We start from the raw sequence: 57,671 nt of genomic DNA, 5'->3' as shown, positions 1-57,671 counted from the left end.
CAGAAACCGGTGTTCCATATGCAGCAGACAAAGGCGCTCCAACAGAAACCGGTGTTCCTCCAACCACTGCAGTTGGCTTTGCTGCAATAACATTCGCAATAAACGGAAAAGGTGCTTCTAGTTTCATGGTTCCGTTTTAATGTACAACTAATATTTTTTTACTGGATATTAAGCTTTACTTTTAAGTCCAATTTCTATAAAAAAACACAAACTCGTCGTAAAGGGGCGAGTTTTGTGTTTTTAAAATTATAACGATCGTTATATCCATTAAAATGTCCCGTTCCTTAAACAATAAAAAACACTGCCATTTATAATGACAGTGGACAATTTAGTATCGGAAATATTATTATCGTACAAATAAATTAAGTTCTTCTTGGAACATTTCATTTAATGATAATTTACTGTTCAATTAATTTTGCTAACGATTGAGAAACACTATCCAATTGATCTAAAATATCAAACTTACCTACAACTGTTAGACCAACTCTAGCATAATCTTGTTAAAGCCAAACCAGCAGCAGGTTAAAATCAGTTCAACTAATATTTCCATTAAATCCACAGCTCCATCATTTATTTGCCATGTACCCAAATCTATTAAAAAGGACCCTACCCTCAAACTTAAGGTAGGATCCTTCCAGTTGCACTTATTTGACGGAGACCAATTCGAACTGTGCATACACATCCTTCAGCCCTGCTTGAATGGCCTGACCAGCCTTTCCACGATAATGCATTTGCACACGATCAATCAATTCTTCGATTCCATCTTTCAGGCAATAACCGCGCAGCAGTTTACGAATGAATTCCCTGCCATGTTCTGTAGCAAGTGTACAGGAAGCCTCGACTATTACACCATATTTAAAGTCAAGTTCTACCGTGATGGTGATGGAATCATATATATTTCTCGCTGCCATCCCTTGTGGAAGCTTTGCATGCCCTGCAATAAAGTATGTGTTCATCATCTGATCTCCTCTATCTATAATTAATGTACGGAAACCTGCTCGAAGGGCCATGCAGGCAATTGCTTACGAAGCTCTTTATCTTGTCTGTAGCCAAGTGCGTATTCACCTTGCATTACTGTATGAATCTCACGGGTGCCTTCGTAAATGACCGGAGCTTTTGAATTCCGCAGAAAACGTTCGACTGGATATTCATCCGAGTAGCCATAGGCACCATGAATTTGAACAGCATCATTGGCCGCTTCGTTAGCAGCATTACATGAAATCCACTTGGCAAGTGATGTTTCCTTCGTATTCCTTTTTCCTTGGTTTTTTAAGGTACCCGCTTTAAATACCAGCAATCTGGAAATCTCTAAATTTGCGGTCATCTTGGCAATCATCTGTTGAACGAGCTGATGCCTGCCAATCTCTTTTCCGAATGTACTTCGTTCATGGCAATACTTCAAGCTTGCTTCAAGGCTTGCTTCAATTAATCCTACAGCACCTGCTGCCACTGTAAACCGGCCGCTGTCCAATGCCGACATGGAAATTTTAAAGCCCTCACCTTCTTCACCAAGCCTATTCTCCACCGGGACTTTAACATCCGTTAAAAAGACTTCGCCTGTATTCCCCGCACGAATTCCCAATTTTCCTTTAATGGCCTTCGACTCCACTCCCTCAAAAGTCCGTTCCACAATAAAAGCGGTAATTCCCCTTGAGCCAGCATCATGATCAGTCTTGGCGAAAATGAGGAAATGATCTGCATAATCACAGAGCGAAATCCAGGTTTTTGATCCATTCAAGATATAATGGTCCCCAACACGTTTTGCCGTTGATTTCATCGCCGCTACGTCAGACCCTGCATTCGGTTCAGTCAGCCCAAAAGCGCCAATCTTTGTCCCTTTTGCTTGCGGAACTAAATATTTCTGTTTTTGTTCTTCCGTCCCCCATTGCAGCAGGGTCATGCTATTCAACCCCGTATGTACAGAAACTGCTGTTCGATAAGCCGTATCGCCTCGCTCCAGCTCTTCACAAACGATGGCCAGGGTATTATAATCCATTCCGACTCCACCATACTCTTCGGGGATACAAACGCCCATTAACTGCAATTCCGCTAACCTTTTTAAAATATGTGGTTGAAATTCCCCTTGCCTATCCCACTCTTGAATATATGGGATAATTTCCTTATCCACATATTTCCTTACCACTTTCTTCACGCTTTGCTGCTCTTCTGTTAATTCGAAATTCATCATCAAAATTCCTCCTAAATAATTTTATTTTGCTTGAATTTGATTATTTGGTCCGGACTATATCCAATTTCAGCCAAAATGGCATCGGTATGTTCCCCATACAGCGGCGGATGCTTTCTCATCGTGACCGGTGTTTTTGAAAGGTTCAAGGGCGATCCCGTCACTCTAAGATTTTCGATTGAGGGGTGTTCCATTTTCACCAACATGCCTCTTTCGATGATCTGTGGATCCTCGAACATCTCTGCGATATCATTAATCGGACCATTTGGTATCCCTGCATCATCAAACAGCATTTTCCACTCTTTTTTTGTTTTTTCTTTCAATGAATCCTCTATTATTGGTATTAATTTTTCCTTGTTCAGCAATCGTTTTTCATTATGCTTAAACTGTTCTAGCTCCGCTAAATCAGTTCTGCCAATAACGGTTGAGAATCTCCTGAACTGCTCATCATTGCCTACAGCCACTACAAGCTCCCCATCGCGTGTTCGGAACGTTTGGTATGGAACAATATTGGGATGTTGGTTTCCCATGCGTTCAGGGGTCAAACCATTGAATAAATAGTTGCTGGCGACATTCACCAATGAAGAAACCTGACAATCCATTAACGAAATATCAATTTCCTGTCCTTCCCCCGCTTTATCCCTATGATGTAAAGCGGATAAAATGCCAATGCATGTATACAAGCCAGTCAATATGTCAGCTATGGCCACTCCGACCTTCACGGGGCTCCCATCTTTTTCTCCAGTGATGCTCATCAAACCACTCATCGCTTGAATGATATAATCATAGCCAGGTAAATCTTTATATGGTCCGGTTAAACCAAATCCCGTAATCGAGGCCATGATCAGTTTGGGGTTGCATTCCTTTAAATCCTCATAACCTAACCCCAGTTTTTCCAATGTACCCGTCTTGAAGTTTTGAATCACTATATCCCCTGAAGACACCAACTTCCGGAATATCTCTTTCCCTTGTTCCGACTTTAAATTCAAGGTCATGCTTTGCTTATTTCGGTTTGCACATAAATAGTAAGCGCTTTCTCCTTGCGCGAATGGCGGACCCCACCCTCTCGTTTCATCACCTGATTCATGATGCTCGATTTTAATTACATCCGCACCCAAATCACCGAGAATCATTGAACAAAACGGACCCGCCAAAACACGGGACACATCGATAATCCTGACTCCTTCCAAAGCTCCATTCATACCATCACCCCTTTCAAACTGTCGGGATACACAAAAAAGAGCCAGTAAAACAAACAATGTCATTACATTGAACGTTTCACTGACCCTTATCCACGCACTGTCTTCCTGCAAAGGAAGATCAAGTGAACCAAGTCAATTTTTATAAATTCCAGATTTATGACAAGCCGGCCATGCAACAAGGTAACTTGTTGTCATCGGTTTGGTAAATTAAGTATAGAACCATTGTTTGAATTTTGCAATAATTTTGTTTATTGGTCGATCATAATTTTTAAAGCCCTTTAATCGTTGCTCTTGTAATCTTGGGATCCTTTATGTTTAAAAAGCAAAAATTCACACTATATGGTTATGCGCCATAACGTTCTTTTTGGATTTCTTTAAGAGACTTCCCTCGAGTTTCCGGTGACATGGTAAGACCAATGACTAAATGGATGATTAGGAATGCAATCATAATCAAACCAGCGACCTTGAACCCTAATGTCGTGATTAGAGAATAGCCCTACACCAATGCGGGCAATCGAAAACATGACACCTTGAGCTTTTGCACGATACTTCGTGTGAAACAGCTCACTTGACCATAAGGCATAAAATGATTGTGCCCCAAATCCTGCTGCGGTTCCCCGAAGCAAAACAAACAACAGCAGTTCCGTCCAGCCCATTCCTCCAAACGTTAGGATGAGCCAAGCAACGATTCCCATTGCAGCTCCAATCCCAAATAGAACCTTTCTGTTTACTTTATCTCCTAATTTAATAAATACAAAATAGGTGGAGACAACAGTCAATAACCATAGTGTACCTTGTAATAAGTTAGCTTGTGTAGCGGTGAGGCCACCTACTGTTTCATATATAATGGCATAAAGTACCCCATTACTCCAGCTACTAAATTCCAGAATCCGTATATCCCGATTAAAAGGAATAAGGCTTTACGGTTTTCTTTCACACTGAACAATTCTTTAAGAGAAACGTCTGTAAGCTTCCCTTTCTTTTTAAGTTTGTTTTGTTTTTGTTTTTCTTCTTCCCAGATTGTTGATTCATTAATTTGTTGTTGCAATACGGATTCTTTAAAGAAACTTTTTTTAAAGAATCCTTTATCGTGGGCTCTAAAATCTCACCATATTCATTTTCAGGATGTTTAAATTGCCTTTACAGAGGTGACATGTGATGATTAAGATACTCAAACTCTATATGATAAAACAAACCTATTTAGAAGGCATTTAAAGATTCAAAGGGAGATGGCAAAATGGAAAATATAAAGAAAGAGATAGTCGAAGCCATCAAGAAATACCCCACAATTATCATTCATCGTCATGTTAATCCGGACCCGGATGCATTGGGCTCACAAATTGGCTTAAAGAAACTATTGAAGCAGTCCTACCCTTCTAAAGAAGTCTTTGTGGTAGGCGAGGAAGTGGAAAAGCTCCTATTCATTGGTGAGATGGATGCCATTTCCGATAACAAATACAATGGGGCCTTGGTGATTGTTTGTGATACTGCCAACATTTCACGGATCAGTGATTCCCGCTATGATCATGGGGAGTTGCTGATCAAAATTGACCACCACCCCGAATATGAACAATTCGGTGACCTTTCTTGGGTCGATCCGTCCTATAGCTCTGCAAGTGAAATGCTTGTTGATTTATTTTTACTATTTCCAGAAAGCTTTATCATGAATAAAGAGGCAGCTAAATCATTTTATGCAGGAATACTTGGTGATACAGGGAATTTCATGAATGGGAATACCACTCCTAGGACATTAAAATTGGTTTCGCACTTAAGAACTTTTAATATTCAGCCAGAAAGAATCCATAACTGCCTTAATATAAAGCCGAAAAACGCTTCCAGACTTCAAAAGGACATTCTCATGAGCTTCAAGGTAACCGATAAAGGGGTGGCTTACTTCATTATTACGGAGGATTTGTTAAATATGTATGGTGTAGACCGAATCGAAGCTTCGAATTTAGTTAATACGCTATCAGGTGTCAGAGGAAACAAAATCTGGGCTTTTTTCATAGAATATCCTTCTGAAATCCGTGTCAGGATTCGTTCACGAAATATTCCCATCGCTTCAGTCGCACGTCAATTCAATGGAGGGGGACATTCACTGGCTTCAGGAGCTACCATCCATTCCTGGGAAGAGGTTGATCATGTTATTCAAGCGTTGGATCAAGTCTGTCTTTAACAGGTGCATGACTTCATATTATGACAGCAATCATTTTGCTGCCGTGTTTATTTAGGATTATATCCAGGTTCATTAATACGGATTAATTCGACATATAACAGAGTAATCCGGCCTATACCGGATTACCAAAAAGCGCCAAAGCCTGGATGGCTGAGGCGCTTCTTGTTTCAATTTACTTGGATACATCTTCAAGAGTTGATAGATCGATCATACCTTTTATATCACTGCTTGGGATATAACCAGCTTCTTTGCTTATGTCAGCCATTTCCTGAATGACTTGCTCATTAACTTCAGTGGTCACTTCCAGGCGTGAAAATGCTGAAGCCACTTCTTCTTTACTTAATTCTTTTCCTGTCAGTTCCTTCAAATGCTTAATGACAAGTTCTTGGCTTTCTTCAGGATTGTTTTGAATAAAATCCACTGCTTTTTCGTGAGCTTTCAAATAGGAAGCGGCGCGCCCCTTTTTATCCAAGAACTTCTGGCTCGCAGCCACAACCGTATTTGGTGAATCTTTCCCCCATGCAAATTGATCCCAATCAAGCACTAACTTTCCTTTTGCCTGGTTTTCCAATACATACCCCCATGGTTCCTGGGTAGCTGCTGCATCGACTGATTTTTGGACAAAAAGAGCAGTTGTGTCAGCAGGTGCTGATGCATACAGCTCAACTGTCCCCCCATTTGTAGTCGGTTTTAAGTCAACATCTTGAAGGGCTTTCCTAAGCATGACATCCTGTGTGCTCCCAATGACGGGAATCGCTACCTTTTTACCGTCCAAATCCTTTAAATCAGTAACCTTGCTGCCCTCGCTAGCTACAAGAACGGCACCGCCATTAACAGCTCCAGAGATCAGGTGGTATTCAGGGTTTTTTACGTAAAAGTTAAGCAATGGACCAGGACCAACCGTTCCGACATCAATGGCGTTTGTAGCCATTGCTTCCATGAATAAACCGCCATTGGCCACTGTCTTGGTTTCAATCTTGACATCTTTACCGAACTCTTCTTCAAAAAAGCCTTTTTCAAGTGCAATGATCGTTGCACTGTGAGTTAAGTTAGGAAAATATCCAATTTTCACAGTTTTTTTCCCCGAGCCTTCTCCTTCTTCATTACTGGTGGATTGCGTGCATCCGCTTACTATTCCGATCAACAATACGGACATAATAAGGGAAAAAAATGATTTTTTCAGCATATTTTTCTCTCCTTTTTAACTATTATCCTATTAAACTACCGTTGATTCACGCCCCACTTCAGTTGAACATTACGTTCCAGGCGAGAGAAGACAACATTATCCACGATTGTACCGATGATTGCGATAATGATCATTACGGAGATGACCAAATCCATTTGTCCCAGTGATCTGCCCATTTCCAGCAATTGTCCAAGACCGCCTCCCCCGCCAAGTAATTCACCAGCCATCAATGCACGCCAGGAAAATGCCCATGCAATTCGCAGACCGGATATTATTTGTGGGACGGATGCCGGTAAAATCACGGTGCGAAGAAAATGAAACCCGGTCGATCCATATGTTTTGGCAACCCGCTGATACAATTGGGGCACATTCCGGAATCCACTGGTTGCATTAACAGTCATCGTCCAAGTTGCACCGATCGTGACGATAAAGAGAATTGAAAAATCATTCAATCCAAACCAAATGATCGCTAGAGGGAACCAAACGATACTCGGGATGGACTGTAAGGCCGTCACGACGAATCCTAGAGTATCTTCCACCAGTTTAAAGCGCCAAATGAAATATCCTAATATTAGACCTACTATAATGGCAATCGTAAAGCCAATCAGGATACGGCCAAGGCTTTTTCCGATGGCTTCGGTTATTTGTCCGCTCACCAGTCCATTAAACAGAGTTTCCAAAACCTGCGTCAGGCTTGGGAACATGAAATCCGGAAGACTTGAAAGTCTAGATGTGACTTCCCATATCCCCGCTATCATCGCGATGAATATGATTCGTCTTAAAGCTGTAATCATTCCCCATTTCCTCCTTCAGCACTTTTTCAATTTCCTCCTGCAAGATCGATAGAACCCTTTGTTCAGTATGCAAAGTTACACTATCCGGCATAACCCCATCTTTCATGGAAGGGACGGAAATCGTCTCTTTAATTTTCCCTGGACGGGTTGCAAAGACGATAATTTTTTCGGAAAGCTGAACAGCCTCACGAATATTATGGGTAACGAAGAAGATTGTCACCTTAGTTTTTCTCCAGATTTCGAGTAGCTCTTTATGCAAGACCATCCTCGTTTGCTCATCCAGCGCAGAAAATGGCTCATCCATCAACAGGATATCCGGTTCCATCACCAGCGCTCTTGCGATGGCTACCCTCTGTTTCATGCCCCCCGAAAGTTGATGTGGATAGGAGTCAACATAGCGGCTGAGGTGAACCATTTTTAAAATGTCCAATGCCTTGGATTTAGCCTCTTCTTTGGGAATTTTCTTTAACTTCAATCCGTATGTAACATTTTCAAGTACCGTCAACCAAGGAAATAACCCGGCCTCCTGAAACACTACGACCCGTTCCGGACCTGGCTTCATCACCTTTTTTCCAGCTACACGTATTTCTCCTTTATCAGCCTTATCAAGGCCGGCAATTAAATAAAGAAGTGTCGATTTGCCACATCCTGAAGGTCCGACGATTGAAACGAAGCTTCCTTTCTCGACTTCTATGTTAATCTCATCGAGCACCTTTATGCTTTCTTTCTTTTCATTCGAAAAACTTTTTTCAATGCCATCTATTGTTAAATACATAAAGTCACCCCACTTTTATATCGCATCGATTTACTAAACATTATTTCTTAATAATGATTAATCCAATGGTTTTTGTCAACTATAAAAATGCAAAAATTCTAATTTATCGGTATCTTTCTATTTAACTGTCATTTTATTTATAAATATTCCAAACTTGCACAAAACAACCATTTGGACAACTTCCATGCACCAAAATAAAAAAACCTGAGCCCTTTCTAAGGGTTCAGGTTAATTTCAAGTATCCAGTTTCGTTTCAAATAAGGGTAAACGAAGTTCCCAGCCCATTCAGAGAACTTAAAAAATCCTGCTTCCATACAATTTATCCTTCATCCTTTGTGTCCTTGCATGCAAGGGCTTTTTCAAAATGATTCCTAAGATGAGCGTGATCATTATATAGAGAAACAAGATGAAAATATCCCTACCAGCAACGCTCCAGGTTATTCCCCCAACAGATTCACGAAGTAAACCAACGGCATAGGTGAATGGCAGGAAGGGGTTGATATGTTGAAAAAAGGGAGGCGTAACTTGAATGGGAAATGTGCCTCCTGAACTTGAAATTTGAAGGACCATCAAGACGACACTAATCCCCTTTCCAACATTTCCAAGAACTGAAACGAAGGTGTAGACAATGAGTGTAAATACTGTACTTATCAAGACAGAAAACAGGATGTACTCAAATTTATCCGCTACGTACACATCGATCAGTAGAATATTCCCTATGGACACACTAAGTGCCTGCATTAACCCAATTATGAAGAATATAAGATACCTACCGATATAAATTTGATACGGACTGTAATTTTTTTGAGAAACACCCACGCTAAGCATGGAAATCAATATTGTACCACCCACCCAAAGGGATAGTGCCGTAAAGAAAGGAGACATGGCTGATCCATAGTTTGGAATCGGAAAGAGACTATGTTTATTGAGCAGCACTGGTTCTGAAAAAAATTCACTTTCTTGTTCAATATCATTCCTTAGGAAATCAATCACTTCTTCCATATTATAAGACTTATCGATTTCTCTCATTTTAGAAGCTAAGGCCTTTATTTTCGTTTCGATTTCCGGGAACTTTTTCTGTAACTTATCGATATCCCCTGAACGTGTTTCCAACGTTCGATTGGTCTCATCCAAAAGCGTCTTCACTTCTGGAATGACCTTGGTCCCCTCTTCCATCGTAACCCTGACTTTATTCAATATTGATTCCGTTTCATTCCATATTTCATTGAATTTTGGCGCTGTTTCCTTTAAATAGACATCCTGGAATCTTGCCAAGACTTGATCAGTGTTCTCGCCAAGTTCGATAAGATTGCCGAAGGATCGGTTATTCAGTGCGTGAAGTTGGTTCGAAGCATTATCCCGCAAATCCTCCACTAGCTGTATTTCCGGCTGAAGCAAGCTTTTCTCACTAAATTGATTGACTCTCACCAATAAATTATACATACTATCCAAAAGGTACAACTCTTTATTTATCCTCGTTATCCCTTGTTCCATTAACTGATCCGACTCATTGCCAGGCAAATCCTGACCCGTTAACCGGTTCGCCAGCACTAAAGTGGATTCATTAAAGCTCCTGATATTCGCAATATCATTTTTCAAGAGTGGATTGAGTCCTTCAAATGCCTGCTTTGTTGAATCTACATAACTAGAAACGTCTGAAACCAATTTGTCTTTCTGCGATGTTATCCCTTCTATGGAATCCAGACCATCATTTACCACCTTAATGATATCTTCAGCCTTTTTAACATGTGTTTGAACGGTTTTGATATTTTGTTCAAGCTCAGGCAGTTCAGCCTCTAATAAATACACCATATTCTTCATTTTTTGAATCGTCGGCAACTCATTTTGCAAGGTGATTCCCAGTTCATTAAAGATTGCAAGGATACTCCCACTAGCTGATTTGATAAAGCTTTTGCTCACATTATCCACAATGCTGTTGGCCCCCGCTGCCGTAATTTTAGGAGCAACGGAATTGATTTTTTCATTAACATAGTAATCAATCTCCGCTTTCACAGGGTCATCGGTCATGATTGTCGCAATATGCTCGGAAAAATTCTCTGGAATGATGATGGATGCGTAATAATCCCCCTTTTCCACCTTTGCTATCGCTTCTTTTTCCGTTGTGAATCTCCAGCCCAAATCTTTATTCCCTTTTAACCCCTCTATTACTTCCTTCCCTATGTTCACCGCTTCGCCATTTATATCCGCACCTTTATCACTATTAGAAACACCGACAAGGATTCCTTCCGTATTTGCATACGGGTCCCAGGATGCGACAATATTAAACCACGCATAAATGGACGGAATGAACATAAGGAACACAACAACGATACAAACGAAGAAATTTTTATAAATGCTTTTTAAATCGTCAATGAATATTTCCCGAATATTACTCAAACCATACCCCCGTGCAAAAAAGTATTTTGATGCTATTATTCGAAAAATGTTCTTAATCAATACTAAGTAAACATATCCATGGATTTTTCAAAGCGAAAAGAAGCAAGTAACGAGCTACCTGCTTCCGGAGATTTAACTTATCTTGAAGGCTTGGTTTAAAAGGAAGTACGTTTCATAATTATGATTAATTCTTCTTCATCTATCACACCCATTGAATAAATCTATCTATTTATGTCAAATGGGTTTCCCATCCAAAGACGGTATCTTTCTTCTTACTAATTACAGAATAAAGGGCTTGCTGTATGAACATGCTATCACAAACGAACTGTCGGGATTTTTGTAAGGGAGAAATAGTCATGTCAGAATCTGTTGAAATCATCTTTCGAACCTTTACCGCGTTTATTTTATTATGGGTATTTGTACAGCTGCTCGGTAAACAGACGATTGCCCAGAGGACCTATCACCTTTATATCGCTTCAATTACGATGGGGACAATTGCAGGAAATCTAGCCTTTAATATTAAAATTAAATTCCTGTATTTTATCATTGCAATTATCATAATGGGTACCGTCGTTTTTATACTGAATCTACTAGCGGTTCGAAATCCGCGCTTCGGGAAATGGATTGCTGGAGAACCTGCTACCTTAATTCAAAAAGGACAAATTCTCGAAGAGTCAATGGAGCGAATGGGGTACTCACTGGATTCTCTTAAACAGGCATTGCGGGGAAAAGATATCTTCAACATAGAAGAAGTGGAGTGCGCAATTCTAGAGATAAATGGCTCCCTCTCTGTATTAAAAAAAAAACAATACCAAAATACCACCAAGCAGGATTTACCTCTACTGGCCTCAGCAGGTTCTGTACCGTTAGAGCTGGTTTATGATGGGAAGATCTTATACGAAAACTTATCGAAACACAACTACGATGACGAATGGTTAATGGCTGAACTAAAAAAAAGAAACCTTTCTGTTTTTGACATCTCATATGCCGTCATAGGGACAAAAGGAAATTTGTATATTGATCTGATTAAGGAACAATTAAGATAATAATCCTTTGTTTCAAATAACATCATTAAACCTAAAGACTCTGACAAATTGACCCTCACATGGAGTTTCTGTGCAGTCTTTGTGCTTTGCATTCAGAAGGTAAAGATTTCTAAAATGACAAAATAAAAATCGGGAAGAACAGCAATGCTTTTGCCGTTCGGATGACCCGTGAGGAATTCGAATAGGGACCCCTTCATAGAAATCAAACTGGTTACTGCATTAAATGAGTGAAGATACTCCTTTTTATTTTCATATTTCGCATTTGGTAATTGGAAATAGGAATAATTAAAAGTGGTTTTTCCAGAAGGAAAAACCACTTTTTCACGCTATTATGTTTTAACGCTTTTCAATCACGTTAATCAATTCCCTTAAATAATCCGGTAGATCAGGCGGGCGTCTGCTTGATACAAGGTTTCCATCTACTACGACGGGCTTATCTATCCAAGTTGCCCCCGCATTTTCCATATCATCTTTAATGCCAGGTGTACTCGTTACATTCTTCCCATATAAAATTTTGGCAGAAATCAACACCCAACCAGCGTGACAAATTTGCCCGATGGGTTTTTTATTTTCTTCCATGCTTTGGATAAGTGATATCACTTCAGGAAACCGACGAATTTTGTCAGGTGCCCAACCACCTGGTACAAGAATGGCATCATATTCTTCAGCTTTAATACTGCCATACTCATAATCAGATACGGCTGGTACACCATATTTTCCAATGTACGTTTCATTCGCCTTTTCTCCAGCGAGGTGAACAATCGCTCCCTCTTCTTTCAATCGTAAGATCGGATACCAGAGCTCTAAATCTTCAAAATCGTGGTGCACAAGACTGATAATTTTCTTTCCTTCTAACCTCATGGAAATCTCCCCTTCTTTCGTTATTTCCCCTTTACCATTCTTCCCTATTTCTTGCAACTAGTCCAAAGTGTTTTGAGACCCTATGGGATATTGGTAATGATTTAAACAATGCATTAGGCGATACATCAATATTTGGTCTAAAAATCAACCTTTACCAAGTACAACCCAGCTGCCTCCGCCATACGACCCGTCTGGATTCTTTCTTTTGACTCTAAAATACTTGGTATATTTTCAGCATCTATTTCACCCAACCCAACTTCTATCAACGTTCCGACAATTTTTCTGACCATATTATAAAGAAATCCATCACCTCGCACTGTAATTTTGATGAAGCCGGCATTTTCTTCTATATCAATAGAATATATTTCACGCACCATTGATTTTTTCTTAGACTTTGCATTAGAAAAAGAAGTAAAATCATGTTCACCTATAAAATATTGACATGCTCTTTTCATTTTTGTGATATTCAGCTTTTCCTCAACATGCATACTGTACTTTCGCATGAAAGGATTTGTATATTGCTCGTTCCAGATCTTATACAGATAGGTTTTATCCTTAGCATTATAACGGGCATGAAAACGATCAGGAACTAATGTAACATCCACAACGCTGATATCTTGGGGTAAATATCTATTCAAATAGTTCATGATTTCAGATTCAGTCAGATTTTCTCCGATCTTAAAATTGGCAATTTGAGCAAGAGCATGTACACCTGCATCTGTTCTGCTGCATCCGATGATTTCAATTTTTTCCCCTACCATTTCCGTTAATACATTTTCTATTTTCCCTTGAATGGTATCATCACTATTACCGAGTCGTTGCCAGCCCTTATAGCGCCCGCCATCATATTGAATCGTCAATTTATAATTGTTCATTTCTTCCTCCTTATTTTATTACTGTATAGTCATCTAAACAGAAAATTCTTGATAAAATACAAGCCCCCATACAACTCCTGCTGTATGAGGGAACATATGATTTTTTCTTATAAACAATATTATATTGTATTGTATTTTGTCCCTTTATTCCCCTATATATCAGGTTAAACTGAACTTCGTTACTTCTTTCAAAAGTCTAAAGCAACTGTAGTAACAGGATAATCCGATCCCCTTTTCAGGTCTCGATTGGAGCACCCCACAGCTTACAAGGACCATGATTTATGTAAAGTTCATACATCTTATAATCCTAGCAATCAAAGTGAAATGTACTTCTGCATAGTGTATCAAAGAGGCTAACGTCATGCAACGAACGATTCACCGTCATATGCAGTTTCTGAGCAACTTTGTGCAAAGCATGAACACACAGGAAAAATGGATGGAAACGAAAACAGAAAATGGGCCAAAATCCCTGTTATATCATGGATTTAAGCCTTTGGCTGTTAATGACCTGTGACTAGCATTAAATACTTTCGGTAAGATTTTTAAATTGACGATCTTCATGAAACACTTGAATTCCAAATTTTAAAAGCATAAAAAAACACCTCACATATTTTAGCGTGAAGTGGTTTGTTGGCATTCCATGGTGTTTAACTTGACCCCATCATAATACAGTCGTGATTTAAAATAAAAAACGGCAAAAACATTGTTTAACAATGCTTCCGCCGTTCGGATGACCTGTGAGGGATTCGAACCCACGACCCCTTCCCTGTCAAGGAAGTGCTCTCCCACTGAGCTAACAAGTCGTATGTAAGACTGGCTGGTAAATTACTTAAGTACATAATTTATTATAAGTTTTTTTGTTAAAAAGTCAACGAGTTATATTAAAAAAGTTTTAATTTTATCTTTTTTTATTTTACCTCACTTAAAAACCAGAACCGACGTTCCCTTTTCCCTTGCATAAAAAACGTATGTTCGCATATAATATAGCAAGCAAGCAAGTCAGCAAAGGAGTGACAAGGAATGAAATATATACTTCGCAAACATATGGAAGAAAACGCTCCATTGGAAATAATCTATCTCTCCGAACAAGGAAAGATTACGCAGCGGAAAATCCAGGTGCTTGAAGTTTATCCAGGCCATATTCACGCATTCTGTTTTCTAAGGCAGACAAAACGGACATTTAAAATGGCCAATATCCTTTCTGCCCGCCTCATTAAGGCCAGGTTTGATAGGTCTGGATGAAAATTGTTTATTAAGATTCAACCGATTAACTCTTCTTCTTCCTGAATGTCCTTTTCCTGTTCAGTTAATGATTCTTCTTCATCTCTCAGACGATGAGCTAACCTTGAGGCGGCACTCGCGGCAATACTTGCAACGATATCATCCAGGAAGGTATGCACGATTCCTTCTTGTTTCTTATCAAGTTCGTGAATGACGCCTATTTTATTTTTGTCCAAATGGCCAAAGGTCGTTACAGCAATGCTTCCGTAACCGAGCACTGCACCAAAGGCAATCGTTTCATCCACTCCGAATAAACCTTCATCAGATTCAACAATCGATTGCAGGGGTTCTGATAGCTTTTTTTGCTCTGCCAGTTTATCCAGCTCCACACCGACTAAAATGGCATGTTGAATTTCCCTTTTCAACAGGACACGCTCAACGCTGTGGATGCATTCCTCAAGCTTAAGATCAGCTTTATACGGGAACTGCAATTCATAAACGATTTTTGCAATTGCTTCCACACTGACACCACGTTCTATTAATGATCGTTTAGCCGCCTTTGTTACTTCCCTGCTGTGTACCTGTACATCTGCCATTTTATTCGCCACCTCTTTTATTGTATTATTTTTCTATATCCTTGTATTATAACACCTTATAATTTAAATTTTTAGAAAATATAATGAAAATTTTCTATTCTAACTTCTTGTCACGGGAAAAAGTCGCAAGGCTATGCTAAAATAATCAAGTAAGTTGTTTTTCATTATTAATTATCATCGAGGTGCGGGAGAATGAGTTTACGCAAAGGCACAATTAAAGAGTACATGTTTAAAAGCGAAGCTTTAGCAGAAGAATTGGAACTACTTGTTTACTTGCCTGCTAATTTTTCGCCATTGTATAAATATTCACTTGTGATTGCTCAGGATGGCCGTGATTATTTTCAAATGGGCCGAATTGGTCGCGTAGCCGATGAACTGTTAGGAAACGATGAGATCGAGAATATCATCATTGTCGGAATTCCCTATAAAGACCGCTTTGACCGCAGGCGCAAATATCATCCGGACGGGGAACAGCACATTGCATACATACGTTTTCTTGCCCATGAACTTGTCCCGTTTTTAGATGATGAATTTCCAACCTATCAAATGGGACATGGTCGAACTTTGATCGGTGACTCTCTTGGTGGTACAGTTTCTTTATTGGCCGCCCTGCAATACCCCCATACATTCGGGAAATGCATCATGCAGTCGCCACTTGCCAATGAAGCCGTAATGGATGCTGTACGTAATTTTGAGGATCCGCATCTCCTCGAACTTTACCATGTGATCGGGACTGGGGAAACGGATGTTCCGACCACGGATGGCAACAAGGCAAACTTCATAGAACCCAACAGGGAATTGCATAAGTTACTAAACCAAAAAGGATTTCCATGCTTCTATGAAGAATTTGAAGGTAATCATACCTGGAAATATTGGCAGGCAGATTTAAAAAGAGCACTATTGGAAATGTTCTAACTTACTCGAAATCATCCCTTTAAGATGGTTTCAAGAAAAACACTTCCAACTATAATACAACAATCAAAAAATATCAGGAGGTTTTATTTATGAAATATGGTGTTGCAATTTTCCCATCAAAAAAACTTCAAGATTTAGCTAACTCCTATCGAAAACGGTATGATACGAAATATGCTTTCATCCCACCGCATCTAACGCTTAAACCAACGTTCGAAGCGACGGATATGGAAATTTCAACCATTGCTGAACAATTAAAAGACATTGCTAAAAAGTGCAAGCCTTTTACGATGAACGTAACGAAAGCGAAGTCTTTCCAACCCGTAAGCAATACTATTTATTTCAAAGTTGATTTATCCGAAGGGCTTCAAGAGCTGCATGATGCACTTAACAATGAGGAATTTATGAAAAGTGAAAATGAACATGCATTTGTCCCGCATATTACCATCGCTCAAGATTTATCCGATAATGAGCATTCTGATGTTTTAGGCCAATTGAGCATGCTTGACGTTAGCCATGAAGAAGAGGTGAAACGCGTTCACTTGCTGTATCAGCTTGAAGATGGGGCATGGACCGTTTATGAAACATTTAGATTAGGAGCTGAATGATTTCGTGTTTGTAAAAATTGCAGAGAACAGCCAAGAGCTTGAAAATGCTTATTTGATTAGAAAAAAAGTATTCGTCCAAGAGCAAAATGTCCCTCTTGAAGAAGAGATCGATGAATATGAAGAAGAGTCTACACATTTCGTTTTATATGATGAGCAGGAACAGCCAATCGGTGCCGGCCGCTTCAGGGTCATCGACAACATTGGTAAAGTCCAGCGCATTTGTGTACTGTCATCGGGCCGAAAGAATGGTGCCGGTGCCATGATCATGAACGCTATCGAAGAATACGCAATCCAGCAGGAAGTACCTCAATTGAAGCTTGATGCCCAGGTACATGCGATTCCTTTTTATTCGAAATTAGGATATGAGATCGTTTCCGACGAATTTCTGGATGCTGGCATTCCACATAAAACGATGAAGAAAACCATTTTATGATATAAAAACGCTGTCCTTTCAGTCTTCTGATTGGACAGCTTTTTTTTGTTCGTTCATGATCTTAAATTATCGTTTTATAAAAAAAACATATCCGTTCAATGGCAATCTCCGCAAAAATACATAGTCTATATATAGAAAGCAAGAAGGAGGGAAAATTTTATGGGTAACAATGAATTTAACCTGGAGGAGTCTCAAAAAAGACTAATGGAATTGCTGGTTTCAAGGACTATGAGAAAAAATGGTTTCAAAAAGGGGAATGTCGATCTAACTGAAAAAGAGAAAAACAACTTAAAAGAAACCGTTCGCTATTTACAAGAGCAATCACAGAAAATCATAAACCAAGAAAAGAACATCACGGAACATGATGTTAATCCAGTTACAAATACCATTCACAACAAATTCACGGATTCCAAAGATAAATGACTCACCATATCACCTAATCAAACCTTACTTGCTGGCGAGAAATAAATATACCAAGACATAGCAGAACTTACATTTAATTCCTAAAGTTCCAGCTTCTTTATTATTCAACCCCCGCAAACTAATACTTTCCCTATGTATTAAAAAATAGACGAATTAACTGGTTTATTCGTCCAACCCGATTATCCATCAAAGCATATTTTAATAGGGAATAAAACCTAAGGAGGAAAAAACAACATGAACCAAAATGTATATCGAAGCAACTGTAACACGCATGAAGACTCTGAAAGATCATGGTCAGCTCTAGATTCAGCTTCCAGACATCCCCTGTCAGGATTCTGTAACGACGATGACACACGGATTGACCAAGATGCAAGACAGGATAATAATCAAGTTCAGCTTTCTGAAGAACTTATTTACATTAAAGATTCTTGTAATGTAAATATCACTTCAACAGATGTTAAAGCGGCTCTTTCTCTACAAGCAGCTCTACAAGCAGCAATTGCGGTCATCGTAAGCATTTCCATTGCAGATGCTGATAATGCTGAAAAGATCACTCAACAATTAATCCAATCTTCTAATGTTAAACAAATCACGCGCCAAAAAACAATTGTTGAAAACAGCCGTGATATCGACATTACAACAACTGATGCACAAATCGCTCTTAACATCCAACTATTACTACAACTATTGTTAGCTCTAATCGTGGAAATTGACATTCTCTAAGAAATCAACACAAAAAGGACACTTCGCGTGTCCTCTTTTGTTTTTCAATGCAAAACTACACAATTTTGTTGAAGTACCCACCTTTTCCAGACATTTCAGCCGTTAGTTCTTCACTAATTCTCATTTGATTTTTATACGTGCCTGCTCCATATGTCCTTTCCCGATTATGATATTGAACTTGATCGAATCCTTCAAAGCTTCCCCTTTCCTCTTCCAACACCTGATCAAAACGGATAGGTTGAATGGGTGTCGTTCCTTTAACAATTCTTACTTTCTCTGCAGCTTCGAGCGTCCGGTTGGCATATTGAATGTAATCAAATTGTGTGACAGGTGCTATGTATCCCATAGTAATCCCTCCGTTATAAGTTGTCATTTTAATACCCGTCTGGGACGATATTTAAGCACAATTTCCGCATTCTTTTTTCCTAATCTTCTGGTATGATGAGTATTGCCGATATTTTTATAGATTAGAGGTATCCATTTATATGAATCAAGCAAAATCTGGCAATGAAATTGTACATTTACATACCGTTTCAGCTGGTGAGCTGCAGACACTCTTTGAAAAAGGAAAACGTGATCAGCTTTCTTGTATCATTTGTCATAAACCAGTGAAATTGTTTATTGGAATTCATGAGACACCCTATTTTTATCATAGTGACCCATCGCAGGCACCCTGTGAAATGCCAAACTCAGAACCAATGAATGAGGACAAGCCATTAGAATATATGGAACAGAATGGATTTAGGATTCCTACATCACGAACCATTACGGAAACAAAAACCATTACGGAACCTTTCCTTAAAAGCCGGCCCATAGCTGGCAATCCGAAATATTCAGCTAAACCTTCTGCACTGGCACAATCAGAGGAACCATATTTTCAGGAATTATCCTCATCCGGGGTTGTTCTCGATGCAGAGCAACTCAAAGCGGTGATCACGATCGATGGACCAATTCTGGTCCTATCAGGAGCCGGCAGTGGGAAAACCCGAGTATTAACGGTACGTACTGCCTATATGCTCACAGTGAAAAAGATTGATCCAAAAAGTATCATGCTTGTGACCTTTACGGCGAAGTCTGCAAAGGAAATGCAACAGCGTCTGCTCGGCTATCCCTATATGACTCCTTCCCTTGTTTCGCAAATAGTTAGCGGGACTTTTCATAGCATCTTTTATAAAATCCTGATTTTTCACGAACCATCCAAATGGCAGCGGGATTTCCTTTTGAAGTGGGAATGGGAAAAAGAAAAGATATTGAAACAGGCTGGCAGGGAAATGGAACTTGATGATAAGGAATTTGCATATGATCAAGCCCTTCAACAAATTGGGCTTTGGAAAAACTCATTGGCCTTTCCAGAAGATATTCAGCCGAAGGACGAGTGGGAGAAATCCTGTTTATTTTTATATAAAAGATATGAAGAATATAAACAGCAAACAGGGAAGTATGATTTTGATGATATGCTTGTGGGCTGTTATGTATTTTTAAAAAATCACCCGGATTCATTAAAGAAATATCAGCAAAGGTTTAACTATTTTTTGGTTGATGAGTTTCAGGATATCAATAAAGTTCAATATGAATTGATAAAACTACTCTCTGCTGAATCAAAAAATGTATGTGCGGTTGGAGATGATGATCAATCCATTTATTCATTCCGGGGAAGCGATCCGAAGTATATTCTGAATTTCAATCATGATTTCCCTCGATCCCAGGTTATAAAGCTGACTGAGAATTACCGCTCTTCCCATGAAATTGTCGCTACAGCGAACCGCTTGATCAAGCGTAACCAGAACCGGATGGAAAAAAAGATGCGGGCACAGCATGATTCTGGAAATCCCCCTGTATTATTTTATCCTTATGATGAGGAATTGGAAGCAACGATGATCGTATCCGATATCCAAGAAAAAATATCCAAGGGAGCAAACCCTGGGGAATTTGCAGTTTTGTACAGGACACACACGATGTCCAGGGCCATTTTTGAACGGCTCGCAGCTTCCAACCTGCCATTTGTCATTGAAAAAGATGCGGATTCGTTTTATCAGCGTAGGGTCATTCGCGGCATGCTTGCCTTTATGCGCTTGAGTTTGTATCCCCATGATAGCAAGGCAGCATCGGATGTCCTTTCCTCCTTATTCTTGAAGCAAAGTATATTACAGGAGTTAAAAGCACAGACAATTCTGCAGGATTGTGATTTTATCGATGCATTTGCTTTTGTTAAGACAGGACATGCTTTTCAAGAACGAAAATTAAAAACGATACCAGGGCAGATCCGCTCTTTAAAAAATATGTCACCACTCGTTGCGTTAGAAATCATCGAGAAAGATTTAGGATATCAGGAATATGTAAAAAAACGCGGAAATGATGCGAACCTGGAAAAGGGTTCCGATGACATCCGTGACCTAAAGGTGGCAGCAAATCGTTTTCCTACCGTCGCCGCTTTCCTTGATCATGTCGATCATATGACTGCGATGGTCCAAGAGATAAAACAGCTATCGAAACATTTTAAGGATGCGATTCAACTTACCACCATACACCGTTCAAAAGGGCTTGAATATCAAACCGTTTATGTTCTTGCTGCAGTCGATGGCAGCATTCCTCATGATTTCGCACTTGAATCATACCGAAAAGGGGAACTGGCTCCTCTTGAAGAGGAAAGGCGCTTGCTCTATGTAGCGGCAACCAGGGCTAAAAAGGACCTTTACCTTTCCATCCTGCAAACTAGACGCGGACGGACCGCCCATCCATCACGTTTCTTGAAGCTTTGACCATGAGTTTATCCCTCCTTGGAAAGGATGGATAAACTAGAAAAGGCCTGCACGATAGCAGGCCTCTTTGTCACTTTTTATTTATCATATTGGAAATGGTTCCGAAATCCAGTTTATTCCCTTCAGCTACGATGGAATGGACGATTTTATCTTCCGTTTCTTTATTGACCGGTTTATTCGCTATTTTTGAAACGCGCTTAATGACGTTTCTAACAGTTGTTTCATCTTTAAAATTGGCTCCTTGTAGAGAGTTTGCCAATTCTAATACATCTTTCATATTTACGCCCGTTTTACCTTCTATGTTTTTAAAAAAGTTATTATCCATACCTAAGCCCCTCCCTTTTCTGTACCTATCCTATGGCAATATCAGAAAATTGGTGCTAGGCCCATGCAAATAAAAATAAAAGGAATAGGCTTCTTCTGCCTATTCCTTTTACCTTAGCAGAAAGAAGCCCCTACAATGATTAATAGGATAAACAATACAACGATTATCGCGAAAGTAGAACCGCCTCCACCATAACCGCCGCCGTATCCATAACCGCTGCCGCCACAACAACCGTAGCTACCATAACCAAACATACTAAATCACCTCGCTCTCGCTAAAGCTTACTGATAACATATGTAGGTCTGGACAAATATGTATAGGCCATGTCCTAGTCCAGGCAGCCTAATTTCCGCTTATTTTATCCTTTTGGTCTGAATACTAATGCTCCGATAAATCCAAAGATGATCGCTGCAGAGATACCGGAACTCGTAATTTCAAACATTCCTGTCAGTACGCCAACGAGACCATGTTTTTCCGATTCCATCATTGCCCCGTTCACTAGCGAGTTCCCAAAGGAAACGATTGGTATGGTTGCTCCTGCACCGGCAAAGTCAACTAGCGGTTCATATAAATCAAACCCGCCAAGAACAGCTCCTATTACAACGAACAAACTTAACGTATGTGCTGGTGTCAGCTTAGCAACATCGAAAAGAAGCTGGCCGACTACACAGATCAAGCCACCGATGACAAAGGCCCAAAAAAACATTGGTAACATCCAAATCTCTCCTTTTTCATGAATTCATCCCATACTCAATGGCTACCGCATGGGCAATGCACGGAATCGAATCTTTTTGCTGGACGGATAGCGGTGACAATAATGCTCCTGTTGCAACAAGCAGGATTTTTTTATATTTACCCTGAATCATTTCATTTAGTATATGGCCATATAAAACCACTGCTGAACATCCCGCACCACTCCCGCCAGCCAAAACAGGCTGATCCTTTTTAAAAATCATCAAACCGCAATCCTTGAATTTTTCCTGATTGATATTGCAGCCCTTTTGCTTTAATAAGTCCATGGCTGTCTCCCTGCCTATTTGTCCTAAATCACCAGTAATGATGAAATCATAATCGTCCGGGCTCAAACCAGTATCTTTGAAATGGGCAAGAATCGTATCGACGGCGGCCGGGGCCATCGCTCCCCCCATATTGAAAGGATCTTTCAATCCCATGTCAATGACCTTTCCGATAGTGGCCGAAACTATATGGGGAAATTCCCCTTGCTTACTTCCATTAGGAGCAACCAGCGCCACCCCTGCTCCTGTTATCGTCCATTGAGCTGTAGGTGGTTTTTGCCCTCCATATTCAGTTGGATAGCGAAATTGCTTTTCAACAGCTGCATTATGGCTCGAGGCGCCTGTCAACACATAGTTAGCCCCGCCATAATTGGTGATGAAGGCAGCTAGAGCTAGCCCTTCCATTGACGTGGAACAGGCTCCAAACAAGCCGAAGTATGGAATGCCGTTGGTTCTGGCTGCAAAACTTGTCGGTGTCACCTGATTGATTAAATCACCCGCCAAGAAAAATTGTACCTGCCCCTTGTCGATCTTACCTTTCTCCAATGCAAGCTCAACGGCTTTCTCCATTAAATGGCGATGAGCCTTCTCATATGAATCCTGCTCCATCCACAAATCGTCATATAGAATATCGAAATCTCCCGCGATTTCTCCATTTGCCTCAAATGGACCGCCTGTTACCCCTGTTTCCAAAATGACCGGTTTATTGGCGAACATCCATGTTTGTTTTCCTTTTAACACACCTTAGCCCCCAATCATTTGATAAATCGTTTTTATCAACGCCACGACAAAGGCTGAAAATACTCCAAATAAAATGACCGAACCGGCCAATTTAAACATATTGGATCCAACACCAAGTACAAAACCTTCTGTCCGATGTTCGATAGCAGCCGAAATGACTGCGTTACCGAATCCCGTAACAGGGACGGCACTCCCAGCCCCACCAAACTGGCCAATGCGGTCGTAAAACCCGAAGCCGGTCATCAAAAGGGACAGAAACACCATGGTAGCAGTTGTCGGACCTCCGGCTGTCTGTTCTGTAAAGTTGAAAAAATAAATATAGAAATAAGAAATGGCTTGACCCACTATGCAGAAAATCCCGCCTACTAAAAAGGCTTTCAAACAATTCTTCAATATTGGTCTTTTAATTTCATGCTTCCCTTGGAGCTCCTTATATGCATCCTGCTGGGGGGTGATTTTCTCCTTGCCGCTCATAGTGCTGATCCTCTCTTTCTAAATCAATTCTTTTTGAAGTCCTTCAATTTCCTTGAACTTCTCCCTTGCCTTTTTCTCTGGAACATCTTTTTTCTTGAGTAATTCGTTCAATCTTAAAGATTCCAAAAAGATTTTATAATCACTCGAAACGATAAAATCATTCTTGGGAAACTTTTCTTCCAAATTTTCAGTCACAGTCTTTTCAATCTTCTTCATATGAAAACGTTGTAAGTGCTTCACTTTATAAGCGACGATAATCTTTTTTCCGTTTTTCACGACGATCACGTCATAGATGGTGTCTTCATTAGCAATTGTTTCCTTGACCTTTGAGATCAGTCCCTTTTCATCTTTCTCATCCATTCCATTAATGATATCCATCGGTTCAGGATTCGTACGTTTAATCATTGCTAAATGCTCCGTTTTTCCATCATTCTGATTGCTGCAGGCAGTAAGAACACACAAAACAACTATAAAAACCAGCCAGCTGCCCTTAAAATATCTTCCTTGTCTGAACATAGAATCACATCCTAATTTATCGTTCTATTGTTATTTTCTTGTTTAACGGTATTTTTATGAATGGTAGGATAAGGAAATAAAAAACCTTTCCAAAATGGAAAGGTTTTTTTACTCAATATCCTTTATTTTTATTGTTATTATTACAGCCACAGTCTTTCTTGATTTTGACCGGCTGATCTTTTTTCATCGGTTTGGCATAAGCCCATGGATTCGGTTTCTGATTCAATTTATGACTCCTCCTTTAAGATCTATACCATAATATATGAATGAAGAGACAAGTTGTTTCCAATCAAATGTCCATAATTTTGCTGATTATGACCTCGATGATCGCTCCTATTGCTGCTACGGCAAGGATTAATATCAGGACGTCGCCTATAAACCAATGTTGGATATAAAGAAAAACCAGAAAAAGGCTGATCCAGACACCCACGCACCAAAAACAGCTTAGCAATTGACCAAGCCAGCCAACCAGGCCCTTTTCTTTCGGCATTAAAAATATTTCCACATCCCCTTCTTCATTCTTTTCCTCTATCTCTTTAAAAAAGGGGCGGCGCAGCGGCTCCATGATTTTATCAAACACGATCAAGCGTGTCAGCCTGAAAGATGCCAAGCCTAATATTAGAAATAAGGTGAACTCATTTGGTGGGGGAAACATTCAATATGGCTCCCTTCATTTGGATTCTTCAATTATTTTAGCATCGATAATATCCGGCAGACCCACGAAACGAATATGGTTCCCTCTTTTAATCTTCACTGATTCCCCCTTCATTCCCAACACATGAAACTGAAGCGTTTCTCCGTTAATAACAGCCTCACATAATGGCTTTGGAAAACCTTGTTGATTGGAGAGTCGGGAAATGATGTCGCGAGTAGATTCTTTTTTTTCAACCTTTTTCCTTTTTCTCTTAACTGGCTTTTCGAATTCCTGTTCTGCTTGTTCAGGCTGTTCCAATTTTTCAACCGGAGTTTGCTCAGGGACATATTGTTCGGTAATTTTCCTTATACCCGTAATCTCTGTTTCAATTTCCTTCATGACATCATAAACACCAAATTCGCGTTTGACTTTTTCGATTTTCTCTTCTTTATGCTCGGCTTCCTGAAGTTCCGGCTCAACGCTGTCTTGAGGTGTATCTTTTTTCGTTCGGAAATCACTTTGCATATTCCCTCGCTGATCAGATATTTTTGCCTGATCGACATATAAAAGTGGTTTGGATTCCTTATCGACATTATTCTCTGACATGAAAATCCCCCTTAATATTTCAGAATATCCACAGACTGCAGCTGTTCCATATGATATTGGACAACTTTTTTCCCGAATTTATGCCTTATGAACAAACTGGATTCTTTCTTTTGTTCCAATTTCCCGAATAGTGTACGGTCATTGATGATGAACTTACAAACAGGCTTAGGTGCAAAGGCTGGAAGTCGGGACAATAACTCCACCAATTCCTCGGCAGTATATGAAGTGCTGATAATTTTTTCATTCAAATTAATATGTCTATTCAGCGTTTTGTGTATCGTTTGTTTTCCAACAATACAAGGCAAATCAACTTTCTTCATGTCCATGATGCCCCTCCTTCTTTTTCACGAATAGGGTTGAAAGCTGGTTTATGCCGATTCTCCCAAACAATGAATATCAGCTCTATGTATCATTTATATGAAATTCACTCTTCATTATGCTGGAGATGGTGCCGCTCCCTAAAAAAAAGACATCAACCAACCTTGGCTATGTTGGGGATTAATGAAGAAAATTAAAACATTTGAAGGAGAAAAAGGTGAAAAGATATCAATTGAGGATGTAGCAATTCAAGATACCCTCAGAGTGGAAAATCAATAAAAAAGGGGACCGATATCGGCCCCCCTTCTTTTAGTGTCATCCAATTATATGGTAACCAGAATCCACATGGATATTTTCCCCGGTAATTCCACGGGACATGTCACTTAATAAAAATACTGCCGTATCCCCTACTTCTTCAGGAGTCGTTGTACGACGGAGCGGTGCTTCTTCCTCAATCTTCTTTAAAATTGTATTGAAGTCACGAACACCTTTAGCGGATAAGGTACGGATTGGTCCGGCTGAAATGGCATTCACCCGAATGTTATCTTTGCCAAGATCACTTGACAGGTAACGGACATTGGCTTCAAGTGAGGCCTTAGCCACTCCCATTACATTATAATTTGGCATGACCCGTTCACCGCCAAGATACGTCATCGTGACAATGCTTCCACCTTCCGGCATGATTTCTTTCGCCGCTTTAGCGACAGCCGTTAAAGAGAATGAACTGATATTATGGGCTAGCAAAAACCCTTCACGGCTCGTGTTGACGAACTCACCGTCCAACTCTTCCTTATTAGCAAATGCGATACTGTGTGCCACGCCATGAATGATATCTGTTTCTTCCTTGATCGCCGCAAAACATTTTTCAATGCTTTCGTCTTTCGTTACATCACATTGTAAAATAGTGGAGGGCTCCCCTTCCAATGTAGAAGATAGTTCCCTAACGCTTTTTTCTGTACGGTCTTTTCCGTAAGTGAAAATCAGCTTTGCACCTGCTTTATGTAAGGAACGGGCAACTCCCCATGCAATACTTCTTTTATTCGCTACACCCATTATGACAAACGTTTTTCCCTCTAATGAAAAAGTCATCGTATGTGACCTCCTATTTTTAATACAAGTTATTAGTACCTGCTACTAATGACAGTATATCAAATTTCCTCTGATAAAAACACCGTTTTCTGAAGTCCCCTTGGAATATAGCTTCTCCAAGAAGGCCTTCTTTAGCTTATAGTAAATAACCCATGAATAATGTAGCCAATCCGAAATAAATCAGAATGCTGATAATGTCATTGATGGTTGTAATGAATGGTCCGGAGGCTACAGCTGGGTCGATTTTCATTTTATGCATGAGGAGCGGTACAAGCGATCCTGCGAGTGTGGCAACTACTAATGTTATGAAAATCGATATGCCGACCAATAAACCCAGCATTAGATCGTTTTGCCAAATATAAACGATTAAAATGCTGGCTATTCCACATGTCAGGCCAGTGATGAGACCAGTCCCCGCCTCACGCATGACCAGCTTCCACTTGCTTTCCTGCTCCAATTCCCCTGTTGCAATTCCCCGTACCGCCACTGCCAATGCTTGTGTTCCTGTATTGCCAGCCATGCCGCCAATCAATGGTATGAATACAGCCAGGATCGCTTTTTGACTAAGTGTCTCTTCAAAACGCCCAATCAGGCTAGCGGTCAATAATCCTAAAAACAAAAGAATGATCAACCAAGGCAACCGTTTCTTCGCAGCAGAATAGGGACTTCTATCAACATGATCAAGATCAGATATACCTGCCAATTTAGAATAATCATCGGATGCCTCTTCATCCATGACATCAATGATATCATCAACCGTAATAATCCCTAACAAATGGTTTTGGAAATCGACGACCGGCACGGCAAGGAAGTTATAGTCCCTTATTTTTCGTGCCACCTCTTCCTGGTCTTCGGATACAGGTACGGAAACTACCCTGTCATCCATTAAATCACCAATTAAAGCATCTTCATCAGCTATGATCAATGTCCTGAGCGATAAAACACCAAGCAGCTTCTTATCCTGATCGGTAACGAACACATAATATATCGTTTCCGCTTCCGGAGCTTCCCTTTTTAAGATTTGCATGGCTGATCGAGCCGTTTCGTTTGCTTCAATGGCAATGAACTCTGTCGTCATGATACTTCCTGCCGTAGATTCCTCATAGTTCAGAAGCTCCTGGATTTCACTTGCCGCTTCATCATCCATGATGGTCAAATAGCTGACGGCCTGCTCATCATTGATTTCATTCAGGACGTCTGCCGCATCATCCGCATACATATGGGAAAGCATAGCGGCTGCGTAAGAAGGATTCATTTCAGCCAATAGGCTTTCGTAATTCTCTTCATCTATTTCTATATTTTCAAAAAGGTCCGCCATTTCTTCCGGTGACAAATATGTGTAAACGACGGATCTGAATTCATCTGACAAGCTTGTGTAAAATTGAGCCTGATCATACGGATGCATTTCAAGGAACTCCGTACGGAACTGATCCAGATTTTCCGTTTTAAGCGCTTCAAGCAAAAGCTCGTTATTCATTTGACTACTCTCCCGCTCCTGGTCCTTCATCTCCTCCATAACCATACACCTCCTAAAATATATTTTTTCATTTCCTCGTTTATATTTTATTTTTTAAAATAATACTATACTAATACCATAAACATAGACAAAACAAACAAAGGGTGTGTCAAATGAACATCGATATCATAGGGGACATTCATGGATGTTTCGCCGAATTCAGGCAGCTGACGGAAAAAATGGGCTATACGTGGGAGACTGGGTTTCCAGTACATCCCTCTGGAAGGATTCTCGGCTTTGTAGGGGATTTAACCGATCGCGGCCCAGATTCCCTTCAAGTTATCGAGGTTGTCCATGAATTAGTCATTAACCAAAATATTGCTAGGTATGCCCCAGGTAACCACTGCAATAAATTGTATCGGTATTTTTCAGGCAATAAAGTTCAAATATCACATGGTTTAGAGACTACAGTAGCTGAATATGAGAACCTAAACAATCGGGAGCAGAAGAAAATCCGAAAAAAATTCCTGGATCTGTATGAACGGTCCCCACTCTATCATTTCATTGATGATGGGCGATTGATCATTGCCCATGCAGGAATTCGCAGTGATTATATTGGTCAATACAGCAGTAAGGTAAAAACCTTTGTCCTCTACGGGGATATCAACGGCTCCAAACATCCAGATGGGTCTCCTGTCAGGAAGGACTGGGCCCAATCCTATAAAGGGGAAACCTGGATCGTGTATGGACATACGCCAGTCCCTGAAGCTAGACGAGTCAATCATACATACAATATTGATACAGGCTGCGTCTTCGGTGGAAAACTAACGGCTGTGCGTTATCCCGAAATGGATCTTCAAGAGGTGCCTTCGACCATGCCATATATAGCGGAAAAATTCAGGACGTCCTTTGATTAACCAAAAAAACTCGCCATCTTGGTGAGTTTTTTTGGCATCTATCGATTTTTTTCATAATCCTGAATTCTGTTTAATGAGAGCCGGTTATACGTCAGGAATCCCAGCCCTTACTTCCCTCGAGCAATCGGGTCATATCTTCAGGTAACTCTTCTTGAAACAACATCATCTTCTTTGTGAAAGGATGTAAAAATTTCAATTCAAAACAATGAAGGGCTTGACGAGGGATACTGCTCCTGCTCCCTCCATATAAATCATCACCAGCCAGCGGGTGACCCATATGCGCCATATGTACCCTGATTTGATGTGTCCGTCCTGTTTGGAGTTCCAAGTTAAGGAATGTATGGGACCCAGTGTGTGCCAATACCTTAAATAGGGTACGGGCATACCGTCCATCCTCCCTGACTTCCCGTTCAATGATGCTGGTCGACTTTCGTCCGATTGGCGCCACTATCTCTCCTTCAGGTCCGTCAACGGTTCCTTCAGCTATGGCTTGGTATCTCCGTTTCACCTGACCTGATTTTTGTTGTTCACTTAAAAGATGATGGATATGCCGATGCTTTGCAATTAAAACCAGACCCGATGTGTCGCGGTCAAGCCTTGTAACAATATGGATCGTTGCCCGTATCCCCGTCTTTTGATAATAACCTGCCAAGCCATTGGCCAGACTGCCGTTGGGATGCTCCCGGGAGGGAATGGTATTCATGGAAGGAGGCTTGGCCACCACCAATACAAACTCATCTTCATACCTGACATTCAGGGGGATGGGTTCTGGCAAAAGGCCTTCACTTCCCTGCTCCGGTGGAAATATGACGGTGACGGTGTCGCCAGTTTCAATTCGTTCCCTTACGGTTACTTCTACGCCGTTCAACTGGATATAGCCACCTTTAAACTTGATATCCGTTAATGCTCGTTTTGAAATATCGCATTTGCTGAGAAACTCTCGCAATAAAGAGCCAGAATCCTCTTCAAAAACCGACCAGGTCAAAGAAAAGTTTTGATTTGACATGAGGTGAGTCTATCTCCTTAGTTAGCAATAAATGAATCATGCACTCTTTTCCAGAAAGGAAAAGGGCGGAATCTGGCAAACCGGATCTTTTCATCTGCCACTCGGCACTGTATCGACTTTACATCTTCCTGAAGCAGGGTCAAATGGTCAATCGTAATTTGAAAATTGACTGCATTGACCGGCCTGAACATGCACGTATGATGAGCCGGCAGCAGAAGAGGCGATCCGACCGTCCTAAATACCCGGTTGTTAATGGATGCCAATTCGGTAATCTGGATGGCATCGATTGATGGATGGACGATGGCACCACCAAGCGCCTTATTATAAGCCGTGCTTCCGGATGGTGTCGCAATGCATAAACCATCTCCACGGAATGTCTCGAAATGCTGTCCGCGTATTTCAACATCCATGACGAGCGTACCTTCAACACTTTTGACTGTCGATTCATTCAAAGCCAAAAATCTGGTTTCCCGTCCACCATGCTGATAACGGACGATTGTTTCGAGCAGTGGATATTCCACAATTTGAAATGGGGTTTTTGCTAACGCTATCACCAATTTTTCAATTTCATCAGGGGTCCAATCCGCATAAAAACCAAGATGTCCTGTATGTACTCCAACAAAGGCGGTTTTGTCCAATCGATTCTTATAACGGTGAAAAGCGTATAATAAGGTGCCATCACCACCGACAGAAATGACAATATCCGGCTGATCTTCGTCATATTCCAAATGAAAGTCCTGAAGATACGTTCGCATCCTTTGCATTAAAGTATTCGATTTCGCATCTCCTTTTGACGTAATCGCAAATTTCATATTATCCCACCTTACAATTTAGATTTCTTCCTGTTCCATTTATCAGTTTAAGAATCTTTCTTCCGGGAAAAAAGACGCTGTGCTTCCTGGATTTCCGTCCGGATTTGCGACATCTCTGCATCAAGCAGGAAGGCCGCTTCCGCTGCGCGTTTCAACCGCAGTTGAATATCTTCCGGGAAAATGCCTTTATATTTATAATTTAAAGAATGTTCAATCGTCGCCCAAAAATTCATCGCAAGTGTCCTGATTTGAATTTCGGCAAGTATATTTTTTTCGCCATGGATCGTCTGGACCGGGTAGCGGATGACAACATGATAAGAACGGTAGCCGCTTGCTTTTTTATGGGAAATATAATTCCTCTCTTCGACTATCTCGAAGTCATTGCGACCCCGTAAAAGTTCAACTACCTGTTCGATATCATCCACGAACTGGCACATCATGCGAAGTCCTGCAATATCCTGAATTTCGGTTCCCAATTTATCAATGGGAATATCCTTCTGGCTCGCCTTATCCAAAATGCTGACAATCGGCTTTACCCTGCCTGTTACAAATTCGATCGGCGAGTGAATATTCTCTCTCTCAAACTGTTTCCTTAATCCCTTAAGCTTAACCTTTAATTCTTCGACAGCCTGAGTATAAGGCGCCAAGAAATCGTCCCAACTCTCCATTGCCACACCACCTATATCTATCTAAAAAGCGTCTGTTCAACTCTGGTATGGGCAGAACGCTCTCCTATATCCAGCAGTCCAAGCCTTACTGCAATTCACCGCTGGATCCTATTCAATCTTACTCTAAAACAAAAAGTATGTATTAATTTCTCTATATACGGTAATCCATTTCTTGAGTTCAACGTTTATATTTTATCATATCCTGCAATTGATTCCTAAATATTCAAGTACAATACAAAAAAATTATTGCATTCAATTTGACAGCTGGAATTGTTCTTATATGATTAACCTAAGATTCAGCCAGGAAGGAAGGAAAACATGAACCAGCATATTGAAATAGAATTTAAGAATCTCTTAAGTGAAAAGGAATTTCGTCAACTGATCGATTATTTTCATATCGTTGCATCGAACTTTAAATCACAGAAAAATCATTACTTCGATACATTAGAATTCCATTTGAAAAATCAGGGCTCTGCACTAAGGATCCGGGAGAAAAATGGTCGATACGAGCTGACTTTAAAACAGCCTGCTACAGAAGGATTATTGGAAACGAATCAAGATATCCCTGAAGAGGCCGCTTATGCGTTTCTGAATCATAACACTTTCCCTGAAGGCGAGATCCAACATCTTATTCTTGAATGCGGAATTAATCCAAAAGACTTTACCTGTTTTGGGACACTAAAGACGGACCGTGTTGAATTTCCTTACAAAGATGGTTTACTTGTTTTAGATCATAGTTCGTATGTGAATCAGGAAGACTTTGAACTTGAATACGAAGTGACGGATGCAAAAGCGGGGAAAAAAAATTTCCTGACCCTCCTTGAAACCCTTCAAATTCCCGAAAGGGAACCCGAAAATAAAGTTAAGAGGTTTTATCGCGCCAAATTCCAGGAATAATCCTGTTTGAACCATAATCGGAGGTGGAGAGTTTGAAAGTCCAAGATTTCAAAACTTTTATGGAATTGCAGGCAATCCAGCAATTCACAAATGGCAACATCACAAATAATGGTTCATCTCGATCCATTTTCCAGGACATGCTGTCGGAACTGGTTTCGGGTGATGCTCTTGAAGGCACTTCGCAGACATTGGGTTCCTTATTAACCAATGTGGAAACGGAAACGAAGTCCTTTCTTCAATCCGGCAGCCTGAAATCGAACCCGATAGCCACTGCATATACTAACAATGAGTCCAGCGAAACCGGCACAAATTACGATCAAATCATCAGCCAGGCGGCCAGTTTATATAATCTCCCGGAAAAACTGATAAAGTCGGTCATTAAACAAGAATCTAACTTTAACCCCGAAGCCACCAGTTATGCTGGTGCAACTGGCCTCATGCAGTTAATGCCGGCAACTGCAAGGAGCCTTGGAGTTGATGATCCCAGCAATCCGGAACAAAGTATCATGGGCGGGAGTAAATATTTAAGTCAAATGATGGCCCGTTATGATGGGGACATCAAGGTTGCACTTGCTGCTTATAATGCAGGACCAGGAAACGTGGATAAATATAACGGCATTCCGCCCTTTAGAGAAACCCGGAATTATGTTCAAAAAGTGTATGGCACATTTTCAAGCTAATGAAAGCTGACCCTGATATTATTGGCGGGTCAGTTTTTTCATGTCTACATATTTCGGAGACCGCTGGACAAAATGTTAAAGCTACCTAAAAAGCGGTCTATCCCGTACATTCCCCTGTGTCATACTACAGATGTAAAATTTTCTTCAAGCTATATATTTGTTATATCAGGACGTCATTGATAAAATATGAATAAATATCAACCATCTTTCTTTAAAAGGAGTAATCAACATGATGCAAGGGAACCCTACACCATATGAATTAATTGGAGAAGGGCAATTACACAGGTTAATTGATGTGTTTTACTCCAACGTTAGTCAACACCCGGATCTGCAGCCGATTTTCCCTGACGATTTAACTGAAACGGTCCGTAAACAAAAACAATTTATGACTCAATATTTAGGTGGTCCCTCTTTATATACGGAAGAGCATGGCCATCCTATGTTGCGGGCTCGACATATACCTTTTGAAATTACACCAGATCGTGCGAAAGCATGGCTCTCATGCATGTATCAAGCTATGGACGAAGTGGGCCTTGAGGGTGAAATTAGGGAATTTTTCTATCACCGCCTTTATTTAACAGCACAGCATATGATCAATACATCCGGAACTGACGGGAAAGGAGAAGACAGTTGAGCGCACATAAACCAGTTTTCAATATTTCCGATTGGATCAAGACACAGCATTGCTATGATATAGGAAAAAAGCCAATTGAAATTTATGTTTTTGTTGATCCGCTTTGTCCCGAATGCTGGGGCTTAGAACCGATTATTAGGAAATTACAGATAGAATATGGTCAATTATTCAGTTTACGCCATGTTTTAAGCGGTAAAATCGATTCTCTTAATATGGGGAAAAATAAAAATTATGAAAACCTTGCTCAAGTTTGGGAAAAGACAGCCAGCCGCTCGGGAATGTCCTGTGACGGAAGTCTTTGGTCTGAAAACCCGATCTCTTCTCCTTATACAGCTTCCATCGCAATAAAAGCAGCGGAATTGCAGGGCCGTAAATTGGCCATTCGCTTTTTAAGGCAGCTTCAAGAATATTTATTCATAGGAAAAAGGGATATATCCAATATTGAAGTCTTGACCGAGTGTGCCAAGACGGTTGGATTGGATGTGGAGGAATTCCTTTTTGACATCAATTCTTCCAGTGCAGCCAAGGGTTTTCAATGTGACATGAAAATCACCAGTGAAATGGAAGTGACTGAAATCCCTTCCCTTGTTTTTTTCAATCAAAATATTGAAGAAGAGGGAATAAAAGTTTCGGGTGTCTATTCTTACGAGGTATATGTTCAAATTTTAGAAGATATGCTGAATGGCCTTCCCGCACCTGCCAAACCACCCTCCCTCGAAGAGTTTTTAAGCTGTTTCAAACTAGTGGCCACAAAGGAAATCGAAACGGTTTATAATATGAACAAGAATAACGTCGAATTGGAAATGAAGAAACTTGTTTTAAAACAGTTGGCAGAGAAAATTCCGGCTAAATATGGGACGTTTTGGAGATATACAAAGAAGCAGTCATGAATTTGACTGCTTCTTTGTTGTTTAAAAAGGGAAAAACCATGCAAATCAACGATTGCATGGTTTCAGACTGTAGACAAACTCGATGAAAATCGAGTTTGTCTATTTTTTATGAGTTGTACAATTTGGCCGTTGATTTTCCACTCCAGGCACTCGCTTTCCGCGGGCGGTCGGGGAGCCTCCTCGGCTTTCGCCTGCGGGGTCTCCCCTAGACGCGCTTTTCCCGCAGGAGTCTCGTACCTTCCGTTCCAATCAACTTTGTCTTACCTTTTAGATAAACACTTTTGCCTGGAGTCATTTTTGTTTTAAAATAGAAGTATTAAAACTTGAGGTGATGAGGATGCTTTCTAAACATGATTCTATTCAGCGAGATCAACTTGAAATGATTACGTTAGATCAACTGGTGCCACTGAACCATTTGGTTCGTAAAATGGAGGCTGCCATTGACTTCACTTTCATTTATGACTTGGTGAAAGAGATGTATTCAGAGGTAGGACGCCCAAGTATTGATCCAGTTATTTTAGTTAAACTGACATTCATTCAATATACCTTCGGTATTCGTTCCATGCGTAAAACGATTGAAGAAGTTGAAACCAATATGGCTTACCGTTGGTTCTTAGGCTATGGTTTCCATGATAAAGTACCTCATTTCTCTACGTTCGGGAAAAATTATGAGCGACGCTTTAAAGATACAGACCTGTTTGAACAGATTTTCTATCGCATTTTAATGACAGCTGCTAATAAAAAGTTAATAAGTGCTGAACACGTTTTCGTGGATTCCACACATGTGAAAGCCAGTGCGAATAAAAGGAAATTTGAAAAGAAAATCGTTCGTAAAGAAACACGAGCGTATCAAGGGCGTCTTCAAGAAGAAATCAATCAAGATCGTGAAAAACATGGAAAGAAGCCTTTTCCATCAGATAAATTTGATAAAGAAGAGACCAAAGAGATTAAAGAAAGTACAACGGATTCTGAGAGTGGCTACTATGTGAAAGATGAACGAACAAAACAGTTTGCCTATTCATTCCATGCGGCCGCAGACCGCAACGGTTTTGTATTGGGAACGATTGTAACACCTGGAAATATACATGACAGTCAGATCTTAGAGCCACTAGTTGAACAAGTGATTGAGAAAGTTGGAAAACCGGAAGCCGTTGCCGCAGATGCAGCTTATAAAACACCAGCGATTACAAGCTACCTATTTAACAAAGAAATCATACCGGCTTTACCTTATACACGTCCTCGCACCAAAGAAGGATTTTTCCGCAAACAGGACTATGTATACGATGAACATTTTGATTGTTACCTTTGTCCTTCGGGAGAGCTATTAAAGTACTCAACAACCAATAAAGAGGGCTATCGCGAGTATAAATCACCCAAACACACTTGTGCGACATGCTCATTTTTATCTCAGTGTACAGAAAGCAAAGACCATCAAAAAGTGGTGACACGGCATATTTGGCAAACACATGTGGAAGAAGCAGATCATCTGCGTCATCATCAAGATGTAAAAACTATATATGCGAAACGTAAAGAAACGATTGAGCGTGTATTCGCAGATGCAAAAGAAAAGCATGGTATGCGTTGGACAACTTTAAGGGGACTTAAAAAATTGTCGATGCAGGCGATGCTTACTTTCGCTGCCATTAATTTAAAGAAGATGGCCAATTGGACATGGCGAGGTCCAAAAATGGCCTAACATAGTGGGCTCGTAGAGCCCCAATCTCCTAACTTCAGGCAAAAATTCAAAGGGAATCTCAAAAAGGGGTTCGGAATTTTTTAATTCCGAACCCCTTTTGTCTACAAACTGAAACCATGCAAATCAACGATTGCATGGTTTTTTTATAAGAAATAAGGGGATGGGAGAAATTTTTTCACGATCAAACAAAGGGGTATAAGTTTGTTTGTGATTCACTTCACAATAAATAATATAACAGATTACCCATTTATGTTTCAACTATATGTGCAACTTTTCACAAATTGTTCACAATATATATTTTCCAATTATTATAACCCCTTCTGGTATCTAGCAAAATAAGAGCCTCATTTTGCTTTAACGGTATAAGTGCATTTGATATATGATATTGAAATGGTATGAATTTAATTGTGAAAAATATCACAACACTGATTATATCTTTATTTTTCATTATCTAAACTTGCTACTTTTGTTACACCGGCATCAATTCAACCCGTTTAATTTATCAGCAAATGAAAAACCCCGGCAAATCGCTAAATTTGCCGGGGTTTTCATCTATTTATACGAAAAAGGGGATGGGAGAAATTTCACGACGAACAAACAAAGGGGTATATGTTTGGATGTGATAACTTCTATATCTGTACTATAGCAGATTATACACATTAATTGCAAGAACTTGTGCGCAATTTCACATTATTGTCATATTCTTAGAATACTGCTTATTTTGAAACATAAAATCTAATAAAAAAGCAGATGATCTTTTATCCTGCTGCCAGGTTGGAGGTGGCCAAATTGAAAGGCTTTATTCTACTTATACTCTTGATAGGGTCGCTATTCGTCCAGCTACTCGGTATCATGAACCTCATTCCTCTGTATTTTACCTCCCCTATTTTATTTTTTGTTTTCTTCATTATTCTTCACAGCTTAAATCAGAGAAACCGCTTTAAAGGATTATAACGGATATCCATATTAGATGAAAAGGAACCCGAAGCCATTCGGGTCCCTTTCACATCCTACTTATTCAAAAGCTCTTCCAACTCATTTAATTTTTCTTCGAATACATTCATGGCTTCTTGTACAGGCTCGGCTTTTGTCATATCGACGCCAGCCTTTTTGAGTACTTCAATCGGATAATCAGAACTTCCAGATTTCAAGAACTCCAGATACCTTTTGACAGCAGGCTCTCCTTCTTCAAGGATTTGCTTGCTTAAAGCTGTTGCTGCACTGATTCCGGTCGCATATTGATAAACATAGTAATTATAATAGAAATGTGGAATACGTGCCCATTCCAAACCGATTTCTTCATCAATGCTCACATTCTCGCCAAAGTATTTCTTGTTCAGCTCATAATATTCCTTAGTAAGCATATCCGCTGTCAATGCTTCCCCATTTTGAGCTTTAAGATGAATGGTATGTTCAAACTCTGCAAACATCGTTTGGCGGAACAATGTTCCACGGAAACCTTCTAGATAGTGATTCAATAAATAAATGCGTTTCTTTTCTTCTTCGATTGTATTAAGTAAATAATCATTCAACAGGTTTTCATTACAAGTCGATGCAACTTCCGCTACAAATATCGAATAATTCCCGTATGGGTATGGCTGGTATTTACGCGTATAGTAGCTATGGACCGAATGCCCAAACTCATGAACGAGCGTGAATAGGTTATTGACGTTATTTTGCCAGTTCATTAAAATATATGGATTCGTCCCGTATGTACCAGAAGAATAGGCACCGCTTCGTTTCCCTACGTTTTCATGTACATCGACCCAACGGTTTTCAAATCCCTCTTTCAAAACATTCAAATAGTCCTCACCAAGCGGAGCAAGACCCTTTAGGACATAATCTTTGGCCTCCTCATATGTCACTTCCATCTTCACTTCTTTTACAAGAGGAGTGAATAGATCATACATATGAAGTTCATCTAATTCGAGTACTTTTTTACGTAAATCAAGATAACGGTGCAGTAAAGGCAAGTTGTCATTGACTGTTTTAACGAGATTATCATATACGGTCTCCGGAATGTTATTGCTACTTAACGCCGCTTGGCGTGCTGAATCATATTTTCGTACTGTGGCATTGAAATTATGGTTTTTCACCTCTCCTGACAGGGTTGAAGCAAACGTATTACGGAACTCACCATACTTGCTGTATACCCCTTTAAATGCCTCCTCACGTACACGTCGATCATCACTCTCAAGAAAACGGATATACCTTCCGTGAGTTATTTCCACTTCATTTCCCTCTTCATCCTTGATGGTCGGGAATTTCAAATCAGCATTGTTAAGCATACCGAAAGTATTGCCTGATGAATCGAGTACTTCTGATGCTTGTGCCAATAATTCTTCCTGCTCGGCAGATAAGATATGGGGTCTCTGAAGATTAATTTCCTCTAAAGAATGTTTATATAATTTCAATTCTTCTTTTTCTTCTAAAAACCCTTCCAATTTGCTTTCGTCAATACTCAATAACTCAGGAACCATATATGAAAACGCAGCTGCTGCCTGGGCGTATAAAGCTTTGGCCCGATCCTCCATCCCTTGGTAAAAAGGATTGGTTGTATCTTGGTCATTGCGCATATGTGAATAAGAATAAACTTTCCCAAGCTTCTCGAATACTTCATCTTGGAGTTGAAGGGCTGCAAATAACTTTTCTGCGCTTTCGCCCAACGTCCCTTTATGTGCCTCCGCTTTCTTGAGGTCTTCCTTCACTACTTTGAAGGCAGCTTCCCAATCTTCTTCGGTGGCGAAGATATCTTCCAATCTCCAAGTATCCTCTGCAGCTATTTCACTTCTTGAGGGTAATGCATTCACTTTTGTTTCCTGTGCCATAAAAATTCCTCTCCATTCTATAGAAAACTCGCCAATCAGATAACTCATTAAACCGGATTGAACGCTGCAATTATGCATACGGCATTCATGCTTTCTAAAAGTTTTTAAATTTCGTTCTTATTACTATTTCTCCAATAACAAAAATAATCCTGCCATTTCATCTGAATTCAAGATAAATAGGGATGTTCTCCCTGATTATACTGGATATTCCCCTTTTCCAGCATCAACTTATGCTTATCATAGAAAAATTTTTCCATCATTTGAACTTGATCACTGTTGAAGGGAAGGGAAAATTCCTTCTCAACTTTAAAAACCCCCTCTTCCAACTTTGATATGTAACCCATGTGCTCCAATAACTTAATGTATTGACCTACAGGGTACTCCAAGGGTGGTTTTTCATGAAGCAATGGCAACGGCCTGAACTTTATTTCCCCTTTTTTTGAACGCTTCTTAAAAAAGTGGATAATATTCGCCATGAAAATCTTTTCCCCTATTTTTTTCTCTTGAAACACATCCATGTAAAACCATGCCTGCCATTCAATCGGGGCTGTTTCGATCAAAAGCATCCCTCTGACTGGAACACCCACTTCAATGGGAATTGTTGCAGGTGTAATATGATGTAAATACAGTTCTTCGAAAAAAGGATTGGTTCTACGTGCAGTTTTCACACGATGGAGGGACCAGTCTTTTCGTTTATATCTCCAAGCAGGCAGAAAAGGGAAACGAAAGCTGTTTTGGGGCAATGCCCGACTAGGGGGAAGGAGTGTTAAGGAAGCTGAAGTCAATTCGGCAAATACGGTTCTAGGGGTGAAGGGAGTGAGGTTCTTCAATACTGATAAATGATTAGTTTCCGGGCAATACATCCAAAGAAACGGATGGTGCCAGCTGCCGCTGACAAAGAGCCATTGGAAGCGGGATAAACTGAATTCATACATGCTTTTCCTTTTTAGGCGTTTTGCAGCGAGGATCCAGATTGGCTTGATGCCCACGCTTTGATAGGCTCTTGTCCGTTCAATGAATTCAACCTCCGGGATTACGGAGCATTGAAATTCTATTGCATAGCGATTCCCCCCTATCGTAGCTAAGATATCAGCCCTTTTCTTAATTTCGGGAAAGTAGGCTTCTAAATCCACTTGATAGCCGTGTGATAAAAACCACTGAAACAATTTTCTTTTTCCCATTAAGTGATAGGCGGATTCCGGTTCTGAAGAAGCACGGCATGAAGAATTATTTTTATGGGCGAAATGCGGGATCCTGACGTTTCCTGCTTTGATGGACATTTCCATCTTGCAGCACGGACAGTAATAATTTGCTGACTTTCTCCATTCAGCAAGCACGTTTGCCGATATCCTTTCAGGAAGGGTCATCCAAGTCCCATCTTTCTTTATCGCAGTTAGCATACATCTCCTCCTCATCCACTACATTCGCTTGCATCGCTAAGGATCCCTTCCTTTTAATAAAAAAAAATGCCAGATCGGCATAAAGGAAAGTTAATTTCTATAGAAGGGGTGAAAGCAATCGGCAAGTTGATTCCAATACTTTCAACCCGAAATTCCGTTTGGAAAATGCAACAATTTCCACCTCTTGGGATACCTTTATATCTTCCAAAAAATCATTTACAAGCTGTTGTGTACTTTCCGTCCGGTAGAGAAAGGCATTGACTTCGAAATTCAAGTGAAAGCTTCTCATATCCATATTGGTTGTCCCAATTGAAGCCAGTTGGTCATCAACGATGATGATTTTACTATGCATGAAGCCCTCATTATATTGGAATATACGAACTCCCGAAGCAAGCAATTCGGGAAAATAGGTTCTCGAAGCATGAAATACTATATGCTTATCGGGGTTCTTTGGGACCAGCAGCCTGACATCCAAACCACTTAAAGCAGCTACCTTCAATGCTTGAAAGATATCGTCGTCAGGAACGAAATAGGGTGAGGCAATCCAGACGGACTTTTCTGCAGAAGTGATCATCTTAAAAAAAATGCTCTTAATGATCGTCCACTCACTATCAGGCCCGCCGCCAATCAATTGAACTCCACCATGCTCATGATGCACCGGCACGCCAGTCAAGAGATATTCATCCGTTAAAAAGCTATTATTGGTGCTATAATACCAATCCTGCAGAAATATGATCTGTAAAGTCCTGACCGCATCCCCTTTCACGATAAGATGCGTATCACGCCAAGAACCGAATTTCGGATCATGACCCAAATATTCATCCCCAATATTGAGGCCACCGATGAAACCGACAGAGCCATCTATCACAATTATTTTACGGTGATTACGAAAATTGAATTTATTATTTAATAAAGGGAGATGCAACGGACCAAAGGCAACCATTTCGACCCCTGCATTCTTCAGTTCATCGATATAAGAGCGAGCTAACTTCCATGAACCAACCGCATCATAGAGAAAACGGACTTTTACCCCTTCTCTTACTTTTTGTATCAAGACATCCTTTAGCACACCGCCAATGCGGTCATCCCTAACAATATAATATTCTAAATGAATATGATGTCTGGCTTTTTTTAATTCTTCGATGATATTGGAAAATGTCTCCTTACCATTCCTTAAAATCCGGGTTTCTGTCGTAAATGAAATAGGGCTATTCCCTAGCCTATTTGCAAGAGTGAATAATTGCTGAGAGTTCTCGCCCATTTCCTTAATTCGATCATTATATTCCGCTTCGCCGCTTAATTTCACGAATCTTTGCTTATCCAAAAAGTACTTCTTGCGAAATATCCTTTCTTTCCGAAAATTACGGCCAAACAAAAAGTAAAATAAGAAACCGATGAAAGGGAAAGCGCCAAAAATAACAAGCCATGTAATGGTCTGTATGGGATCCCGATTTTCCAGGAAAATGATAAAACCAATTATCACCAACAAAAGGGTCAATATAAGGCTAGAATAAAAAATCAGCCCGCCACTGACGTCATTTGTTAGAAAATACCAAATTCCGACCAACAAGAGAATAAGCAGACCGATGCCAACTATATTCTTCACCTAGACTACCTCCAATTAACAAACACAGGCACATGTAAAAAACCTCCCTGCCTAAGGTAAGAAAAATTTATTCTAGGACGAAAAGGCCGATTTCAGTAGAAATCGGCCTCAACAGTCTATGCGAAATATTTATCGACCGTTGTGAATACATCATTTTCGATAACTATTTTCCCGTACTCTTCAAGCATGTGCACCGTTATTGGTGACTCCTGACTATATTCCAATAAAAGACTTAGTACATTATCGATTTCTTCCTCATCAATCTCCGCCTCGGAAAATTCGATATAAAGATAATATTTATTTTGATAAACATAAAGTTTTGTCGTCCAGTCATCCAATCCATGACGCTTACTTAATGAAATGACATCCTCAAAATCATCGAATGTCGTGATGAATTCAATCATACCATCTTCGAATGTCATACCGCTTTCTTCATCCTTACCATGGAAATGTTGATCAAGAAGCGTATCCATCTTATCTGATACATTAAAATCCTTTAACTTATCATCTGAAAGAGGCAGCTCGAGTTTCTGACCATCTTTGGCAAGCTGGGCTTTTGTGACCAAAACTTCCAAGCCTTTTTCAAGGGCTTGAACTTGAATCCATAAAGGTCCTTCAATCATGAATTCTTCTTCTTGATGCACTTCATCCATCATTTCCCAAAAAAGCTCCTCACTTCTCTCACGACTGTACCAAATTTCTTCGCGATCGAAGCCTCTTTCCTCAATATCTATATAGGAAATATAAAATTTCACTGTATCATCATTAATGCGTTCGATTTCCATGATTCCCCTCTCCCTTCCTTTCTCATTTTGAAGGGATAATAACCCCCAAGCGAAAATTGCTCTTAAAAGCTCTTTACCCGTAAGTGAATACTGTAAATCATGATAGCCATTAAAACAGACTATTTTACATCATTTTATGACAAAACCTTGAAGAAGGGAAATAAAAAACATTACTTATCTAAAAAACAATTGTTTGCCTAATATTCCATTCATTCTATAAAAAAATTCATCCGCATGCAACTATCACAATGCTTTCTTCAAATTTAATCTTACTGTAGTATATGCCTTATTATATACATGGCCTGGGGAGTAGCATTCTTATTTTATCTTTAAATGATGACCGGCCATAGGGACTTGCTGAAGATGCCAAACGTCTGTCGCCTATGGATTCGGTCATGCCCGGTTATTAAGGTGAAAAATCGGTTATGTATAAAGAAAAAGCCCTGCACAATTCCTGGCAGAGCTTGAAAGACCTTATTAGTTGACCATACGTTGTGCTTCCCGTAACTGGAAGGTACGAACTTTACGTGGTAAAAAGCGTCTTATCTCATCTTCGTTATAACCAACTTGAAGCCGTTTCTCGTCAAGGATAATTGGACGTCTCAACAGTCCTGGGTTTTCCTTGATCAATTTATATAATTCTTGAAGAGGCAGGCTCTCTAAATTTACATTTAACTTTTGGAAAGTTTTTGACCGTGTTGAAATGATTTCATCGGTGCCATCTTCTGTCATTCGAAGAATTTCTTTTATCTCATCAATCGTCAACGGTTCTGAAAAAATGTTTCTTTCTTTATATCCAATCTCATGTTCCTCTAACCATGCTTTTGCTTTTCTGCATGAAGTACAACTAGGTGATGTATATAATGTTACCATGTTTACTCACACTCCCTAAATATAGAATCGGTGATCTATGAGGGGAAATCTACTATTAGTATTCATAAGTACCACTCTAATTTGAAATAATTTTAAATAAGTATTTCATATTCTTTATTATACACTAATTTATTTAAAATGAATACCCTTTTTGATATTTGAAAAAATCCTTTTAAACTTCTGGTTTAGCCTGTACTATAGCTATTTCGTTTTTTTATGTAATACATTAAATCCACTTTTTCTAATTGAAAATACCTACCTATCATTCTCATTTAACTCTCAATTCGGCCCTCATGATTTTTTAATTAGCTCGTTACTTTTATTTACCCCCATTCCTTGTCAATAAACAAGATCTTGTTAATATATTTTCTTTAACAAAAAGCAAATTCCTCCTTTTTACAAGAAAAACCATTCTTTTAGCACATATAATTCCAAAAGTAAAAAAGGTAATTCAAAAGAATCAGCAATAAGGGAACAATCTACCATCCAAGAAGTTATAGATATTCATTTTCCTGCAATAAATGCATAAGAAAGCGAGTTTGCCTGCAGTTTTTTATTTGCAAGACGTTCAGTTCAATTTCAGAAATCCGCTCCCTATACGCCGACTGTCAGCCAAGCGTCTGTGGGGTCTTGGCTAGCCAGTTTTTCGGCAGGAGTGTTGCAAATTCCTTCAATATATCAGGGTCACATCCTAAAAAAAGTAAAAATCGGAGGTTTACCAAGTCTTCTATTAAAAAAACATGGTTCGGGGTAAAACCATTCCGGACCTCCTTTCATCGACAAATTCTAAGAATAGACAGTTTCTCTCAATTTTTCTAAAAATAGTTCCGGTTGTTTTCTGCTGGAGTACTTTTACTTTTTCGTTATCCTGAGCTGTTTTTTCGTCCGTTCACGCAATTTTTCTTCCTTTACCGTACTTTTTTCAACAAACTAAAAAGGACCGGTGAACTGAACTGCACCCAATTCTTAGACAACACCTAACAATTGGAGCTGTATTTTTTTGACTAAATATACGATAGACGAAAAATCAAATGCAGTTATAGAGTACTTAGAAGGGAAAAAATCGATAAATCCATTGCTCAAGAAAGAAATGTAGGTTTATCCCCTCTGAAAAGATGGGTCGCTCGCTATCTAAAACATGGGATGGAAGGACTTGTTCCATCCTATACAAATTACACTCTGCCCTTTAAACTAGAGGTACTTAAATATATGAACGAATATGGGGCATCGATCAACGAGACCGCTGTACACTATAACCTTCCTTCCGATTCTACACTTTTGAATTGGGTAAATCAGTTTAAGGAAGGAGGTATAGACGCCCTAAAACCAATGAAAAAGGGGCGTCTATCCATGAAAAAAGAAACTAATAAAAAATCGCAAGCTAATGGCTCTCAAGAAGCACTTCTTGCCGAATTAGAATACTTACGTGCAGAGAATGCCTATCTAAAAAAGTTGAATGCCTTAGTTCAAGAAAAGGAAGCCTTACAAAGAAAGAAAAAGCGAAAGTAGTCCATGAACTAAGGAAACAATTTGATTTAAAACTGCTTCTATCCATTTCTAAAATGGCACGGAGTACGTACTATTATTGGGTAAACGCCTTCGGGCGTGAGGATAAATACACAGAAATTAAATCCCTTATCAAAGAGATTTTCCATACGCATAAAGGGCGTTATGGGTATCGGCGTATTACCCTAGAATTACGTAACCGAGGTGCTCGCATCAATCATAAAACAGTTCTCCGATTGATGAATGAACTAGGATTAAAGTCATTGATTCGCATGAAGAAATACCGTTCGTACAAAGGGAACATCGGTAAGATTGCGCCCAACATTCTAGCACGTGATTTCAAGGCGGCAAGGTCCATTGAAAAATGGGTGGCAGATGTCACGGAATTCCATCTAGCTGGGGAGAAACTATACTTATCAGCCATTCTTGACCTGTTTAAGGGAGATATCATCGCCTATAATTTCGAATCTCGGCCTGTTTATCCGCTCGTTTCCAAAATGCTGGATAAAGCCTTTGATCGCTTGGAATGAAAGATTCACCCATTCTCCATTCAGATCAGGGCTGGCATTATCAGATGAAACAATACTCGCATGATTTGAAAAAACATAACATTACACAAAGCATGTCCCGCAAAGGAAATTGTCTCGATAATGCGGTCATTGAAAACTTCTTTGGCTTATTAAAATCCGAATTACTCTATCTTCAAGAATTTGAAAGCATGGAGCATTTCAAACAAGAACTAGGAGATTATTTCCATTACTACAATCATCAACGAATCAAGGTAAAATTAAAAGGCATGAGCCCGGTAGATTACCGGGTTCATGCCCTCAAGGCTTCCTAAGTAAATAAAGTGTCTAACTTTTTGGGTTCACTTCAAACAACCGGCCCTTTTTTCTCAAACTTCCATCTCTTTAAAAATATCCGTTTCCTGACCTGCATTCAAGCTTAGTACATCCTCTACATCTTGATAAGATTTCCCATAAAGGTCATCATCTTTATAAGTATGGATTTCAGAATAAATCTCTTTCATGAAATCAAATACGTCTTCTTCATCAACAGATGGATTTGCCGGCCAATATAAGATTTCCATAGGCGTGTTCTCCTTAGTGGCAAGCGATTTTCTGCTATAGGAAATCGAAGAAGCATGATGGAATCCTTCCCTTTTATAAAATTTCAGCCTTTTAAATGTATCATCATCATTTTCTTGTACTGGTTCGACTTCCAGCAAAATCGTTTTCTGCTTTTTTTGCAATTTTTGAATCAATTTCCTTCCTAATCCCTGCCCCCTTGAATTCTTTGATACAAATAGGTAATCAACGAATATAAACTCTTCCCCTTCCACATACAATAAAACATGGTCGGGACCTTCATCCTTTTTATATATTTCCTGCTTATCTTCTAAAAGAACTTCTATATGTTCTTTGGACTTCATTTCTTCAATAGGGAAATACTGGTTTAATTTTTCATACCAATTCATAATTTAATCTCCTTATTTGCTAGTTTATACTTTCCAGATTTTTTCTTATCCACTACAATGGAACTTAAATAGCTTGAAAATATTAGGAGGGGTTTAGATGATCAGTTACTTTATCGACTTTTTTTTAGTCGCTGCTTGCGTTATTGGTATTACAGCTGTGAATGGCGTTGTGACGAATGGCATCGGCGAAAAATGGTTTGGCGGGAAACGTCACTCTCATATTTTCGATCAATCGAAACGAATTCAGTCAGGATGGAGTCAAGTTGGCGGGAATAAAAAGCGGTAATTCAGAGAGAAATTGGATGACCGGAAGGATATTCCTAGGTCATCCATTTTTTCATGGGGTATAGTCTACTCCCTTTGTATATCGATTTGCTGCATTCCATAATAAGTATTCATCAATACCATTATCATTCAATGCTTTTATTTGGGCTTCCACTTCTTCCTTACCATACCTTTGATAATTCCCCTCCCCTAAATATGAGGCAGTAAAATCTTGTAGCCAAGGTCTAGAAGTAGGTGGCGTTTTTAATTCCTTCAGCTTCCCGTTCTCCAATTTCGCATATTCCTTAACGAGATCATACGGCTCCAAATCAGGCTTATCGATACCAAAATAAGATGTCCAGTGACTTGGATAGATCATGGAGGAAATTACATCGACATTCTCAGAGATTTTTGTGAAGTTTTGCCCAATTCCGGGAGCTTCAGGCAATGTAGCAGCATATCCAAAAATATCCACTGATACTTCCACATCATATGGCTCCAGTTGTTTTCTCGCATAACTTACGAAATCCGTCACTGCCTGAACCCTTTTGGCTGTATGACTTACTTTCGCTTCATCATATTCACCGACATCATATTTCAAATCATCTTCCTTGTTTTCGAATCCTTCGGGAAAACGGACATAGTCAAATTGAATTTCTTTAAAACCCATCTTTGCAGCTTCAATGGCAATACCGACATTATAATCCCACACCTCTTTTAAGAATGGGTTAACGAAGGCTTCCCCTCGACCATTCTTCCATACCTTTTCGTCATCTAAAAAAGATAATTCAGGCTTCTCTTTGGCCAGAAGGGAGTCTTTAAAAACGACTACCCTTGCAATCGGATAAATCTGTTTATCTTCCATTTTTTTCAGCATTACCCTTGGATTTTTTATGTAGTCTTTACCAATCCCAGCATATGGAGAATCTGGATCTTCGGTTTGATAAGTAACGTTCCCCAAGTCATCCTTAATATCAATGACCATCGCATTCAAATCGGTTTCATCTACATATTTAATAAGTTCATTCATTTTCTTGCCACCCGCTGCAGGCCCTGTCACATATATTCCGCGCACAGCATCCGGATAGTCGAATTTCAACCCCGAATCAAAAACAAAACGCGGTACGCTCACAGGCAAATCTTTATTTTCTAATGCTACCTGCCTGGTTTCGTTCATGCCTTCCGCATGAACTGGCTGTTGAATCAGGAATATGCACATACCTGTCATCAACCATTTACACATTGGTTTCATTTTCTCCACCTCATTCGCCATCAGTCATCAATATTCAACAAATATAATAAACCCCTTTCTTTAATACCACAAACAATTAATTTTACTCCTATATATTATAAATAATTAAAAAACTCCGCCTTACAAAGTTTATATCTTAAAACCCATAGGTGGAAATACGTTCCTCAGCACTGTATTCCCTTGTATGTATCCTTCCCTAAAATCATCTGCTCATAGTGAAATATAGTAAACGGTTTGATTTTCCTTGAGTCTTTCATTTCTTCCATAATCAAAAAAAGGAAACGGAAAATCCGTACTTTTGCTTGATTGCCGATTCGATTATACATTTAATATGAATAAATGCTAAAATACAGTTATAGTGGACAATTCGTATTCTCAGAATGGCATCGATACTGGACAAAACGGCCCTCCACAAGATTTAAATGAGCGTTCCCTTTCATGGGCTTCACGCACATTTCTTTCAAAGAAAGTGGATTCATTTTCTATTTATCCTTACAATAATGAAGAGCGAATATCCATTTATCAATAAACGCATTTAAAGGAGTGACTAGCAGTTGAAAAGGATTTTCTCCGGCATTCAGCCATCCGGTTCCGTTACTTTAGGAAATTACATCGGAGCCATGAAACAATTCGTTAACTTACAAAATGAATATGAATGTTTCTTTTGTATTGTTGACCAGCACGCAATTACAGTTCCACAAGATCGCCTTAAGTTAAGGAAAAGCATTAAAACTTTGGCCGCTTTATATTTGGCCATTGGTCTAGACCCTGAAAAGAATACCATCTTCATTCAATCAGAGGTACCTGCGCATGCTCAGGCAGGCTGGATTTTACAGAGTATATCCTATATTGGTGAACTTGAGAGAATGACCCAATTTAAAGACAAATCCGCTGGCAAAGAAGGGGTATCAGCAGCACTTCTTACTTACCCGCCGCTGATGGCTGCCGATATTCTCCTTTATGGTACGGATGTCGTTCCTGTCGGGGAAGATCAAAGACAGCATCTTGAATTGACACGCGATTTGGCTGAACGCTTCAATAAAAAGCACAATGATATTTTCAAAATCCCGGAAATCAGCCTTCCTACAGAAGGGGCACGTATCATGTCCCTTCAAGAACCAACCAAGAAAATGAGCAAATCGGATCCTAACAAAAAGGCAACGATTGCCTTATTGGATGATCCGAAGCAAATCGAAAAAAATATCAAGAGCGCAGTTACCGATTCCGAAGGTATTGTCCGTTACGATAAGGAAAACAAAGCCGGAGTTTCCAACCTGATGTCCATTTACTCCATCTTCAGTGGAAAAACCTATTCAGAAATTGAAGAGATGTATGAAGGCAAAGGTTATGGCGACTTTAAAGGTGATCTGGCTGATGTGGTACTTGGAGAAATCCTACCAATCCAGGAACGCTTTAATGAATTAATCGATTCGCCTGAATTGGATGAAATTCTGGACCGCGGTGCAGAAAAAGCCAACATTGAAGCCAATAAAATGATCAGAAAAATGTATAATGGCATGGGACTTGGCAGAAAGAGATAAAAAAAGACGATCCTCATCGGATCGTCTTTTTTTTGTTCATAATATCGATGGGCTATCGCCAGCTTCCACTTGCCAAAGCTTTTCAAAAAAAGGCTGCCCCTTCACCAAATTTTCACAAAGTTGAAGGTGCTTCTCTGACCAGCCTTCCTTCATTTCTTCATATAACTCTAGCCAAGCTATCTGAAAATCCATTTCTTGAATGCTTTCATATTTTTCAGGGGCCCATTCTGTATACCAATAGCGGATTTCAGCAGTATTTTTCGCCGTGAATAATTGGTCCATGGCCATGAATAGTAATTGCTTAAGCTGTCTTTCTTTTCTTGTCAACCCATTCATGAATAAGGGAGACGGCGACAAAATATGATATTCTTTCTCAGATGTAGGTTTTTCAGTAAAGGTGTAATCCATCTCATCATGGTTTTCTATCATGTCATAAACAATTTGTTCCTGCCGGGGAATTATTCTGCTTTTCCTGATCGGAATATGATACCCTATCGTATCAACAGCTAAAATTCCATTTCCATCAGTCACGATAAAACAATAGTCAAGCTGAATTCGTTCATGATTTTTCCTTGCATATGCTTTTTGATACACGTCATTCAGCAATGGCTTAGGTAATTCTGACAAGTCGTTTTCTATGTAGTGGAACAATGTTGCTGACACTTTCAACAAAGGAACTTGATCTAGAAGTTCGATCCCATCATCCTTCCTCCATTCATGAAAATGACAAATATTATAGCCGTTTTCTTCTCCTTCAAACCAGTTAACCCATACATCATGAAGATATAACATCATTCATCCCTCACTTAAACAAATTTCTGTTTGTCAATCAGTATAGGCAGGAACCATACAATTTATTCCTATTCTAGAAAACAGATTAATAAAAAAAGAACGTATATATTAGCTATTTATTGATAAGAATTTTTCAGATTGAATAATGAATGATTTTTTCACAGAGAGTTTTTCGTAATTTTTCACTAGGTAATAGCCACTACAGTATCCAAGCATATATGGGTATCCTTTCGTTCCAAGCAGAAGCACATCATGAAGAGGGTCTGTACGCTTTATCATGTGCTTTTCCTCTAAATGTTTGCTCCAAAATTCTCGTAGTTTATCTTCCTGATATAACTTAGTCCATTTCGCTAAAAAATTTGTTCCTAAATATTTTCCCACCGTTCGTTCCGCTAGCCCTTCCATGATCATCGTATCAAGGAGAGTAAATTCTTTTTGGTCCTTTTTCAAGTGATGCAATCGGCAGACATGATGATATTCATGAATCAACAGGGCCTCCATTTCCTTTTCAGATATACCCTTGTCGTAAAAAAGGAATAGTTTATCTTCAAATGCCAACCCTGACTTTGTTTCAACTGTTTTCTTCCATATCCCAGAAGACATGAGCGGAAAAATAAATATGGGAACATCAGGCCCTCCCCATAGTTTCTTATAAGATGTGAACAGGCTTTGTGTTTTTTCCCATACATTATTTTCTTTTAAGTCTTCCCATGTGAGTTTCGTTTTTTGATTCGGCGAATACATGCCATGCTTTAATAAATGATGATAAATCATACCCGCATCAAGCGTATTGTTGAATGTGCTTTTAAGTCTTTCCATCATCTGGACCGGGTGGTTGAAATCCTTCCTCATCCATTCATCAGTTGAAATGACCCCCATTTCCCATACACCTCCGCTTCTTTTGACTATCGTATGATTTAAAAAAGCTGAATGACACATTTTATATCCTGCATTTTCCCTTCAACACAAAAAGAGCAGATCTCAAAAGATCTGCTCTTCCTTCTGTTTGTTTTATTGATATTTCTTGAAAAGAATAGTAGCGTTATGTCCACCGAATCCAAGTGAATTGCTGATGGCGGCATTGATTTCGCCCTTCCTTGCTTGATTCGGGACATAGTCCAAATCACACTCAGGGTCTGGTGTTTCAATATTGATGGTTGGAGGCAAAATGCTGTCCCTGATTGCCTGAATCGTGAATATTGCTTCCACACCGCCTGCTGCCCCTAACATATGGCCTGTCATTGATTTAGTGGAACTTATTGCAAGTTTATTAGCATGGTCGCCAAAGACTTCTTTGACTGCCATCGTTTCATATTTGTCGTTGTATGGCGTACTCGTTCCGTGGGCATTCACATATTGGATGTCTTCCGGATTCAAACCTGCATCCTCAATAGCAATTTTCATCGCTCTTGCCCCGCCTTCTCCACCTGGTGCCGGAGCGGTAATATGGAAGGCATCTCCAGTTGATCCATAACCAGCTATTTCGGCATAAATCTTGGCTCCTCTATTCAATGCATGTTCAAGATCTTCCAGAACGATGATTCCAGCTCCTTCGCCGATTACGAAACCATCACGGTTAAGATCGAAAGGACGGCTAGCAGTTTGTGGATCAGGATTGGTCGATAAAGCAGTATTTGCACAGAATCCTGCAACCGACATTTTTGTTATTGGCGCTTCGGCTCCACCTGTGATCATCACATCGGCATCGCCACGTTGAATGGCTTTAAACGCGTCACCAATTGAATTTGTTCCTGTTGCGCAGGCTGTTACCGTACATGAATTGATTCCTTTAGCACCCAGTAAGATAGATACCTGGCCAGCTGCCATGTCCGGAATCATCATCGGTACGAAAAATGGGCTCACCCGTTTATACCCTCTGTTTAAAAAGTTTTCATGCTGTGTCTCAAGAGTCTCCAGCCCGCCGATACCCGAACCGATCCAGACCCCGATACGTGCTGCATTTTCATCCGTTATTTTCAGCTCACTATCATTATAGGCCATAACGGATGCTGCAATTGCATAATGGGTAAAACGGTCCATCTTACGCGCTTCTTTACGATTAATATAAGTCTCTATATCAAAGTCCTTGATTTCAGCTGCCACTTTAACTGGGAATTCTTCAGCATTCAAACGAGTTAAAGGCCCTATTCCTGATTTCCCCTCGATTATATTCTTCCATCCAGTTTCTGCATCATTACCAACTGGTGAGATTGCTCCAATACCTGTTACAACTACACGACGATTAGTCATTAAAATGGCTCCTTCCTATTTTAAAGCTCTTACGTTTTGCTACTTCTTTTATTTACCCCACCTAAGAGCGATCGCTCCCCATGTAAGGCCACCACCAAAACCGACCATGACGATTAAGTCATTGTCCTTGATTCTTCCTGCTTCCATTTCTTCCACAAGGGCCATTGGAATGGACGCTGAAGAAGTATTTCCATATTTATGAACCGTTTTTGTCATTTTTTCAAGCGGGAGACCCAAGCGTTCCCTTGAAGCTTCCATAATGCGTATGTTTGCTTGATGCGGGACAAGCAGATCGACATCTTCTTTTGTCAAACCAGCTTTGTCCAATACACCCAGGCTGGATTCCCCCATCTGACGGACAGCAAATTTAAATACTTCACGTCCATTCATATGAATGAAATCTCCTTCCTGTAATAAGTGCTTCCCGCCAGTTCCATCTGCGCCTAATTCAAAGGAAAGGACCCCTTTGCCTTCCGATACAGGTCCAAGTACAGCTGCACCCGCACCGTCACCAAAAAGTACAGCAGTATTGCGGTCTTCCCAATTGGTTACTTTCGAAAGTTTTTCAACACCGACGATCAACACATGCTTATATGCACCTGTCTTAATAAATTGCTGTGCCGTGATCATTGCATACATAAAACCGGCACACGCAGCACTTACATCCATTGCAGCTGCCTTCATCGCTCCCAATTTCTCTTGAATCATGCAAGCGACAGAAGGAAACGACTGATCAGGCGTAACAGTAGCTACAAGAATTAAATCTATCTCATCAGCAGAAATTTCCGCATTTTTCAATGCAGCTTTTGCGGCTTCATAAGCCATATCTGATGTATCAATATCATCATTTGCAATTCTTCTTTCCTCAATACCCGTCCTAGTCCGGATCCACTCGTCGGAAGTGTCCATAATTTTCTCTAAATCCGCATTTGTAACGATTTTGTCGGGTAAGTAGCGGCCAAGCCCAAGTATACCAGCATTCATCTTGCCATCCCCTTATATTTTAATGAGTTATTATAAGCATCTATTATTACCTGGTACTAATTTTATATAAAAAAACACTTCCTTGCAAGAGTTAACAATTTGAATAGCTAAAGAAATCTCTTTCCGAAGTCGGACAAGCGCCTATGCCAGGGGAAATTGGGGACATACATTATAAATAAAAGGAGATAGGAGGAATTTATTGTGGACATCTTCAATCGCAACAACCAGGGAACCCAGGATGATCATTTTTCGAATTTGATGTTTGGCAGGAAAGCTGAACCTGAGCAAGAGGAATCGAAGATTGATTACATGCAATTGATGGAGAGTGTTGAAACTTTGATTTGCTTATACAGTCAATACAAACCGGCCATCGATAAAATTAACCTGAACCCATTGATCGCCAAGTTCTTGAAAAAGGAATAAAAAAATAAGGCTGCCCTTTTACCCGGACAGCCTACCTTCAATTAACGCTGAGCATCTTGTTTTCCAAGCTCATAAGCTTCTTGCATCACGCTTTTAAAGAGCTCCATGAATGGCTCTGCCATCTCCATTGAGAATGGAATCCCGCTTGCTTCAAGCTTCGCTTTAGCCTCTGGGAAGTACTTCATGGCGATCCCCATAAATTCAAGAGTTTTATCTGAACTCATTTGCATTTCCCCCTATCTTTTGAATAACCATCAATTGATCATTGTGATGCCCAAATAAAGCTCAATATTATCATAATTCCACTTGTCCCTTTCGTAAAGGGCGCAAATATAAAATCATGAATATCTTTTGACGTTTATTCCTATCCTTGAACATTATAGTACAAGACTTATAGGGTAGAGGCAAATATACAGTTTTGTCCTTTCCAAATAACGAAGCTTTCGGTTTTATATATTCCTTCGAATTTAAGCATTAAGGTCCTCTCCCCGTTAATCACGCTTTCTCCACTCTTTAAGTAAATTTAATCTTTTATTATGTTTTCTTTGTAGAGCAATGCCTTCTTCCGGGTCCATTTTGCTGTGCACCTCAAATATTGATCCTTTATTGATTTTAGTTTTTGGTTGGGAAATGAATGAATCCATAGTTTCACCAAATATTAACTTGGCACATTTATTCCAATGATCATCAATACTGCTGCACAATTGGATGGCCCTATCGGAAGTGGAGGTAAGCACTGCTTCCAAATCATTCACAAAATCAGTGATGAAGAGGGCATCTCCGGTATATTCGTTAGCGATTGCCGCTTTGATATCTGACTGTCCAAGTTGATTGATTCCAGCCTCAAAGCTCATGCCTTCCGGTTGCCAAGGTCCATAAATCGTCGGTAAAAATATGATTTTTGCAGAATCAATTCCTTCGATCGAGTTTAAAATGGACTGAAAAATACTGACATCTCCTTCAATTGGCATGAAAATAACAAAATTCGGCGTTTGATTAGACCCATTTTTTTTGCATTTTTCAATGAAGTAAACGATTTCGCCTATAAGAAAATCGATTTTACCCGTTTTTCCGCTTTGAATATCGTAACAAGATATGAAAACAGTGTCCTGCTGTGAACTATCCAATAATTTAAGTTTATTTATCGGAAAATATATATAGTTCGAACTTCTACCTATTTCAAGTTCCTTTTCTTCCATAATATATCGACTTGCTTCGGAATCAGCCCAATCAATTCCGATTACTTCTTCACCTTGGTTCAAAAAATATTGAGTTACATGGAATCCCACAAATTGATAAGTGCCAATGACAATGTATGTTTGCATAAATACAGCCTCCTCGTATGCCATCAAGCCCATTTCACTCGACACGTCTAGTTTTTTTAGATGCTGTATCGTATGCAAACTATTGTGAAAATATATCCATTCTCATAAAGACTCTTCATTCTCATTGAAAAACTTCTGTATTTGATAGGGGATTTTATAACGTTTTTCAGGCAATAAATAAGTCAGCTGCAAGTCTGCTTTCCTAGCCAGTTGGATTTCCCGATAAAGGGAGGCTTGCTCTTTCCGCATGCTTCCAAAAACCTGAATCACTTTCATGGGGATTTTCTCAGCGATCACTGTATCATCAGTGTCCAGAATATGCTGTTCACATTCTGCCGGATCGAGCTCATATGCAGCAGCGACCTCGGACAGCCACTTTTTATAGAAGAACTTATTTTCCTTTTCTTTCTCCAGTTGAGCTTTCAAGGAAAAAACCGGATCGATTAATACGACAGAACGTATTTTATTTCCAAGTTCATTCATTAGCTTTAAGGCAAGGAGCGCGCCTGTCCCCTCTGCCAATATATGAACCCTTTGATTGACTATTTCTTTTTTCATGAAAAGGATATATAGGTTAAGGGAAAGGTCCATTGCTTTAGGGCTGCCCCAGTTGGCTCCGTGAAAATTGGATGAGAATAGCGTGTATCCGTATTCCTTTAAATATTCCAATATCCGCAACCTGCCAGGATGCTGCAGCCAAAAGCTGCTGTCTTTTTCGACAAAATGACTACGGTCTCCAATTACCATTACGGAAAAACCACTGGGCCGCTCTGGATAATAGATGATATTCCATTGGTCATCAATTTGAAAAGTTCGTTGTTCCATCGGTCTAACTCCTTTAAGGAATATTACTACTACTATATTAATTTATGACGAAAAATAGAAAGGGTCAGTGGTAACGCCTAACTTCTTATCTTAAATTAACCAAGCTGGGATGGTTTTTTTTTATTGAATACCCAGAATTCCCCTTTTCCCATAGGTACCAACTAGACTGCCTGAAAACTTCTCTTATGATTTAAGGTAATGAATTATTTAATGGTTATTACTAAAAACACGTTTTAACTGTATATTAATTATGGTAAGATAAAAATGAATGTAGTGGAATGAGGTGAAATTCGATGCGTTATGCTTGGACAATTTTTTGGACATTCTTATTAGTGCATATGACTGTATATGTTGTTTCTTCCATGATCGGAGTTTCATACGATGCTGCGCAGGGGACGATTTTAGGAGTAGCTGCTGCTATCCTGATTTGCATCATCCCTGCTATCATGCCTGCTGGGCCAGCAAAAGACTCTCATCAACATTAAGAAACAAAAAGAGGACATCCTTTTTAGGATGTCCTTTTTGTTATACCGTACTTTGCTTTCGGGTAAACTACATTTTATATGAGGACCAATTCATCATGATCATAATCAATCGTTATTTCCAGTCCAACTGTCCCAGCTATGATCTTACGGGCGATTTTCGTTTCAAGATGCTTTTGGATGAATCGCTTCAATGGTCTGGCCCCATATACCGGATCATATCCCTGGTCCGCAATGAATTCCTTAGCCGCTTCAGTGACGTTCAGGATAATATTTTGTTCAGTTAACCTTACTTGTAATTGTTGAACCATTTTTTCTACGATTTCAACGATCTCTGTTTTCGTAAGAGGTTTGAATAAAACAATGTCATCTACGCGATTCAAAAATTCCGGACGGAAATGCCCTCTTAATTCTTTAAAGACTTGATCTTTTATTTCGTCTTCAATTCCACCATCTATCAGGTTGGACTGCAACAAGAAATGGGAACCGATATTGGAAGTCATGATGATCA

61 protein-coding genes, 1 tRNA gene and 2 pseudogenes (2 of these 64 cut by a window edge) are annotated in these 57,671 nt (G+C 39.7%); 22 read left to right on the top strand and 42 right to left on the bottom strand.

The window, feature by feature from the left end:
• Positions 1-140, top strand: the 3' end of a protein-coding gene (locus QUF78_RS07345) for a hypothetical protein (RefSeq protein WP_289324155.1). The gene continues 244 nt to the left of window position 1, outside the view; 140 of the gene's 384 nt are visible here — the last part of the coding sequence; its start codon lies off the left edge, out of view; it ends in the stop codon at positions 138-140.
• Positions 141-644: 504 nt separating this feature from the next.
• Here the strand turns inward: QUF78_RS07345 and QUF78_RS07340 are convergent.
• The 4 genes and pseudogenes from QUF78_RS07340 to QUF78_RS07325 all read right to left on the bottom strand — a co-directional run.
• A complete protein-coding gene (locus QUF78_RS07340; RefSeq protein WP_289324154.1) occupies positions 645-956 on the bottom strand; it encodes a DUF3870 domain-containing protein in 312 nt (103 codons plus the stop codon).
• A gap of 23 nt (positions 957-979) precedes the next feature.
• The gene (locus tag QUF78_RS07335) at positions 980-2,185 is read right to left on the bottom strand and encodes an acyl-CoA dehydrogenase family protein (RefSeq protein ID WP_289327258.1); all 1,206 of its coding nucleotides are present in this window, start codon (positions 2,183-2,185) and stop codon (positions 980-982) included.
• A gap of 14 nt (positions 2,186-2,199) precedes the next feature.
• Positions 2,200-3,387, bottom strand: coding sequence for a CaiB/BaiF CoA transferase family protein (locus QUF78_RS07330; RefSeq protein ID WP_289324153.1), 1,188 nt, complete (start codon positions 3,385-3,387; stop codon positions 2,200-2,202).
• Positions 3,388-3,730: 343 nt separating this feature from the next.
• A pseudogene (locus QUF78_RS07325) lies at positions 3,731-4,438 on the bottom strand (MFS transporter); the annotation flags it as partial.
• A 186-nt stretch (positions 4,439-4,624) separates the two neighbouring features.
• Here QUF78_RS07325 and QUF78_RS07320 point away from each other — a divergent pair.
• Positions 4,625-5,563, top strand: coding sequence for a DHH family phosphoesterase (locus QUF78_RS07320; protein WP_289324152.1), 939 nt, complete (start codon positions 4,625-4,627; stop codon positions 5,561-5,563).
• Positions 5,564-5,735: 172 nt separating this feature from the next.
• On the opposite strand, the gene QUF78_RS07315 is transcribed toward QUF78_RS07320, so the two are convergent.
• The 4 genes from QUF78_RS07315 to QUF78_RS07300 all read right to left on the bottom strand — a co-directional run bounded on the left by QUF78_RS07315 (position 5,736) and on the right by QUF78_RS07300 (position 10,715).
• Positions 5,736-6,749, bottom strand: coding sequence for an aliphatic sulfonate ABC transporter substrate-binding protein (locus QUF78_RS07315; RefSeq protein ID WP_289324151.1), 1,014 nt, complete (start codon positions 6,747-6,749; stop codon positions 5,736-5,738).
• 35 nt (positions 6,750-6,784) lie between these two features.
• A complete protein-coding gene (locus QUF78_RS07310; RefSeq protein WP_289317423.1) occupies positions 6,785-7,543 on the bottom strand; it encodes an ABC transporter permease in 759 nt (252 codons plus the stop codon).
• Positions 7,476-8,318, bottom strand: a complete 843-nt coding sequence (locus tag QUF78_RS07305; protein ID WP_289324150.1) for an ABC transporter ATP-binding protein — start codon at positions 8,316-8,318, stop codon at positions 7,476-7,478. The genes QUF78_RS07310 and QUF78_RS07305 overlap by 68 nt, the downstream gene beginning before the upstream one ends.
• A 294-nt stretch (positions 8,319-8,612) precedes the next feature.
• A complete protein-coding gene (locus tag QUF78_RS07300; RefSeq protein WP_289324149.1) occupies positions 8,613-10,715 on the bottom strand; it encodes a YhgE/Pip domain-containing protein in 2,103 nt (700 codons plus the stop codon).
• 356 nt (positions 10,716-11,071) lie between these two features.
• On the opposite strand from QUF78_RS07300, the gene QUF78_RS07295 reads away from it, so the two are divergent.
• Entirely contained in the window at positions 11,072-11,761 is a 690-nt protein-coding gene (locus QUF78_RS07295) for a DUF421 domain-containing protein (protein ID WP_289324148.1), read from the top strand.
• A 336-nt stretch (positions 11,762-12,097) separates the two neighbouring features.
• On the opposite strand, the gene QUF78_RS07290 is transcribed toward QUF78_RS07295, so the two are convergent.
• Together QUF78_RS07290 and truA are read right to left on the bottom strand one after the other, a co-directional pair.
• A complete protein-coding gene (locus QUF78_RS07290; protein ID WP_289324147.1) occupies positions 12,098-12,622 on the bottom strand; it encodes a type 1 glutamine amidotransferase domain-containing protein in 525 nt (174 codons plus the stop codon).
• Positions 12,623-12,759: 137 nt separating this feature from the next.
• Complete coding sequence (gene truA / locus QUF78_RS07285; RefSeq protein ID WP_289324146.1) at positions 12,760-13,497, bottom strand: tRNA pseudouridine(38-40) synthase TruA; 738 nt, start codon at positions 13,495-13,497, stop codon at positions 12,760-12,762.
• Between the two features lie 361 nt (positions 13,498-13,858).
• On the opposite strand from truA, the gene QUF78_RS07280 reads away from it, so the two are divergent.
• Positions 13,859-14,011 (top strand): hypothetical protein, encoded by a 153-nt coding sequence (locus tag QUF78_RS07280; protein ID WP_289324145.1) that lies wholly within the window; start codon positions 13,859-13,861, stop codon positions 14,009-14,011.
• Between the two features lie 217 nt (positions 14,012-14,228).
• Here the strand turns inward: QUF78_RS07280 and QUF78_RS07275 are convergent.
• A tRNA-Val gene (locus QUF78_RS07275) sits at positions 14,229-14,300 on the bottom strand.
• A 217-nt stretch (positions 14,301-14,517) separates the two neighbouring features.
• Here QUF78_RS07275 and QUF78_RS07270 point away from each other — a divergent pair.
• A complete protein-coding gene (locus QUF78_RS07270) occupies positions 14,518-14,739 on the top strand; it encodes a hypothetical protein (protein WP_289317430.1) in 222 nt (73 codons plus the stop codon).
• A 17-nt stretch (positions 14,740-14,756) separates the two neighbouring features.
• Here the strand turns inward: QUF78_RS07270 and QUF78_RS07265 are convergent, their stop codons facing one another.
• Complete coding sequence (locus QUF78_RS07265; protein ID WP_289324144.1) at positions 14,757-15,314, bottom strand: phosphatidylglycerophosphatase A family protein; 558 nt, start codon at positions 15,312-15,314, stop codon at positions 14,757-14,759.
• 192 nt (positions 15,315-15,506) lie between these two features.
• On the opposite strand from QUF78_RS07265, the gene QUF78_RS07260 reads away from it, so the two are divergent.
• The 5 genes from QUF78_RS07260 to QUF78_RS07240 all read left to right on the top strand — a co-directional run bounded on the left by QUF78_RS07260 (position 15,507) and on the right by QUF78_RS07240 (position 18,413).
• Complete coding sequence (locus tag QUF78_RS07260; protein ID WP_289317432.1) at positions 15,507-16,229, top strand: alpha/beta hydrolase; 723 nt, start codon at positions 15,507-15,509, stop codon at positions 16,227-16,229.
• A gap of 89 nt (positions 16,230-16,318) precedes the next feature.
• A complete protein-coding gene (locus QUF78_RS07255) occupies positions 16,319-16,834 on the top strand; it encodes a YjcG family protein (RefSeq protein WP_289324143.1) in 516 nt (171 codons plus the stop codon).
• 4 nt (positions 16,835-16,838) lie between these two features.
• Entirely contained in the window at positions 16,839-17,267 is a 429-nt protein-coding gene (locus QUF78_RS07250) for a GNAT family N-acetyltransferase (RefSeq protein ID WP_289324142.1), read from the top strand.
• Between the two features lie 159 nt (positions 17,268-17,426).
• The gene (locus QUF78_RS07245) at positions 17,427-17,690 is read left to right on the top strand and encodes a hypothetical protein (protein ID WP_289324141.1); all 264 of its coding nucleotides are present in this window, start codon (positions 17,427-17,429) and stop codon (positions 17,688-17,690) included.
• Between the two features lie 234 nt (positions 17,691-17,924).
• Positions 17,925-18,413: a spore coat protein gene (locus QUF78_RS07240; RefSeq protein WP_289324140.1), complete on the top strand. Its 489-nt coding sequence runs from the start codon at positions 17,925-17,927 to the stop codon at positions 18,411-18,413.
• 55 nt (positions 18,414-18,468) lie between these two features.
• On the opposite strand, the gene QUF78_RS07235 is transcribed toward QUF78_RS07240, so the two are convergent.
• A complete protein-coding gene (locus QUF78_RS07235; RefSeq protein WP_289324139.1) occupies positions 18,469-18,759 on the bottom strand; it encodes a hypothetical protein in 291 nt (96 codons plus the stop codon).
• A 139-nt stretch (positions 18,760-18,898) separates the two neighbouring features.
• Here QUF78_RS07235 and QUF78_RS07230 point away from each other — a divergent pair, with 139 nt between their 5' ends.
• On the top strand, positions 18,899-21,172 hold the full coding sequence (locus tag QUF78_RS07230; protein WP_289324138.1) for an ATP-dependent helicase: 2,274 nt from the start codon (positions 18,899-18,901) through the stop codon (positions 21,170-21,172).
• Between the two features lie 70 nt (positions 21,173-21,242).
• Here QUF78_RS07230 and spoVIF read toward each other — a convergent pair whose 3' ends face one another.
• The 11 genes from spoVIF to mgtE all read right to left on the bottom strand — a co-directional run bounded on the left by spoVIF (position 21,243) and on the right by mgtE (position 28,398).
• Positions 21,243-21,497 carry a sporulation-specific transcription regulator SpoVIF gene (spoVIF, locus tag QUF78_RS07225; RefSeq protein ID WP_034314458.1) on the bottom strand — a complete coding sequence of 85 codons (255 nt, stop codon included), beginning with the start codon at positions 21,495-21,497 and terminating at the stop codon, positions 21,243-21,245.
• 113 nt (positions 21,498-21,610) lie between these two features.
• Positions 21,611-21,751, bottom strand: a complete 141-nt coding sequence (locus tag QUF78_RS07220) for a YjcZ family sporulation protein (protein ID WP_289324137.1) — start codon at positions 21,749-21,751, stop codon at positions 21,611-21,613.
• A gap of 104 nt (positions 21,752-21,855) precedes the next feature.
• Positions 21,856-22,212 (bottom strand): stage V sporulation protein AE, encoded by a 357-nt coding sequence (spoVAE, locus tag QUF78_RS07215; protein WP_289324136.1) that lies wholly within the window; start codon positions 22,210-22,212, stop codon positions 21,856-21,858.
• Between the two features lie 16 nt (positions 22,213-22,228).
• On the bottom strand, positions 22,229-23,254 hold the full coding sequence (gene spoVAD, locus QUF78_RS07210; RefSeq protein WP_289317443.1) for a stage V sporulation protein AD: 1,026 nt from the start codon (positions 23,252-23,254) through the stop codon (positions 22,229-22,231).
• Positions 23,255-23,257: 3 nt separating this feature from the next.
• Positions 23,258-23,728, bottom strand: a complete 471-nt coding sequence (gene spoVAC, locus QUF78_RS07205) for a stage V sporulation protein AC (RefSeq protein ID WP_289324135.1) — start codon at positions 23,726-23,728, stop codon at positions 23,258-23,260.
• Positions 23,729-23,746: 18 nt separating this feature from the next.
• Entirely contained in the window at positions 23,747-24,244 is a 498-nt protein-coding gene (locus tag QUF78_RS07200; RefSeq protein ID WP_289324134.1) for a YhcN/YlaJ family sporulation lipoprotein, read from the bottom strand.
• A gap of 289 nt (positions 24,245-24,533) precedes the next feature.
• Entirely contained in the window at positions 24,534-24,899 is a 366-nt protein-coding gene (locus tag QUF78_RS07195; protein WP_289324133.1) for a DUF1360 domain-containing protein, read from the bottom strand.
• A gap of 15 nt (positions 24,900-24,914) precedes the next feature.
• Entirely contained in the window at positions 24,915-25,484 is a 570-nt protein-coding gene (locus tag QUF78_RS07190; RefSeq protein WP_289324132.1) for a hypothetical protein, read from the bottom strand.
• Between the two features lie 11 nt (positions 25,485-25,495).
• Positions 25,496-25,810: a hypothetical protein gene (locus tag QUF78_RS07185; protein ID WP_289324131.1), complete on the bottom strand. Its 315-nt coding sequence runs from the start codon at positions 25,808-25,810 to the stop codon at positions 25,496-25,498.
• Between the two features lie 307 nt (positions 25,811-26,117).
• Positions 26,118-26,891, bottom strand: coding sequence for an enoyl-ACP reductase FabI (fabI, locus tag QUF78_RS07180; RefSeq protein WP_289324130.1), 774 nt, complete (start codon positions 26,889-26,891; stop codon positions 26,118-26,120).
• A gap of 136 nt (positions 26,892-27,027) precedes the next feature.
• On the bottom strand, positions 27,028-28,398 hold the full coding sequence (mgtE, locus tag QUF78_RS07175; protein WP_289327257.1) for a magnesium transporter: 1,371 nt from the start codon (positions 28,396-28,398) through the stop codon (positions 27,028-27,030).
• A gap of 122 nt (positions 28,399-28,520) precedes the next feature.
• Between mgtE and prpE the strand changes: the two genes are divergently transcribed.
• Complete coding sequence (gene prpE, locus QUF78_RS07170) at positions 28,521-29,264, top strand: bis(5'-nucleosyl)-tetraphosphatase PrpE (RefSeq protein WP_289324129.1); 744 nt, start codon at positions 28,521-28,523, stop codon at positions 29,262-29,264.
• Between the two features lie 91 nt (positions 29,265-29,355).
• On the opposite strand, the gene QUF78_RS07165 is transcribed toward prpE, so the two are convergent.
• The 3 genes from QUF78_RS07165 to yjbM are packed head-to-tail and all read right to left on the bottom strand — an operon-like array spanning position 29,356 to position 31,750.
• Positions 29,356-30,270, bottom strand: coding sequence for an RluA family pseudouridine synthase (locus QUF78_RS07165; protein WP_289324128.1), 915 nt, complete (start codon positions 30,268-30,270; stop codon positions 29,356-29,358).
• Between the two features lie 17 nt (positions 30,271-30,287).
• Complete coding sequence (locus QUF78_RS07160) at positions 30,288-31,082, bottom strand: NAD kinase (RefSeq protein ID WP_289317452.1); 795 nt, start codon at positions 31,080-31,082, stop codon at positions 30,288-30,290.
• A 47-nt stretch (positions 31,083-31,129) separates the two neighbouring features.
• A complete protein-coding gene (gene yjbM / locus QUF78_RS07155; RefSeq protein ID WP_289317453.1) occupies positions 31,130-31,750 on the bottom strand; it encodes a GTP diphosphokinase in 621 nt (206 codons plus the stop codon).
• 318 nt (positions 31,751-32,068) lie between these two features.
• Here yjbM and QUF78_RS07150 point away from each other — a divergent pair, with 318 nt between their 5' ends.
• From QUF78_RS07150 to QUF78_RS07130, 5 genes are all read left to right on the top strand, one after another.
• On the top strand, positions 32,069-32,647 hold the full coding sequence (locus tag QUF78_RS07150; RefSeq protein ID WP_289324127.1) for a CYTH domain-containing protein: 579 nt from the start codon (positions 32,069-32,071) through the stop codon (positions 32,645-32,647).
• A 23-nt stretch (positions 32,648-32,670) separates the two neighbouring features.
• Complete coding sequence (locus QUF78_RS07145) at positions 32,671-33,327, top strand: lytic transglycosylase domain-containing protein (protein WP_483313837.1); 657 nt, start codon at positions 32,671-32,673, stop codon at positions 33,325-33,327.
• A gap of 229 nt (positions 33,328-33,556) precedes the next feature.
• Positions 33,557-33,961: a globin domain-containing protein gene (locus QUF78_RS07140; RefSeq protein ID WP_289317456.1), complete on the top strand. Its 405-nt coding sequence runs from the start codon at positions 33,557-33,559 to the stop codon at positions 33,959-33,961.
• Positions 33,958-34,851 carry a ClpXP adapter SpxH family protein gene (locus QUF78_RS07135; RefSeq protein ID WP_483313836.1) on the top strand — a complete coding sequence of 298 codons (894 nt, stop codon included), beginning with the start codon at positions 33,958-33,960 and terminating at the stop codon, positions 34,849-34,851. The genes QUF78_RS07140 and QUF78_RS07135 overlap by 4 nt, the downstream gene beginning before the upstream one ends.
• A 337-nt stretch (positions 34,852-35,188) precedes the next feature.
• Entirely contained in the window at positions 35,189-36,547 is a 1,359-nt protein-coding gene (locus QUF78_RS07130) for an IS1182 family transposase (RefSeq protein WP_289323635.1), read from the top strand.
• 1,010 nt (positions 36,548-37,557) lie between these two features.
• Here QUF78_RS07130 and pepF read toward each other — a convergent pair.
• The 5 genes from pepF to spxA form a co-directional block, all read right to left on the bottom strand.
• Complete coding sequence (pepF, locus tag QUF78_RS07125; protein WP_289327255.1) at positions 37,558-39,375, bottom strand: oligoendopeptidase F; 1,818 nt, start codon at positions 39,373-39,375, stop codon at positions 37,558-37,560.
• A 167-nt stretch (positions 39,376-39,542) separates the two neighbouring features.
• The gene (locus tag QUF78_RS07120; RefSeq protein ID WP_289324125.1) at positions 39,543-40,775 is read right to left on the bottom strand and encodes a competence protein CoiA; all 1,233 of its coding nucleotides are present in this window, start codon (positions 40,773-40,775) and stop codon (positions 39,543-39,545) included.
• A 97-nt stretch (positions 40,776-40,872) separates the two neighbouring features.
• A complete protein-coding gene (gene cls, locus QUF78_RS07115; RefSeq protein ID WP_289324124.1) occupies positions 40,873-42,381 on the bottom strand; it encodes a cardiolipin synthase in 1,509 nt (502 codons plus the stop codon).
• A gap of 116 nt (positions 42,382-42,497) precedes the next feature.
• On the bottom strand, positions 42,498-43,166 hold the full coding sequence (gene mecA, locus QUF78_RS07110; RefSeq protein WP_289317460.1) for an adaptor protein MecA: 669 nt from the start codon (positions 43,164-43,166) through the stop codon (positions 42,498-42,500).
• A 477-nt stretch (positions 43,167-43,643) separates the two neighbouring features.
• Complete coding sequence (spxA, locus tag QUF78_RS07105) at positions 43,644-44,039, bottom strand: transcriptional regulator SpxA (protein ID WP_034314502.1); 396 nt, start codon at positions 44,037-44,039, stop codon at positions 43,644-43,646.
• 1,000 nt (positions 44,040-45,039) lie between these two features.
• On the opposite strand from spxA, the pseudogene QUF78_RS07100 reads away from it, so the two are divergent.
• A pseudogene (locus tag QUF78_RS07100) lies at positions 45,040-46,386 on the top strand (IS3 family transposase).
• Positions 46,387-46,440: 54 nt separating this feature from the next.
• Here QUF78_RS07100 and QUF78_RS07095 read toward each other — a convergent pair.
• Positions 46,441-47,022, bottom strand: a complete 582-nt coding sequence (locus QUF78_RS07095; RefSeq protein ID WP_289317461.1) for a GNAT family N-acetyltransferase — start codon at positions 47,020-47,022, stop codon at positions 46,441-46,443.
• Positions 47,023-47,119: 97 nt separating this feature from the next.
• Between QUF78_RS07095 and QUF78_RS07090 the strand changes: the two genes are divergently transcribed.
• A complete protein-coding gene (locus tag QUF78_RS07090; RefSeq protein WP_289317462.1) occupies positions 47,120-47,308 on the top strand; it encodes a hypothetical protein in 189 nt (62 codons plus the stop codon).
• A 51-nt stretch (positions 47,309-47,359) separates the two neighbouring features.
• Here the strand turns inward: QUF78_RS07090 and QUF78_RS07085 are convergent, their stop codons facing one another.
• Positions 47,360-48,505, bottom strand: coding sequence for a putative glycoside hydrolase (locus QUF78_RS07085; protein ID WP_289327254.1), 1,146 nt, complete (start codon positions 48,503-48,505; stop codon positions 47,360-47,362).
• 587 nt (positions 48,506-49,092) lie between these two features.
• Here QUF78_RS07085 and trpS point away from each other — a divergent pair.
• The gene (gene trpS, locus QUF78_RS07080) at positions 49,093-50,079 is read left to right on the top strand and encodes a tryptophan--tRNA ligase (RefSeq protein ID WP_289324123.1); all 987 of its coding nucleotides are present in this window, start codon (positions 49,093-49,095) and stop codon (positions 50,077-50,079) included.
• Positions 50,080-50,115: 36 nt separating this feature from the next.
• Here the strand turns inward: trpS and QUF78_RS07075 are convergent, their stop codons facing one another.
• The 4 genes from QUF78_RS07075 to QUF78_RS07060 all read right to left on the bottom strand — a co-directional run bounded on the left by QUF78_RS07075 (position 50,116) and on the right by QUF78_RS07060 (position 54,105).
• The gene (locus QUF78_RS07075; RefSeq protein WP_289324122.1) at positions 50,116-50,871 is read right to left on the bottom strand and encodes a YjbA family protein; all 756 of its coding nucleotides are present in this window, start codon (positions 50,869-50,871) and stop codon (positions 50,116-50,118) included.
• Positions 50,872-50,979: 108 nt separating this feature from the next.
• On the bottom strand, positions 50,980-51,690 hold the full coding sequence (locus tag QUF78_RS07070) for a DUF2268 domain-containing putative Zn-dependent protease (RefSeq protein WP_289324121.1): 711 nt from the start codon (positions 51,688-51,690) through the stop codon (positions 50,980-50,982).
• A 192-nt stretch (positions 51,691-51,882) separates the two neighbouring features.
• On the bottom strand, positions 51,883-53,121 hold the full coding sequence (gene fabF / locus QUF78_RS07065; protein WP_289317465.1) for a beta-ketoacyl-ACP synthase II: 1,239 nt from the start codon (positions 53,119-53,121) through the stop codon (positions 51,883-51,885).
• A gap of 48 nt (positions 53,122-53,169) precedes the next feature.
• The gene (locus QUF78_RS07060; protein ID WP_289324120.1) at positions 53,170-54,105 is read right to left on the bottom strand and encodes a beta-ketoacyl-ACP synthase III; all 936 of its coding nucleotides are present in this window, start codon (positions 54,103-54,105) and stop codon (positions 53,170-53,172) included.
• Positions 54,106-54,306: 201 nt separating this feature from the next.
• Between QUF78_RS07060 and QUF78_RS07055 the strand changes: the two genes are divergently transcribed.
• Positions 54,307-54,528 carry a hypothetical protein gene (locus QUF78_RS07055; RefSeq protein ID WP_289324119.1) on the top strand — a complete coding sequence of 74 codons (222 nt, stop codon included), beginning with the start codon at positions 54,307-54,309 and terminating at the stop codon, positions 54,526-54,528.
• A gap of 41 nt (positions 54,529-54,569) precedes the next feature.
• Here QUF78_RS07055 and QUF78_RS07050 read toward each other — a convergent pair whose 3' ends face one another.
• From QUF78_RS07050 to QUF78_RS07040, 3 genes are all read right to left on the bottom strand, one after another.
• Complete coding sequence (locus QUF78_RS07050; protein ID WP_034314525.1) at positions 54,570-54,752, bottom strand: ComZ family protein; 183 nt, start codon at positions 54,750-54,752, stop codon at positions 54,570-54,572.
• A gap of 267 nt (positions 54,753-55,019) precedes the next feature.
• Positions 55,020-55,853: a Rossmann-fold NAD(P)-binding domain-containing protein gene (locus QUF78_RS07045; protein ID WP_289324118.1), complete on the bottom strand. Its 834-nt coding sequence runs from the start codon at positions 55,851-55,853 to the stop codon at positions 55,020-55,022.
• A gap of 102 nt (positions 55,854-55,955) precedes the next feature.
• A complete protein-coding gene (locus QUF78_RS07040) occupies positions 55,956-56,678 on the bottom strand; it encodes an alpha/beta fold hydrolase (RefSeq protein WP_289324117.1) in 723 nt (240 codons plus the stop codon).
• A gap of 293 nt (positions 56,679-56,971) precedes the next feature.
• On the opposite strand from QUF78_RS07040, the gene QUF78_RS07035 reads away from it, so the two are divergent.
• Complete coding sequence (locus tag QUF78_RS07035; RefSeq protein WP_289317470.1) at positions 56,972-57,163, top strand: YjzD family protein; 192 nt, start codon at positions 56,972-56,974, stop codon at positions 57,161-57,163.
• A gap of 74 nt (positions 57,164-57,237) precedes the next feature.
• Here QUF78_RS07035 and clpB read toward each other — a convergent pair whose 3' ends face one another.
• On the bottom strand, positions 57,238-57,671 hold the 3' portion of the coding sequence (clpB, locus tag QUF78_RS07030) for an ATP-dependent chaperone ClpB (protein WP_289324116.1). Its footprint extends 2,149 nt past the window's final position; only the last 434 of its 2,583 coding nucleotides appear in the window; its start codon lies beyond the right edge, outside the window; its stop codon occupies positions 57,238-57,240.

Origin of the sequence: Peribacillus sp. ACCC06369, from assembly GCF_030348945.1 — a bacterium.
Classification (GTDB): Bacteria; Bacillota; Bacilli; order Bacillales; family DSM-1321; genus Peribacillus.
The sequence above is the reverse complement of the archived record's forward strand: the minus strand, read 5'-3'. Positions and strand labels throughout refer to the sequence as shown.

Coding starts and splice junctions, on each gene's coding strand:
- QUF78_RS07340 (WP_289324154.1), bottom strand. CDS start 956: ATGAACACATACTTTATTGCAGGGCATGCAAAGCTTCCACAAGGGATG.
- QUF78_RS07335 (WP_289327258.1), bottom strand. CDS start 2,185: ATGAATTTCGAATTAACAGAAGAGCAGCAAAGCGTGAAGAAAGTGGTA.
- QUF78_RS07330 (WP_289324153.1), bottom strand. CDS start 3,387: ATGAATGGAGCTTTGGAAGGAGTCAGGATTATCGATGTGTCCCGTGTT.
- QUF78_RS07320 (WP_289324152.1), top strand. CDS start 4,625: ATGGAAAATATAAAGAAAGAGATAGTCGAAGCCATCAAGAAATACCCC.
- QUF78_RS07315 (WP_289324151.1), bottom strand. CDS start 6,749: ATGCTGAAAAAATCATTTTTTTCCCTTATTATGTCCGTATTGTTGATC.
- QUF78_RS07310 (WP_289317423.1), bottom strand. CDS start 7,543: ATGATTACAGCTTTAAGACGAATCATATTCATCGCGATGATAGCGGGG.
- QUF78_RS07305 (WP_289324150.1), bottom strand. CDS start 8,318: ATGTATTTAACAATAGATGGCATTGAAAAAAGTTTTTCGAATGAAAAG.
- QUF78_RS07295 (WP_289324148.1), top strand. CDS start 11,072: ATGTCAGAATCTGTTGAAATCATCTTTCGAACCTTTACCGCGTTTATT.
- QUF78_RS07290 (WP_289324147.1), bottom strand. CDS start 12,622: ATGAGGTTAGAAGGAAAGAAAATTATCAGTCTTGTGCACCACGATTTT.
- truA (WP_289324146.1), bottom strand. CDS start 13,497: ATGAACAATTATAAATTGACGATTCAATATGATGGCGGGCGCTATAAG.
- QUF78_RS07280 (WP_289324145.1), top strand. CDS start 13,859: ATGCAACGAACGATTCACCGTCATATGCAGTTTCTGAGCAACTTTGTG.
- QUF78_RS07270 (WP_289317430.1), top strand. CDS start 14,518: ATGAAATATATACTTCGCAAACATATGGAAGAAAACGCTCCATTGGAA.
- QUF78_RS07265 (WP_289324144.1), bottom strand. CDS start 15,314: ATGGCAGATGTACAGGTACACAGCAGGGAAGTAACAAAGGCGGCTAAA.
- QUF78_RS07260 (WP_289317432.1), top strand. CDS start 15,507: ATGAGTTTACGCAAAGGCACAATTAAAGAGTACATGTTTAAAAGCGAA.
- QUF78_RS07255 (WP_289324143.1), top strand. CDS start 16,319: ATGAAATATGGTGTTGCAATTTTCCCATCAAAAAAACTTCAAGATTTA.
- QUF78_RS07245 (WP_289324141.1), top strand. CDS start 17,427: ATGGGTAACAATGAATTTAACCTGGAGGAGTCTCAAAAAAGACTAATG.
- QUF78_RS07240 (WP_289324140.1), top strand. CDS start 17,925: ATGAACCAAAATGTATATCGAAGCAACTGTAACACGCATGAAGACTCT.
- QUF78_RS07235 (WP_289324139.1), bottom strand. CDS start 18,759: ATGGGATACATAGCACCTGTCACACAATTTGATTACATTCAATATGCC.
- QUF78_RS07230 (WP_289324138.1), top strand. CDS start 18,899: ATGAATCAAGCAAAATCTGGCAATGAAATTGTACATTTACATACCGTT.
- spoVIF (WP_034314458.1), bottom strand. CDS start 21,497: ATGGATAATAACTTTTTTAAAAACATAGAAGGTAAAACGGGCGTAAAT.
- QUF78_RS07220 (WP_289324137.1), bottom strand. CDS start 21,751: ATGTTTGGTTATGGTAGCTACGGTTGTTGTGGCGGCAGCGGTTATGGA.
- spoVAE (WP_289324136.1), bottom strand. CDS start 22,212: ATGTTACCAATGTTTTTTTGGGCCTTTGTCATCGGTGGCTTGATCTGT.
- spoVAC (WP_289324135.1), bottom strand. CDS start 23,728: ATGAGCGGCAAGGAGAAAATCACCCCCCAGCAGGATGCATATAAGGAG.
- QUF78_RS07200 (WP_289324134.1), bottom strand. CDS start 24,244: ATGTTCAGACAAGGAAGATATTTTAAGGGCAGCTGGCTGGTTTTTATA.
- QUF78_RS07195 (WP_289324133.1), bottom strand. CDS start 24,899: ATGTTTCCCCCACCAAATGAGTTCACCTTATTTCTAATATTAGGCTTG.
- QUF78_RS07190 (WP_289324132.1), bottom strand. CDS start 25,484: ATGTCAGAGAATAATGTCGATAAGGAATCCAAACCACTTTTATATGTC.
- QUF78_RS07185 (WP_289324131.1), bottom strand. CDS start 25,810: ATGGACATGAAGAAAGTTGATTTGCCTTGTATTGTTGGAAAACAAACG.
- fabI (WP_289324130.1), bottom strand. CDS start 26,891: ATGACTTTTTCATTAGAGGGAAAAACGTTTGTCATAATGGGTGTAGCG.
- mgtE (WP_289327257.1), bottom strand. CDS start 28,398: ATGAAGGACCAGGAGCGGGAGAGTAGTCAAATGAATAACGAGCTTTTG.
- prpE (WP_289324129.1), top strand. CDS start 28,521: ATGAACATCGATATCATAGGGGACATTCATGGATGTTTCGCCGAATTC.
- QUF78_RS07165 (WP_289324128.1), bottom strand. CDS start 30,270: ATGTCAAATCAAAACTTTTCTTTGACCTGGTCGGTTTTTGAAGAGGAT.
- QUF78_RS07160 (WP_289317452.1), bottom strand. CDS start 31,082: ATGAAATTTGCGATTACGTCAAAAGGAGATGCGAAATCGAATACTTTA.
- yjbM (WP_289317453.1), bottom strand. CDS start 31,750: ATGGAGAGTTGGGACGATTTCTTGGCGCCTTATACTCAGGCTGTCGAA.
- QUF78_RS07150 (WP_289324127.1), top strand. CDS start 32,069: ATGAACCAGCATATTGAAATAGAATTTAAGAATCTCTTAAGTGAAAAG.
- QUF78_RS07140 (WP_289317456.1), top strand. CDS start 33,557: ATGATGCAAGGGAACCCTACACCATATGAATTAATTGGAGAAGGGCAA.
- QUF78_RS07130 (WP_289323635.1), top strand. CDS start 35,189: ATGCTTTCTAAACATGATTCTATTCAGCGAGATCAACTTGAAATGATT.
- pepF (WP_289327255.1), bottom strand. CDS start 39,375: ATGGCACAGGAAACAAAAGTGAATGCATTACCCTCAAGAAGTGAAATA.
- QUF78_RS07120 (WP_289324125.1), bottom strand. CDS start 40,775: ATGCTAACTGCGATAAAGAAAGATGGGACTTGGATGACCCTTCCTGAA.
- mecA (WP_289317460.1), bottom strand. CDS start 43,166: ATGGAAATCGAACGCATTAATGATGATACAGTGAAATTTTATATTTCC.
- spxA (WP_034314502.1), bottom strand. CDS start 44,039: ATGGTAACATTATATACATCACCTAGTTGTACTTCATGCAGAAAAGCA.
- QUF78_RS07095 (WP_289317461.1), bottom strand. CDS start 47,022: ATGAATTGGTATGAAAAATTAAACCAGTATTTCCCTATTGAAGAAATG.
- QUF78_RS07090 (WP_289317462.1), top strand. CDS start 47,120: ATGATCAGTTACTTTATCGACTTTTTTTTAGTCGCTGCTTGCGTTATT.
- QUF78_RS07085 (WP_289327254.1), bottom strand. CDS start 48,505: ATGTGCATATTCCTGATTCAACAGCCAGTTCATGCGGAAGGCATGAAC.
- QUF78_RS07075 (WP_289324122.1), bottom strand. CDS start 50,871: ATGTTATATCTTCATGATGTATGGGTTAACTGGTTTGAAGGAGAAGAA.
- QUF78_RS07070 (WP_289324121.1), bottom strand. CDS start 51,690: ATGGAAAGACTTAAAAGCACATTCAACAATACGCTTGATGCGGGTATG.
- fabF (WP_289317465.1), bottom strand. CDS start 53,121: ATGACTAATCGTCGTGTAGTTGTAACAGGTATTGGAGCAATCTCACCA.
- QUF78_RS07060 (WP_289324120.1), bottom strand. CDS start 54,105: ATGAATGCTGGTATACTTGGGCTTGGCCGCTACTTACCCGACAAAATC.
- QUF78_RS07050 (WP_034314525.1), bottom strand. CDS start 54,752: ATGAGTTCAGATAAAACTCTTGAATTTATGGGGATCGCCATGAAGTAC.
- QUF78_RS07045 (WP_289324118.1), bottom strand. CDS start 55,853: ATGCAAACATACATTGTCATTGGCACTTATCAATTTGTGGGATTCCAT.
- QUF78_RS07040 (WP_289324117.1), bottom strand. CDS start 56,678: ATGGAACAACGAACTTTTCAAATTGATGACCAATGGAATATCATCTAT.
- QUF78_RS07035 (WP_289317470.1), top strand. CDS start 56,972: ATGCGTTATGCTTGGACAATTTTTTGGACATTCTTATTAGTGCATATG.